Here is a 42,536-nt window from a genome sequence, read left to right on the forward strand (position 1 = left end):
TCTACAACCCTCTGGGCGCTTCCTGATGGAGGAGTTCTACTACGCCGGTGGGTTGCCCGCCGTGATCCGTCGGCTGGGTGAAAATCAGCTGTTGCCGAACCCCGCTGCGCTGACGGTCAACGGCAAGTCGCTGTGGGAAAACTGCGCTCAGGCGCCCATCTACGGGCAGGACGAGGTCATTCGCGCGCTGGACAATCCGCTGCGTGCCGATGGCGGAATATGCGTGCTGCGCGGCAACCTGGCGCCCAGCGGTGCGGTGTTGAAACCGTCAGCGGCGACACCGGAGCTGATGAAGCATCGAGGCCGCGCGGTGGTGTTTGAAGATTTCGACGACTACAAGGCGCGCATCGCCGACCCGGAACTGGACGTCGATGAAACCTCCGTACTGGTGATGAAGAACTGCGGCCCCAAGGGTTATCCGGGCATGGCGGAAGTCGGCAACATGGGTCTGCCGCCGAAGGTTCTGGCCAAGGGTATTACCGACATGGTGCGGATATCCGACGCTCGCATGAGCGGCACCGCTTACGGCACCGTGGTGTTGCATGTCGCCCCAGAGGCGGCCGCAGGTGGGCCTTTGGCAGTCGTGCGCAACGGCGATTTCATCGAGCTGGATTGTTTCGCCGGGCGTCTGCATCTGGATATCCCGGATACCGAATTGCAGGAGCGTCTGGCAGATTGGCAGCCACCGCAGGGCTTGTTGTGGGATAGCGGCTATCGGCGATTGTATGTCGAGCACGTATTGCAGGCGGATGAGGGTTGCGACTTCGATTTTCTGGTTGGCTGTCGCGGTGCGGATGTGCCGCGTCATTCCCACTGAAGACAAGACCGCGCCGATCACGAGATCGCCAGACTAGCGGCGCGCTTCAGGCGTCTGCGCGAGTGGCGTTGCGGTATTCGGTGCAGCAGGTGCTTTCATCCGGCTGGTGATTACCGTAGCGAGGATGATCAGCGTGCCGCCGGCCAGCATGCGCAAGGTGGGCTGCTCGTTGAACAGCCACCAGGCGAACGCGATGCCGTAGACCGGCTCGAGGGCAAAGATCACCGAGGTGGTCCGCGCTTTCAAAACCTTAAGACTGGCTACGAACAGGCTGTGTGCGAGCCCCGTGCAGAACACGCCGAGCAATGCCAGCCACAGCCAATCCAGCGCCGGCACTGCCGGTAACGACATCCAAGTAAACGGCAGCAGGCAGATCAGTATGGTGCCGTTCTGCCAAAGGGCGGCCTGCACCGGATCGACACCACGAGTAACGGCTCGATTGAGCAGCGAAAGCAGCGCGAACATCAGGCCGGAAAGGATGCCGTAGAGCAGACCTACCGTGCTTTCGCTGGCCAGATCGAAGTGCGGCGTGACCAGCAGCAGACCCGCGCAGACCAGGCCCACCATGGCGAACTCGACGGGGCGTGTCCGTTCGCGAAACAACAAACCTTCGAACAACACGGTAAAGGCCGGAAAACTGGCGAAGCCCAGCGTAGCGATACCGACCCCGGCGACCTTTACCGCGACGAAGAAGGTGAGCCAGTGTCCGCCCAGCAACAAACCGCCTAGCAACAGACCACCGCGTTGGCGCCAGCCCGGTTTCCCGCCGCCGGTACGCAGGAACTGCGCCGCCAGCAGCAGGGCGATGACTGCGAACAACGCACGACCGAAGGTGATCATCAGCGGCGTGCTTTCGGCCAACTTGCCGAACACACCGGACAGACCAAACATCAGCGCGCCGAAGTGGATCGCCAGCAAGGCGTTGCGATGCGTCATGGCCGAACGCTCGGTGTTGAGTATGAACATCTGGAGGAAGAAAACATGTAATTGATATGGCTCATGGGGGCCTCGCGATGCTGCAGTGACTGACACTGCCAGAGTCTTGGTGCGCCCATGGTAAGGCCCGTGCTGCGGTCCGTCTGTCGCGTCAGTATCGGGAATTGTCGAGCGACTCGCGGCGTAGAGCCCGCGGCGTGATGCCATATTCGCGTCTGAGGGCGGCGGTAAACGCGCTTTGCGAGGCGTATCCGACCCGGGCGGCGATTTCGCCGACGGCCAGTCGCGTGCTGATCAGCAATTCACGACCTTGTTGCAGGCGCCGGTGCCGGACGAACTCCAGCGGAGTGACCCCGGTTTCGCTGACAAAGCGAGCATGGAACCGTGGCACCGAGAGGCCTGCAAATCTCGCGAGATCCTGAACCGCGAGTGGGTGCGCCAGATGCCGGTCGACATGGGCGTGAAGCGCCGCGAGCGGTAGCGGGCATTTCTGGGTGACCGGCTCGCAGCCAGCGGCAAGGCTAGCCAGGAGGAGGGCGGCGCCCTGTTCGCTAATGATCGGATCATTGATCGGGCTGGCCGCCAGCCAGCCGACCAACTGGCTTTGCGCCGGATTCAGACGCAGCGCCGCTGGCTGCTCCAGTATGCGCCGCGCTGGGGCTGCATGATGACCGAGGCGCTGCCCCAGCCACAGGTCGTCGGGTATATCCAGGACCAGGCACTGAGTGCCGGCCGGGCTGCCGCAGGCATGACGAACATCGCTCGGTACTACGGCGAGCAGTTGCTGTTGGATGCGGCTGCCGTGCCCATCGATCTCGAACTCCAGTTGTCCATGCAGGCCGAACACCAATTGGGTGTGCTGGTGGCTGTGGACGATCTGGTCGTGGTTGTAGTGGCGTAGGGAAAGGATGGGCGGCATCTGTGACCTCGGCTGTAGCCGGCCTGACGCCGGCTGCGAGTGGTGCTGTTCATACGGGGCAATTTGGCGCCGTATCTTTGAACCGAGATCGGCGCGCTACATGATGACCTTGTCGCGCAGCTTGTCGGCGGCTTGGTTGAGCGCCTGGATCACGCGCTCCTTGTCGAAATTCTGCACGCCGTTGGTGTCCAGGTACATCGAAAAGCCAGGCAGCTCATGCTCGACGAAGCTGTTGGTCGCGCCGAGGTCGCGGCGGAAATCCACCACCTGATAAATCTGCACCGGGCGGGAGAAGCCCTTGACGCTGATCTGGCCCTTGTCGCGGCACATGATCACGTCCTTGACCAGCGAATAGGTCTCGTGAGAGATGAGAATCTCGCCGGCCTCGGCGGAGCTCTCCAGACGACTGGCCAGGTTCACTTCACGGCCGATGATGGTGTAGTCCATGCGCGTATCGGCGCCGAAGTTACCGACGGTGCAGTAACCGGTGTTGATCCCCATGCGGATTTCCATCGGCTTGGTGATGCCCTGCGCTCGCCATTGCTGGCGCAGAACTTTCATGTGCTTGCGCATGGCGATGGCCATCGAGACCGCGGCTACGGCATCCTTTTTCGCGCCCTGGCTGGCGGGGTCGCCGAAAAACACCATCACGCAGTCACCGACGAACTTATCGATGGTGCCGCCGTATTTAAGGGTGATCTTCGACATCTCGTTGAGGTAGTTGTTGAGCAGGTCGGTGAGGGCTTCGGCTTCCAGCTCTTCGGCGAGCTCGGTGAAGCCCTTGATATCCGAGAAGAACACCGTGAGCTTCTTGCGCTGGGTTTCCAGCCGCACGCTGCGCTTGCCGGAGAAGATCGATTCCCAGACCTGCGGCGACAGGTACTTGGCCAGATTGCGCGCGAGGCGCGCAGCCTTGGCTTGCTGGGCTTCGACTTCGCTGCGTGCCTGTGCCAGCCGGATCCCCTGTTGATGCACGTAATAGGCCGTGATGCAGACGTACAGGGTGGTGAACAATATGCTGGTCACCGATACCAGGGGCGGTGTCGCGCCGCTGAAATGCAGGGGGACCAAAAGGGTGGTCAGTCCGACGCCAATGGTGACCATCAGCAAAGTCATCAGCAAGTGGCGCAGGCTACCGATCACCAGTGCGCTGAAACCCAGCGTCAACAAGAACATCAGGCTTGGCACCAAGGCGCAGCCGAGCAGCACGATGCCTGCGCCTGCATTCAGCGCGTCAAGGCAGAGCAAGGTTTGCGAAGTGCGTTCCGGGTGCTCGCGCTTGAAGCGATAGCTCAGGTGATAGGCGAAGTGCGGATAGAGCAAGGTGTAAGGCACCATCCACAAGAGGCCGATTGCGAAATGTTGGGTATAAACACCCGCGGCGAGCGTGGCGGCACAGGTCAGGTATCCAAGAACCCGGGCGTAGTACTCGCGCAGTGGGCGAGTGGCAAGGCCGTTACGCCGTTCACCGATCACGGTTGACATGTATGGTTACTGTCCCTGAAAAATTCCGGCGCTCTAGCATGCGTCGTTGGAGGTGGGCAGCGCATCGGCTGGCGCTGCCTCGGCGATCATAACCAAGTCGCCACCATTGCGCCAAACCGCCCGTCCAATCCGTGACAGACAGCCGTTGAGCGCCGGATATGGCCCGCCTGCGTTTCCTCAGAAGCGAATCTTGCCGGTGAGCATGTCCTTGAGCATCACCCAGTCGCCGAGAAAGCTGTACAGCGGATACTGGAACGTCGCCGGCCGGTTTTTCTCGAAAATGAAATGCCCGATCCAGGCGAAGCCGTATCCGGCTAGCGGCATCGCCAGCAGCCATAACCACTGTTGAGTAATCAAGGCGTAGGCGAGTATCCCCAGCACTAGACAGCTGCCGATGTAATGCAGTCGTCGGCAGGTGGGATTGCTGTGCTCGGCTAGATAGAACGGGTAGAAATCCGCGAAGCGGGTGAAACGTCCGGCGGTTTGCGTACTCATGCCGCACCTCCTGTCATTGTGGTAGTACGAGTCTAGAATGCTCGCGGTGCTCGGCCACTGACCGCAGGTGCCAGTTTAGTACCCTTGTGTACCGCGAGCCGGCGATTGAACTGTCCGGCGGCGTTGCGCCTATTATGCGAAGCCACCCTGGATTCGAGCAGATCGATTGATGACAGAACGCACCACTTCCTCAAGCTGGGCCTTGAGTATCGTCCAGGCGCTGGAACTGGACGGTGTCGACTGCCAAGCGTTGTTTGTCGAGCTGGGCCTCGATTACGCCGCTTTGAGCGATGCCGATGCGCGGTTCGCCCAGGACGGTATGACCCGGCTTTGGCAGCGAGCAGTGGATGTGACGGGTAATGCCGCGATAGGCCTGAATCTGGCGAAGGTGATGCGCCCTGGCGCGATGCACGTCGTCGGTTACGCATTGATGTCCAGCAGCACGTTGAAGGAGAGCTTTCTACGCCTGGTGCGCTATCAGCGGATCATTGCTGAAGGTGCCGATCTGCATTTCTTTCCGACGGAGCAGGGCTACAGGCTGACCCTGTCGATTCACGGCGACCGGCTGCCACCCGCGCGGCAAAGTGCTGAAGGCTCGCTGGCAAGCACGCTTGCGTTCTGCCGCTGGCTCACGAGCAAGCCGCTGGTGCCGTTGGAGGTATGTTTGCAAGGGCCGCCACCGCGCGACATCGAGCCCTATCGAGCGGTTTTTCAGGCACCGCTGCGCTTCAATGCCGAGTGTGACGGGTTGCTGATGCGTCATGCCGACATGGATATTCCGCTGCCGACCGCCAATGCCGAGCTCGCGCAGCTGCATGATCGTTTTGCCGGTGAGTACCTGGCGCGGTTCTCCGATAGCCGGATAACCCATAAAGCGCGCCAGGTCTTGTGCCGCCTGCTGCCACAAGGCGAGCCTCGGCGCGAGGCCGTCGCACTGATGCTGCATCTGTCCGAGCGCACTTTGCAGCGGCGTCTGGGCGAAGAAGGTACGAGCTTTCAACAATTACTCGACGACACGCGACGGGCACTGGCCGAGCAATACCTTGCGCAGCCGGACCTGGCTCTGCTTGAAATTGCTTATCTGCTGGGCTTCGCTGATCCGAGCAACTTCTTTCGGGCCTTTAAACGTTGGTTCGCCATGACTCCCGGTGAATACCGGGCAAGGCGCTGAGGCCGCCGCACCGGAACTTGTCCTTCGACACGAAGGCCTTATCTTCTAAATCGGAAAAGCGGCGTATCGACATCGCTCCCTTGCGACTGCACTTACTTACAAGGAATGCCCAACATTGGCCAGTAGCCTTCTTGCCTTGATCGACGATATCGCGTCGGTTCTGGATGATGTTTCTCTGATGACCAAGGTCGCTGCGAAGAAAACCGCCGGTGTACTTGGCGATGATCTCGCGCTCAATGCCCAGCAGGTCACGGGCGTCAACGCGGACCGTGAACTGCCCGTCGTCTGGGCCGTTGCAAAGGGATCTTTGCGTAACAAGCTCATCCTGGTCCCGGCGGCACTGCTGATCAGCGCATTCATCCCTTGGGCGATAACGCCGCTGCTGATGCTCGGCGGTGCATTTCTATGCTTCGAAGGGTTCGAGAAGCTTGCGCATCGGTTCCTGCACCGGGACGACAATCATCATGCGCAACAGATCGAGGCGCTGGTCGATCCAAGGGTCGATATGGTCGCGTTTGAGCGGGACAAGATCAGCGGCGCGGTGCGCACCGATTTCATCCTCTCGGCCGAAATCATCGCCATCACCCTTGGTACCGTGGCGGCAGCTTCCTTCATAGAGCAGCTCGCGGTGCTCGCGGGGATTGCGATCATCATGACGGTCGGTGTGTACGGGCTGGTTGCTGGCATCGTGAAGCTGGACGACGCCGGGCTGGCTTTGAGCAAAAGTGCCAGCGGCGCTGCGCAGACGCTGGGACAGGGAATACTGTCGGTCGCGCCGTGGCTGATGAAAGCGCTATCGGTGATCGGTACCGCCGCTATGTTCATGGTCGGTGGCGGCATTCTTACCCATGGCATCAAGGCGGTACATCATTTCATCGTGGACAGCGCTGAGCATACGGTTGCGTTGCCTTATATCGGATCCGTGCTGGCAGGCCTGTTGCCGACGTTGCTGGACGCGGCGTTCGGCATTCTCGTCGGCGGTCTGGTATTTGCGGCCGTTACGCTGGGTGGACGGCTGTTCAAAGGCAGGTCTGACGCCGCCTGATCGACACATAGAGCGGATCGCGCGCACAGCGCCAACCATGTTTGAACGTTACGGGAGCAAAACGGATGGACGAATTCATGCAGGCGGCTATCGACGAAGCGCAGAAGGGCCTTGCAGAGGGTGGCATTCCTATCGGCTCGGTGATCGTCCATCGCGGTCAGATCATCGGCCGCGGGCACAACCGAAGGGTTCAATCGGGCAGTGCAGTGCTGCACGGGGAAATGGATGCCTTCGAGAATGCCGGACGCCAGCCGGCCAGCGTCTATGCCGAGTCGGTCCTCTACACCACGCTGTCGCCGTGCTCCATGTGCAGTGGGGCCATCCTGCTCTATGGCATTCCGAAAGTCGTGATCGGTGAAAACCAGACGTTCATGGGCGAAGAGCTGTTATTGCGTGGCCGTGGTGTCGATGTCGAAGTGCTGCAGGACGCGAGCTGCGTCGAGATGATGCGCAACTTTATCGCCAACAGCCCCGAACTGTGGAACGAGGACATCGGCGAGAAGTGACGTCGATCAATGGCGCCAGAACGACGGAGTCAGCATCACCAGCACGGTGATGATCTCAAGGCGACCCAGCAGCATGCCGACCGACAGCAACCACTTTGCCGCATCCGGCAGGGTCGAGAAATTGCCGGCTGGACCGATGATCGGCCCCAGGCCAGGGCCGACGTTGCAGACTGCCGAAGCCGCTCCCGTGAGCGCGGTGATCGGGTCCAGGCCCAGCAGGGCAAGGCAAAGCGCCAGCACTCCGATTGTCATGGTAATGAAGAACGAAAACGTCAGGATGGAGCGTACGATTTCCTCGTCCAGGTTGTGCCCGTTGTATTGCTGACGGATCACCGCGCGCGGATGGACCAGTTGCTTGAGGTTCGAACGCAACAACGCATAGGCAACCTGAAAGCGGAACATCTTCAATCCGCCAGACGTGGAGCCCGAGCAGCCGCCGAGAAAGGTCAGGTAGAAGAACACCATGACTGCGAAGCCACCCCATTGGGTGTAGTCGCTCACCGCGTACCCGGTGGTCGTGATTACCGATACCACGCTGAAAGTCACGATGCGCAGCGAGTCGAGCAAGCTGTCGTTGTGGTTGAGCCAGTACCAGCCGCTGAATAGCAAGCTGGTTATAGTCAGCATGAGCAGGAAGCCCCGAACCTGCTGATCGCGGAATAGGGCGCCGCGATTCCCTCGCGCGGTGGCGACATAAAGGGTGAACGGCAAACTGCCAAGCACCATGAAAAAGATCGCAACCCAGTGTGATGCCGGGCTGAACTTGCCAAGCGAAGCGTCCGAGGTTGAAAAACCACCGGTGGATACCGTCGACATGGCGTGGTTGATGGCATCGAAGCCAGTCATGCCTGCGAGCCAGAACGCGACGAATGCGGCCAACGTGAAGCTGAGATAGATCGCGATCAGATACTTTCCGGCCATGTGCGAGCGCGGCATGACCTTTTCCGACCAGTCCGACGACTCGGTCTGGAACAATCGCATACCGCCGACTCGCAACAACGGCAGGATCGCTACTGCCATGCCGATAAAGCCGATACCGCCAAGCCAATGAAGCAGTGAGCGCCACATCAACAGTCCGGGAGATGCACTGTCCAGTCCCGAAAGCACGGTCGCACCGGTGGTGGTAATGCCGGACATGGTTTCGAAGAAGGCGTCGGTATAGCTGATGTGCTGGATCAGCATCAATGGCAGCGCGGCGAAACAGCAGACAGCCAACCAGCTCACGGTAGTCAGCAGATACATGTCGCGAGGGCGCAGATTGGTATTGGCCGGTCTGCCAGGGGCGGCGAGGGCGATACCGCACCCGAAGGTGATCAGGCTTGCCCAGATAAAGGCTTGAAGATCGTCGGTACGATCAAATGTCAGCAATGCGATCATCGGGATGACCATGCTGACTGCAAGCGTGATCAGAAAAATGCCGAGGATAAAACCAATGATGCGCAGGGTCGGCAAGGCCATTTGTCGTTGGTGCTCGGCTCGAAATGAGGCCCGCCATTCTACGCGTGTAGCGGCGGCAGTAAACCGGCTATCAGCCGGTCGAAAAATCTTTTCGGAGTTCCCTGAGAAGGTCTTCCCAAGTTCGTTGCGATGAATAGAATAGCCGCCTGGGCGCCGGCCCTTTCCCGGTTTCTGGGTGTTCACCTTCCATGTCGATCGACAATCCTTGCCTCACGTGCGGCGCTTGCTGCGCGTATTTTCGTGTGTCTTTCTTTTGGGGCGAATGCGCCTCGTCGGGCGGTGCCGTTCCGGATAGCGCGACGGTGCAAGTCAGCCCGTTTCATGTCGCGATGCGCGGGACAGAATCCAAGCCCGCGCGCTGCGTCGGGCTGATGGGCGATGTCGGTTGTGGCGTGCGCTGCACGATGTATGAGCAGCGTTCGAGCACTTGCCGTGAATTCGAGGCGTCTTGGACTGACGGACAGCACAACGCTCATTGCGATACGGCTCGGGCAGCCCACGGGCTGCCGCCACTGACACCGCCATTAGAGCCGCAACTGTCACCTGATCGGGTGGCCTGACCAAAAGCCCGCACGGCATCAGTTCGCTGCAATCGGCTGCCAACGAACGCGTCGGACCTCTAGAATGTCCGATTCGTTTTGGAGGTAGTTGGATGGACGCTCTCGACCTGTTGCTCAATCGTGTTTCCGTTGCACGGCTTGCTGATCCCGCGCCGACCGCGGCTCAGCTGGATGTGATGTTTCGCGCGGCGCTGCGTGCGCCGGATCATGGCCAGCTTCGCCCGTGGCGCTTTCTGACTATTCAAGGCGAGGCCCGTGAGCGGTTGGGCGAACTGTTGGCCGAGTCGCTGCGCTTGCGTCAGCCGCAGGCCGCCGAGGAGGCGCTACAGAAAACGCGCAAGATGCCGTTGCGTGCGCCGCTGCTGGTAGTCGTCATTGCTCGCGTGGTGCCGCACCCGAAGATTCCCGAATCCGAGCAAGTGCTCGCGGTCGCTTGTGCGGCGCACGGTTTGTTGCTGGCGGCTCACGCGCAGGGCCTGGGGGCGGTCTGGCGTACCGGCGAGTTTTCCTATGATCGGCACGTGGCTCAAGAATTGGGATTGGCGACCAACGAGCAAGTGCTCGGCTTTATCTACCTGGGAACGCCGGAGGGTAACCTGCGAATGCCGCCGGAGTTGGAGCCTAAATCCTTCGTCAGTCAGTGGAGCCGGGCGCAGTAGCGATCAGTCCAGGCGCTGCAGATTTTCCGCGGGCGAGTCCAGCGGCAATCTCAGGCTGGCGATGAATCCGCCGTCGGGATGATTGCTCAGCAGTAGCTCACCGCCATGCCGCTCGGCGGCGCGTCGTGCGATTGCCAGGCCTAGCCCATGACCGGCGGATGTCTGTCCCGGCGCGCGGAAGAACGGCTCGCTCAGCTGTGCGAGATGAGCTTCATCCACGCCTGGCCCGTGATCGTGAACGGTCAGCGTCAGCCAGTCGTCATCAGTGCTGGCGCGTAGCTCTATCGGAGCGCCCTCGGGATTGAAGCGAAGGGCATTGCGCAGCAGATTATCCAGTGCGCGTTCGAGCATATCCGGCCAGCCGTGCAGCGTGACGTCTGTATCCACCCGGCTTTCGATGCGCTGGGCGGGCGACACGATGCGCGCATTCTCTTCCAATTGCAGGAACATCGACGGCAAATCGATAGCACGCGTTGCGCCTGGCTCCGCGTCCAATCTTGCCAACTCCAAAATCTCGCTGATCAGCGCTTCCAGTCGGTCGCATTCTTTAGCCAACCGCGGCCAGATGACTTCACGTTCCGTCGGGGTGGCCCGTTCGGCAAGTGCCAGAGCGATTCGTAGACGCGCAAGCGGTGAGCGCAGTTCATGGGAAACGTCACGCAACAGCTGTCGCTGACTGCCAATCAGGCTTTGCAGCCGGGCGCCCATGCGGTTGAAGTCTTTAGCCAGCACGCCGAGCTCGTCGCGCCTAGTCGCCAGTCGGGCTAGGGAGTTCTGCTGGTAAGCGGTTTGTCCGAGGTCATGCACAGCCCCACGCAGACGGTCGAGCGGACGGGTGATCGAAAGGGTCAGTAACAGGCTGAATCCGGTCAGCACGACCAGCGCGATGGCGATTGCGCTGAGTGGCCAGAACAGACTGCCACGGTGCCAGGCCTGCAGTTCCTGATTCGGGATGCGATAAATGAACAGGTAAGTGTTGCCGCTCTCGGGACTGGTGTAGTCGGTGGTCAGTCGGCGCCAGGGCAGGCGTCCATCGCGGTGTGCCTGGCGAGCTTCGAAAGCGGCGGCGCGAGCCGGGAAGGTGCCGCGGATGATGGGCTGGCCGTTTTCCGCCAGCACCTGCACATCGACACCGAAGCGGTTGCGGTGCCGTTCGAGCAGAAACTGTGCCGTGATCGGGCCCTGGTGCTCATAGACTTTGGTCCACACCTCGGCCAGCCCGTTTACGCCGGGATGGCGATTGATGATCCATGTGTCCTGGTTCAATGCGTGGCCGAGTAGCATGGCCAGGCCCGCCACCAGTGCAATGGCCAACCAGAATGTCGCGAGAATGCGCCAGAAGAGTGATCGCACCGGTTAAGTTCTCCACGGCAAAGCCCGGCGCGCGCATCCCTTTTTAGAGTGCGGGCCGGGCAGGTTATCTTTCAATTGGGGATCAGTTCTTCTGGTCGCGCTCGGCTTTCCACTGCTTGAACTCGGCGCGTTCGGCGCGCTTGTCTTCCATCTTTTCGTGCAGCTCGTCGAACTTCTTCTGCTGTTCTGGCTTGAGCAGGTCGCGCATCTGCTTGTGAGTATTTTCTTTGCTGGACTTCAGCTCGTCCTGCATGGCTTTGCGCTCGGCTTCGGGCAGTTTGTCCAAATAGCGCTGGGTGATTTCGCGATGGCTTTTCATCTGCTCGCCCATCAGCTTGCGCATTTCGCCCTTCTGTTCCTTGGTTAGATCGAGCTGCTCGAACGGGGCATGCTGGCCGCCATGATGGCGCTGACCGGCGTCAGGCATCGCCATGGCGATGGCCGGGAGGGTAGAAGCGAAAAGCACGGCGATAAGGGTCTTGCGCATCATGAGGTCTCTCCTGTGTATGGATACCGATCACCAGTCGGACGTCGATTGCGCGTCTCAGCTGGCTTCGATCGGATGAGCTCAGTTTAGGGCGCGCAAGGTCAACGGCGGTCAGGGCAGGGTAAAGGCTCGGTAAAGCCGGTCAGGATGCGTAAAGGTAGCCGCGGCTGCGCAGCGCGACGATGCGCTGGCGACCGTCGGGGTGCGGGCCGAGCTTTCGCCGCAGGTTGCTGACGTGCATGTCGAGGCTGCGGTCGTAGAGCGTCAGCCTCCGACCCAGCGCGAGCTGTGCCAGCGCCTGTTTGTCCAGCGGTTCTCCCGGTTGGCTGAGCAGCGCTTCGAGGATGCGGCCTTCGGAAAGGGTCAGGGTAACGTCATGCTCACCCACGCTGGCGACACCACGGGCCGGGCTGTAGCACAGGTCGCCCAGTTCCAGCTGGGACGGTGTGCTCGCCGGCTGACTGCGACGCAACACGGCGCGCAGTCGTGCGGTGAGTTCGCGGGGGTCGCATGGCTTGGCCAGGTAATCGTCGGCACCGAGCTCCAGACCAAGGATGCGATCCAGCGGTTCGCCACGTCCGGAGAGCATCAATACCGGCAGGTCGGGATATTCGCTACGCAGTTGCTTGAGCAGCTCAAGGCCGCTACCGTCGGGCAGCATCACATCGAGCACCACCGCGGCGGGTTGGTGTTCGACCAACGCCGCACGTGCGCTCTGGCCGTCATGGCAGGCGTGGGCGACGAATCCCTCCTGGGCCAGCCAGCTGACCAGGAGCTCGCAGAGTTCCTGGTCGTCGTCTATCAGCAGCAATTCGCTCATGCGTTCGCTCGTTCGCTTCAGTTCAGCCATTGCCGGCGGCGACGGCCACGTGTGGTCAGGACACCAAGCAGAAACCCCAGCACGCCGACGCCCCCGCCAACCGCGAACCATTGTTGCTGGTCGCTGAGCAGCTGCGGTTGCGCCGTCGATTGCTCTTGTTGCAACTGCATGCGCAGACGGCGGTTTTCCTGGCGCAGGTGCGTCAGCTGTGCCCGTTCGGCATCGGTCGCTGCGGTACCGAGGCGATCGTTCAGTTCTTCGCGCTGCCGTTCGTTTTCGGTCAGAGGTTGTTCCAGCTCGGCCGGCCGCTCGGTGAGCGGGTCGGCCGCGCCTTCTTCGGCATGTAGCAATGGTGCAGAAAGACTCAGGGCAAGCAGCAGGGACAGCGAACCTTGGCGCATCGGAACTCCTATTTCCTCAACGGGCCGTGGAAATCCTACGACCTGATAGATACCTGACGGCGTCAGCCGATCGACTCAGGGATAAACTTGCTTGAACGGCTTGACCACCACTTCGCCGTAGACGCCTGCAGCCTTGTACGGATCAGCCGCAGCCCATTGTTCGGCGGCCTGCAGGGATTCGAATTCGGCGACCACCAGGCTTCCGGTAAAGCCGGCGGTGCCGGGATCGTTGCTGTCGACCGCCGGATGCGGGCCGGCCAGAACCAGGCGGCCTTCGCTCTTGAGTTGATCGAGACGGGCCAGATGGGCGGGGCGTGAAGCCAGACGATTCTGCAACGAGTCGGGTACGTCGGTGGCGATGATGGCGTAGAGCATGTTTACTCCGATGATTCTTTAGAGGTGGGTTGCATGTGGCGGACCAGATATACAGCTTGACCCGCCATGAACAGCAGCGTCAGGCCGAGGCTACCAAAGACCTTGAAATCGACCCAGATGGCCGGGTAGACGAAGGCAACGAACAGATTGGCGAAGCCACAGACAAGAAAGAACAGGATCCAGGCGACGTTCAGTTGTGCCCATTGTGTTGATGGCAGTTGGACGGCGTGGCCCATCATCCGCTGGATCAAGGGCTTTTCTCCAATGAAATGGCTGCCCATGAACACCAGTGCGAACAGCCAGTTCAGCACTGGCGCTTTCCATTTAAGGATGGTTTCGCTGTGCAAGGCGAGGGTCAGACCGCCGAACACCAGGCACGCGGCCAATGTCACCCACTGGCCCTTTTCCAGCCGGCGCTGACGAATGAATAGTGCGGCATAAACGATGATCGAGCTGGCGATAAGCATTGCCGTGGCGCTGAAAATACCGCCAAGGGTGAAGCTCAGATCTGCCACCTCGACGGTTCTGGGATCGAGCTTGTAGACAAGGAAAAACAGCAGCAGAGGAATGAAGTCGACGATTTGTTTCACGAAGAGAGCCAGAAGCGGTATGTGACCGGCATAATAACAAACCGCGCTTTTGGCGGAACGCCGACCTCTGGCCATTTCCACGACCCGGCGCAAGCTTTGGCGAATTGGATGACGGCACGAGCATCGGCCGTGGCGGTCAGAAGCATAGTGTGCCGCCAAGCCCCTGGAGAGAATGTCCCGAATGATTGTTGATCTGCATTGCCACAGCACCGCCTCAGACGGTGTGCTGGCGCCTGCGGCGTTGGTGGAGCGAGCCCATGCGCGTGGCATCGGGCTGCTCGCGCTGACCGATCACGACACCCTGGAAGGTCTCGATGCCGCCCATGCTGCGGCAGATTCGCTGGGCGTTCGGCTAGTCAACGGTATCGAGCTGTCGTGCGTATGGAACGGTGCGACCATTCACATCCTTGGCTATGCCTTTCGCCGTGATGCGGACGCATTGCAGAATGCCATCGCCGAACTGCACGACGGACGCTGGCAGCGGGCGGAACTGATCGCTCAACGCCTTGAGGCGAAGGGCATGCCGGGTGCGCTCGAAGGCGCGCGTGCCGTACAGCAGGAACTGGGCGACAGCGGTAACGCCCCGGCGCGTCCGCATTTTGCTGAATTTCTGGTCCGTGCTGGCCATGTCCGTGACCGCGCCGAAGCGTTTCGCAAGTGGCTCGGCTCGGGCAAGCTCGGTGACGTCAAGCAGCACTGGCCGAGCCTCGAACAAACCGTGGCAACGCTGCGCGACGCAGGTGCATGGATCAGCCTGGCGCATCCTTGGCAATACGACTTCACTCGTAGCAAGCGTCGTCGGCTGGTCATTGAATTCGCCCAGGCGGGCGGGCATGCATTAGAAGTCGTCAATGGCATGCAGCCACTGGAACAGGTCGGCGGCTTGTCGATTCTCGCGCGCGAATTTGGCCTGATGGCCAGTATCGGCAGTGATTTCCATGCGCCCAGCGATTGGTCGGAATTAGGCCAGTATCGGGCCTTGCCGGAAGATCTGCAGCCGTTGTGGAGGCATTTCGATGATCGACCAGGCGAGTCTGTTGCCGGCTGAACAGGGAGTTTCCATGAGCCAATTCTTTCAAATACACCCGGAAAATCCTCAGGCCAGGCTGATCAAACAGGCCGTGGAGATCATTCGTGACGGCGGCGTGGTGGTCTATCCCACCGACTCGTCCTACGCCATTGGCTGCTCGATGGGCAACAAGGCCGGCATCGAGCGGATCCGCCGCCTGCGCCAGCTCGACGATAAACACAATTTCACCCTGGTTTGCCGCGACCTGTCCCAGCTCGGGCTGTTCGCCAAGGTTGATACGGCAGCCTTCCGCCTGCTCAAGACACACCTGCCGGGGCCATACACCATTATTCTCAGCGCTACGCGAGAAGTGCCGCGCATGCTCTTGCATCCCAAGCGCCGCACCATCGGGCTGCGAGTGCCGGCGCAGCCGATCGCACAGGCATTGCTCGCCGAGTTGGGCGAGCCGCTGATGAGTGTCAGCTTGATCCTGCCCGGTGAAACCGAGCCGATGAGTGATCCCTATGAAATGCGCAATGCGCTGGAACATCAGGTAGACCTGATCATCGACGGCGGTTACGGTGGCGTCGAAGCCTCCACTGTGATTAGCCTGGTGGACGGCGATCCGGAAGTGGTGCGTGTTGGTTGCGGCGATCCCGCCCCGTTCGCTGCTTGAACCGTTCGACTTTTTGCCTCAACGAAGGAAACCCTTTTGAGCTCCATGGATTCGCAGCGACGTGTGGTTTCCGGAATGCGGCCCAATGGCCGTCTTCACCTCGGCCACTATCACGGCGTACTGAAGAACTGGGTCAAGCTGCAGCATGAATATCAGTGCTTCTTCTGCATCGTCGACTGGCACGCGCTAACCACCGATTACGCCGCAGGTGCCGACATATCGCGCAACGTGCAAGAAATGGCGGTCGATTGGCTGGCTGCGGGCGTCAGTCCGAGTTCGGCCACTCTGTTCATCCAATCCCAGGTACCCGAGCACGCTGAACTGCACCTGTTGCTTTCGATGATCTGCCCGCTCGCCTGGCTTGAGCGCGTACCGTCCTATAAAGAGCTGCAACTCGATTCGCAGCAAAAGGATCTCGGTACCTATGGATTTCTCGGCTATCCGTTGTTGCAGGCCGCCGACATTCTGGCCTATCGCGCGGGCGTCGTGCCGGTGGGAGCCGATCAACTGCCGCATATTGAGTTCGCGCGTGATGTGGCGCGGCGCTTCAATCACCTCTACGGTAGCGAAGAAGACTTTGAAGCTAAGGCCGAAGCGGCGATACGCAAGCTCGGGAAGAAAAGCTCGAAGCTTTATGCAAGCCTGCGCAAAAGCTATCAGGAACAAGGCGATCTCGAGGCGCTGAATACCGCCCGGGCGCTGCTCAAGGATCAGCAGACCATCACCATCGGCGACCAGGAACGCTTGTTCGGTTATCTGGAAGGCGGCGGCAAAGTGTTGCTACCCGAGCCGCAGGCCGTGCTCAGTGAGTCGCCGAAACTGTCCGGCCTCGATGGCGGCAAGATGTCCAAATCCAGCAGCAATTCAATTTTTCTGCGCGACACGCCCGCCGAGATCGAAGAGAAGATCAAGCGCATGCCTACCGACCCCGCACGCGTGCATCGCCACGATCCAGGCGAACCGACTCGTTGCCCGGTTTGGCAAATGCATCTCTCCCACTCGGACGAAGATGTCTGTCAATGGGCGGAACAGGGCTGCCGCAGCGCTGGCATCGGGTGCCTTGAATGCAAGGCGCCGTTGATCGAGGCGATCAAGCTCGAACTGGCACCGTTGCAGGAGCGGGCTCAGGATTACGAGCAGAATCCAGACTTGGTGCGCAGCATCCTGGCCGAAGGGGCCGAGCAGGCCCGCGACGAAGTTCGCGAGACGCTGGTGGTGGTGCGCCAGGCCATAGGCTTGAATTACCGCTAGCAGGCCTTGAAAAAACTAGCCGCGTTGAGCCCGTGCCAGAGACGGCATAAGCTGTCGTCGCTTTCATAATTCGCTCCAGTGGAGAAAGCATGCAGGAATCCCAGGCCGAGGCGGTCGTCAATCCGCCCGGCGAGCAGCTGCGGCTGGCGTTGGTCTACGGCGAGGCCTTCAACAATCTGCCGCAAGATCTCTACATCCCGCCGGACGCGCTGGAGGTGTTTCTCGAGGCGTTCGAGGGCCCGCTGGATTTGCTGCTTTACCTTATTCGCAAGCAAAACATCGATATCCTCGACATCCCCGTGGCGGAAATTACTCGGCAGTACATGGGTTACGTCGAGCTAATGAAGACCGTACGCCTGGAGCTTGCCGCCGAATACCTGGTGATGGCGGCGATGCTGGCGGAGATCAAATCGCGCATGCTGCTGCCGCGTTCCGCTGAGGTAGAGGAGGACGAGCTCGATCCGCGCGCCGAACTGATACGTCGGCTACAGGAATACGAACGCTTCAAGGCCGCCTCGGAGGATCTCGATCAGTTGCCGCGGGTTGGGCGCGATCTGCAGGTGCCACGACTGGACGCGCCGGAAGCGCGGGCGCGCAAGTTGTTGCCCGAGGTCAGCCTGGAGGAGCTGTTGTTTTCCATGGTCGAGGTACTGCGCCGAGCCGACATGTTCGAGAGCCATCAGGTTACACGCGAGACGCTTTCAACCCGCGAGCGTATGAGCGACGTACTGGAGCGTCTCAAAGGCGGCGCTTTCGTTCCCTTTGCTGCATTGTTCACCCTCGAAGAGGGCCGGCTCGGCGTAGTGGTTACGTTCATGGCGGTGCTGGAGCTGATAAAGGAGTCGTTGGTCGAGCTGGTGCAGAACGAGCCGTTCGCGCCGATTCATGTTCGAGCCCGTGTCGACGAGCGTGCGGTGGCGTTCTCCGAGCAGTCTATGGAAGAACCGAGGTAGTCAGACCGTGAATCTTTCCGATCCCAAGGATCTCGCTTCGTTGCTCGAAGCCCTTTTGCTGGCCTCGGGCAAGCCGATGTCTATCGAACGGATGGCTGAGCTGTTCGATGAGACCGAGCGCCCGGCGCCGGCTTTGTTGCGCAAAGCGCTGGAACTGCTCGGCAAGTCCTGCAAGGGCCGCGCGTTCGAGCTGAAGGAGGTTGCCAGTGGCTATCGCCTGCAGGTGCGTGAACGTTTTTCACCCTGGGTCGGCAGGCTCTGGGAAGAACGGCCGCAGCGCTATTCGCGAGCGTTGCTGGAAACCCTGGTGCTGATCGCCTATCGCCAACCGATCACTCGCGGCGAAATCGAGGACATTCGTGGCGTTGCGGTCAACAGCCAGATCGTCAAGACGCTGCTCGAACGCGAGTGGGTGCGCGTGGTTGGCCATCGCGACGTGCCGGGCCGGCCGGCGATGTTCGCCACCACTAAGCAATTTCTCGATCATTTCAACCTGAAGAATCTAGACGAACTGCCACCGTTGGCAGTGCTGCGCGAGATGGAGCCCGAACCCTTGCCGGTGGACGTCGAAGAAGCACCGGTACCTGCGGCGCTGCAGGCTCGCGCAGATCTCGAGTTGGAAGCGGAAGTGCCACGCGAACAGACCAGTTTCCGCAGCCTCTTGGTAGAGCTGGACAGCATGGAAACCGGACTCAAGATCGACTTCGAGGATTTGCGCGACGAGGCTGAGGCGGAAAGCGAAAGTGTCCCCGACGAAGATCGCCGCGATTATTGAGCGTCGGGTTTGTCCGTCTTTCGGCCGGCGAGGTACGTGCTGTAGTCGGGGATTCGGAGCGAGTGAGCCTGGTCCAATAGCGGACTCGACAGCAAATAGTCCGCGCTGCTTTCGTTGGCTGCCAGCGGAATGTTCCACACCGCCGCGACTCGCAGCAGGGCTTTCACGTCAGGGTCATGCGGCTGCGGTTCGAAGGGATCCCAGAAGAACACCAACATGTCGATGCGCTGTTCAGCGATGCGTGCACCGATCTGCTGATCTCCACCCAGCGGGCCGCTGATCATGCATTCCACCGGCAATGCCAGGCGTCGACCGAGCAACAGCCCGGTGGTACCGGTGGCGATCAGTTCGTGCTGCGCCAGCCGCGCTTTGTGTAGCTCCGCCCACGCCAACAGGCGCTCCTTGCAGTGATCGTGCGCGACCAAGGCGATGCGTTTGCGGGCCGGCAGTGTCGCGGTAACGAAATCGATGCGGTTCATCTTCTTCCTTGCGTCTTGCTTGGGTGGGCTGGAATTCCGTATTGCCGGTTACGGCGCTTCGTGTAGGGCGCGACAGGTGTCCAGCATACGGTTGGAGAAACCCCACTCGTTGTCATACCAGGCCATCACCTTCAGCAGCCGTCCGCTCACTTTGGTGTGGTTCGTGTCGAATATCGACGACATCGGGTTGTGGTTGAAGTCGCAGGAAACCAGCGGCAATGAGTTACAGGCCAGTATGGTCGAGCATTGGCTTGCGTCCAGCATCAGCGCATTGACCTCTTCGACGCTGGTTTCGCGGCTCAGCTCCAGCGTCAGATCGACCAGCGATACGTTGATCACCGGGACTCGCACCGCCATGCCGGTCAGCTTGCCGGCCAGCTCCGGCAAGACCAAGCCCACGGCTTCGGCCGCGCCGGTCTTGGTTGGAATCATCGACTGCGTGGCCGAACGCGCGCGGTAAGGATCGCTGTGGTAAACGTCGGACAGGTTCTGGTCGTTTGTGTAGGCGTGAATGGTGGTCATCAGACCATGTTCGATTCCGTATTGGCGTGACAGCACTTGGGCGACCGGTGCCAGGCAGTTGGTGGTGCAGGAAGCGTTGGAAATGATTTGATGCGATTGGCGCAATATGTCGTGATTGACGCCGTAGACAATGGTGGCGTCCGCGCCAGAGGCGGGGGCGGAAATGATCACCTTGCTGGCGCCGGCTTCCAGGTGAGCGCTGGCCTTTTCGCGAGAAGTGAACAGGCCGGTACACTCGAATACCACATCGACCTTGTGCTGGCGCCAGGGCAGTTCGGCCGGGTTGCGAATCGCGGTCACGGCAATCGGATCGCCATTGACGGTCAGTCGATCATTACCGACTTCGATCTTTGCGTCGAAATGGCCATGGACGCTGTCGTACTGCAAGAGATGGGCGTTCATTGCGGAACTGCCGAGGTCGTTGATCGCCACGACCTGTAAATGCTCGCGGTAGCTCTGGCTGTATAGGGCACGGAGGACATTGCGTCCGATACGGCCGAAGCCGTTGATGGCGATGCGAATAGTCATAGAAAGTCCTGGGCGGAATTTGTTGTGGGAATTACAAGATTATTCCTGTCAAAATAGAAATCAAGCCCAAATAGACATTGTTTTGTTGGTAAAACTACATATTCAGACAGGAGTGATTGGCATGCACCCGCGGATTCAAGAAGTGACTGAACGTTTGATCGAGCGCAGCCGGCCGACGCGGCAGCGCTACCTTGCCCAGATGGCCGCCGCGGCGAGCGACGGGCCCCAGCGTGGCAGGTTGCAGTGTGCCAACTTCGCTCACGGTGTGGCGGGTTGTGCTTCTGCCAGTGACAAGCAGCAGCTGCGCCTGATGAACGAGGCCAACGTGGCGATCGTTTCGGCTTACAACGATATGCTGTCGGCACACCAGCCGTACGAGCATTTTCCTGAAATCATCAAACAGGCGTTGCGTGATGTCGGCTCGATCGGGCAGTTCGCCGGTGGAGTGCCGGCCATGTGCGACGGCGTAACGCAGGGCGAGGCGGGGATGGAGCTGAGCCTGGCCAGCCGTGAGGTGATCGCCATGGCGACAGCCATCGCGCTGTCACACAACATGTTTGATGCGGCTCTTTATCTAGGTATCTGCGACAAGATCATTCCGGGCCTGATGATCGGCGCGTTGCGCTTCGGTCATCTGCCGGCCGTGTTCGTGCCGGGTGGGCCGATGCCATCAGGTATTCCGAACAAGCAGAAAGCCGAAGTTCGTCAGCGCTACGCGGAAGGCAAGGCCAGCCGAGAAGAGTTGCTGGAATCGGAAATGCTTTCCTATCACAGCCCCGGCACATGTACGTTTTACGGCACGGCGAACACCAACCAGGTGGTGATGGAAATCATGGGCCTGCACCTGCCGGGTTCCTCGTTCGTCAATCCCTACACCCCGCTGCGCGACGAACTGACCCGTGAGGCGGCACGTCAGGTTGCCCGCCTGACGCCGCAATCCGGCAATTACCTGCCTATGTGCAAGATCGTCGATGAAAAAGCGATCATCAATTCGGTGGTGGCGCTGAACGCAACAGGCGGTTCGACCAATCACACCTTGCACATTCCGGCATTTGCCCAGGCCGCCGGTATCCAACTGACCTGGCAGGACATGGCGGACATTTCCGCCGTGACGCCGACGCTGGCGAAGGTCTATCCGAATGGACAGGCTGATGTGAACCATTTCCACGCGTGCGGTGGCGTGCCGTTCATGGTTCGCACGTTGCTCGATGCGGGCCTGTTGCATGAGGACGTTTATACAGTCATGGGACAAGGACTGCGGCGCTATACCCAGGAACCGTTCCTCGAAGGTGATGCTCTGGTTTGGAAAGAAGGTCCGGCGAACAGCCTCGACGAGGCGATCCTGCGTCCTGTTGAGCGAGCGTTTTCGCCGGAAGGCGGGTTGCGTGTGCTGGAGGGAAATCTCGGCCGCGGCGTGACCAAGGTTTCGGCCGTCGCTCCGGAGCATCGCGTGGTTGAGGCGCCGGCGCGCGTCTTCAGCGACCAGAGTGAACTCGCGCAGGCCTTCAAGAATGGCGAATTGGAGAAAGATTTCGTGGCCGTGGTGCGTTTCCAAGGACCCAAAGCCAACGGCATGCCTGAGCTGCACAAACTGACACCGTTCCTCGGCGTGTTGCAGGATCGCGGCTACAAGGTGGCTTTGGTCACTGACGGACGTATGTCCGGCGCATCTGGCAAGGTGCCGGCAGCGATCCACGTCTGCCCCGAAGCGCTCGACGGTGGCCCCCTGTGCCGAGTGCGCGACGGAGATGTCATCCGCGTCGACGGCGAAACGGGCGAACTGCGCGTGCTGGTCGATCAGGCCGAGTTCGATCGCCGCGAGCGAGTGATGGCGCCGAGTGATCTTGGCATCGGCTGCGGTCGCGAGCTGTTCGGCTTCCTGCGTGCGGCGTTCAGTCCGGCCGAGCATGGCGCGAGCGTATTTACCGAGGGTCTGGAGGCGCTCAAGTGACGGCACTGGTTGGTGATATTGGTGGGACCAATGCGCGTTTCGCGCTGTGGCGCGGTCAGCAAATCGAGTCGGTACGGGTGTTACCGACGATCGATTATCCGCGTCCGGAAGATGCCATCCGTGCGTATCTGCACGGCGTAGGACAGGGCGTAGACGAATTGCATGCAGTTTGCCTCGCCTGTGCCGGGCCGGTCTCCGGCGATGAGTTCATATTTACCAACAATCACTGGCGCCTGAGCCGCAAGGCCTTCTGCAAGGACCTTGGGCTGAGCGATCTGTTGCTGATCAATGACTTCACCGCCATGGCGCTGGGCATGACGCGATTGCGTGAAGGTGAATTGATTGAAGTCTGCCAAGGGCAATCCGAACCCGATCGCGCGCGCTTGGTCATCGGGCCTGGAACTGGACTGGGAGTCGCTACGCTGCTGCCTTTGCAGGGCGGCGGTTGGCGGGCCCTGCCGGGCGAGGGCGGGCATATCTGCCTGCCGATCGGGACGGCGCGCGAGGCGGCATTGTGGGCTCGGCTGCATAACCAATTCGGCCATGTGAACGCCGAAGCGATCCTTAGCGGCGGCGGGCTGTTGGAGCTCTATCGAACCAGTTGCGCATTGGACGGCGAGCCGTTGAAACTGACCACGCCGGCCGAAGTGACCGCGGCGGCATTGGCAGGCGATGCCTACGCAGCGGCCGTGTTGGAACAATTTTGCGTCTGGCTCGGTCGGACTGCTGGCGACAACGTGTTGACCACAGGCGCGCAAGGCGGCGTCTACATTGCTGGGGGGATAGTGCCGCGCTTCGTCGAATTCTTCATGCGCAGCGGGTTTAGCCAGAGTTTTCGCGACAAGGGCGGGATGAGCCGGTATTTTGACAATGTTCCGGTCTGGGTGGTGACAGCTGAGTACCCTGGGCTGGAAGGCGCGGGCGTTGCGCTACAGCAGTTGCTGGAGGGCGCGTCCAGCGAGCACTGACCCGCTCGAAACACATTAAAACAAGAGAAAGGACGCCAGGTGAGCCAGGCTGGAAGATCGATTCTGCTGGTCGATGACGACCAGGACATTCGCGAACTGCTAGAAACCTATCTCAGCCGATCCGGCTTTCAGGTGCGCACCGTTGCGGACGGCGCACAGTTTCGCGAGGCCATGACCAGCGATCCGGCGGATCTGGTGATCCTGGACGTGATGCTGCCTGACGAGGATGGCTTCAACCTTTGTCGTTGGGTGCGAGGCCATCAGCGCCTGGCACAGATGCCAATCATCATGCTCACCGCCAGCTCGGACGAGGCGGATCGCGTCATCGGCCTGGAACTGGGCGCGGATGATTATCTGGGCAAGCCTTTCAGCCCTCGCGAACTGCTGGCGAGGATCAAAGCGTTGCTGCGCCGAGTGAATTTTGGCCAGGAACGCGGCAGCGATGTGCGCGCGTTCGACGAGTGGCGCCTGGACATGGTCAGTCACCGGCTATTTCATCAGGACGGCGAAGAAGTGCTGCTGTCCGGTGCCGACTTTGCCCTGCTCAAGCTGTTCCTCGATCATCCGCAACAGATCCTCGATCGCGACACCATTGGCAACGCCACCCGTGGCCGCGAGGTGATGCCGCTCGAGCGCATCGTCGATATGGCTGTCAGTCGCCTGCGCCAACGGCTGCGCGACACCGGTAAATGCCCGCGGTTGATTCGTACCGTGCGTGGCAGCGGTTATCTGCTCGCTGCCCAAGTCTCGCCGCACCATGACACGATCGGTTAAGCGCAGATGGCTGCTCGTGCCGCGCTCGCTGCTCGGCCGAATGTTGTTTCTGACTTTGCTGGTCGTGCTGCTGGCGCAGGCGCTGTCGAGTTTCATCTGGGTGTCGCAACTGCGCGCGAGTCAGATGGAGGGCCTGTTGACCAGCGCTCGTAGCCTGGCGCATTCGATGTCCGCCAGCGTCAGCTATTTCCGTTCCTTGCCGCTGGGCTACCGGCCGCTGGTACTCGACCAGCTGCGCAGCATGGGCGGCACGCGCTTTTTCGTGTCGCTGAACGACAAGCCTCTCGAGATGCAGATACTTCCTCCGACCGAGCGCAAGCAGGCGGTGCTGGCGGAAGTTGATGAGGTGCTGCGTGATCGTCTTGGCAAGGATGTCGATATGTCGGTCAACTTTGTCAGCCCGGACGACCTGCGCATTTTCAATGGCGGGCTGAAGCTCGACGAGCTACCGCGATCCTGGGCACATTACGCATTGAGCCTGGAACCGCTGAATCCGCCCGTGCTGGTGACGCAGATCCAGATCGCGCCTGACGAGTGGCTCTATCTCGCCTCGCTGATGCCGGCGCCCTATGTCAGCCTCGAGGATCAAGGAATCCCTAATCAGCAACTCTGGTTCATCTTTCTCACCACCAGCTTTCTGCTGTTGTTCATCGGCATCCTCGTTCACTGGCAGAGCCGTCCACTCAAGCAGTTGGCGCGTGCGGCGCGAGAAATGTCGCTGGGTAGCGAGGTGGAATTGCTGCCGGAGGCGGGCGGTAGCGAGGTGGTCGAGGTCAGTCGGGCATTCAACAGCATGCGTGAACGCATCGGTCGCTACTTGACCGAGCGTAGCCAATTGTTCAGTGCGATTTCCCATGATTTGCGAACCCCGATAACCCGGCTGCGGCTGCGCGTTGAACTCTTGGATGACGATACGCTGCAAAGGAAATTCAGCCGGGACCTCGACGAGCTGGAGCTGCTGGTCAAAGGTGCCCTGCAGTGCGTGAAGGACACCGATATTCACGAAAACATCGAACCGCTCGATCTCAATTTGCTGCTCGATTGCGTCACCGAACCTTACCTGGCACCCGCTGGCAACGGTCGCGTAACGGTCCAGGGCGGAGCGCTCGCGCCGTACGCCGGCAAGCCGCTGGCGCTCAAACGTTGCATCGGTAACCTGTTGGACAATGCATTGAAATATGGCGAGCGGGCGCATCTGTTTATCGAAGACGATAAGGACGTCTTCGTCCTGCACGTTGATGACGAAGGCCCAGGCGTGCCAGAGGCCTGGCTGAAGCAGGTATTCGAGCCAAACTTCCGCCTGGCAGCCAAGCAGCCCGGTTACGGTCTCGGGCTCGGTATCGCACGCAATATTGCCCACAGCCATGGCGGCGAAATCAGCCTTTGCAATCTGCAAGAGGGCGGGCTTCGTGTGACATTGCGTCTGCCCCGCAAGCTCGAGTGAATGTCACGGTCTTGTGACGAAGGCGGGCAGTTTCGTTACCCGGCTGGTTCCGAGCGCCCGCTAGACTCCGGCAACGGGACGCTGAGCTGGCAATCGCTCAGGGGCGCGCCAACCACCCGCGCTTCACGCTTCCTCCTTTGCGCGGCCCGAACGTCATCGTGAATGCTCACCGTCGCCACGCTGTCCGCTCATGCCGATGGCGGATCAGCGACGAGACACCCGTCTGCATGGAACAAAAAACAATGAGAACCGCTGCGTTACACCCAGACAGCTGGCTTCAGAAACCCGCTCATTTGGCCTGGCTCGCTGACGAAGGCATGCGCCTGCTGCCGTTCGCCCGGGCTTCGCGAGTCGACCAAGGATTCGCCGCACTCGATGCGAGCGGGCATCTCCCGGAGCACGCCTGCGCTGAGTTGATTCACACGACGCGCATGACCCATTGTTTTTCCCTTGCGCATATTCAGGGTATTCCCGGATACGCCGGGCTGGTCGACCACGGACTCGCCGCGCTGCAAGGCACCTTGCACGATGCCGAATTCGGCGGCTGGTTCGCCGATGCAACGCGCACCGGAGACAAGTCGGCGTACCTGCATGCCTTCGTTGCCCTCGCGGCCAGTTCCGCGGTGGTTGCTGGCCGGCCTGCGGCTCGGGCCTTGCTGGACGAGGCGATCGCTGTCCTCGAGACTCACTTCTGGAGCGAAGGGGAGGGTGCCTTGCGTGAAAGCCTGAGCCGCGACTGGCAGCAGGAAGAGGCATACCGGGGCGCCAACAGCAACATGCACGCTACCGAGGCCTTTCTCGCGCTGGCCGACGTCACTGGCAACACGGTGTGGCTGCTGCGCGCCCTGCGCATCGCGGAGCGACTGATCCATGGTCATGCAGCGGCAAGTGGGCATGTGGTGGTCGAGCATTTCGATCGCGAGTGGCGGGCGCTGGCGGACTATAACGACGGTAATCGCGCCGACCCGTTTCGCCCCTACGGCAGCACGCCGGGCCATAGTTTCGAGTGGGCGCGTCTGCTGCTGAACCTGGAAGCCGCCTTGGAACATGCCGGGCTCGCTGCGCCGGGATGGTTGCTGGACGACGCCTGCGGGTTGTTCGCGAAGGCCAGCCGTGATGCCTGGCGCGCAGACGGTGCTCCTGGGCTGGTTTATACCCTCGATTGGGCGAGCCGGCCGGTGGTGCATGCACGCTTGCATTGGGTACACGCCGAAGCCAGTGCAGCGGCCGCGGCGCTGCTCAGACGCACGGGGGAGTCGGTTTATGAAAGCTGGTACCGCTGTTTCTGGGAATTCTCCGCGAGTCACTTCATCGATCTGCAAAACGGCAGCTGGCACCATGAGCTCGATAGCGAAAACCGGCCGGCGAGTAGCATCTGGCCGGGAAAACCCGATCTTTATCACGCCTACCAGGCCGTGTTGTTACCGCGCCTGCCACTGACGCCGAGCCTGGCGACGGCGCTGGCCGCTGTGTAACGAGGCGGTGACACATACGCATCCCTTCGTTACGTCTAAAGATATTTACCCAACTTAGAATCCAATGCAGCGCAAGCTTCATGCTTGCATGCATAACAACAAGAAAAGGTATTCAAATGAACGCGATAACTCGCCTCGCCACTGTTGTTTCTCTCGCCTCTTTGTTTCCCCTCTCGGCACTGGCTGCTGATTCCAAGGGCACTGTCGAAGTCGTCCACTGGTGGACGTCCGGTGGAGAAGCCGCCGCGGTAAATGTCCTGCGCGACCTGGTCAACGAGGCTGGCTACACCTGGAAGGATGGCGCCGTCGCCGGGGGCGCAGGCTCCGCAGCCATGACCGTATTGAAAACCCGCGTGGTATCCGGTAATCCACCGGGCGCAGCGCAAATCAAGGGCCCCGATCTGCAGGAGTGGGGCGCTCTCGACCTGCTGAGCCCGCTCGATGAAGTGGCCGAGGCCAATAACTGGGATGAGCTGCTGTCAAAGACCGTATCCGACACCATGAAATACGATGGCCACTATGTCGCGGTGCCGGTGAACATCCACCGCGTCAACTGGCTGTGGATCAATCCGAAGGTGTTCGAGAAGGCCGGGATCGACAAGGCGCCCACCACTCTCGAAGAACTCTATGCCGCGGGTGACAAGCTCAAGGCTGCCGGCTTCGTGCCATTGGCCCACGGTGGTCAGCCGTGGCAGGACAGCACCGTTTTCGAAGGCCTGGTGTTGGGCATCATGGGGCCTGAGGGCTACCACAAGGCATTCGTCGAGCATGACGAGGCGACCCTTACCAGCCCGCAGATGACCGAAGTGTTTACCGCGCTGAAGAAGCTTTCCACCTACATGGACGACAATCGCGCCGGCCGTGACTGGAACCTCGCCACTGCGCAAGTGATCGATGGCAAGGCCGGGATGCAGATCATGGGTGACTGGGCGAAAAGCGAATGGACGGCCGCCGGCAAGGTGGCAGGCAAGGACTATCAGTGCGTACCGATGCCCGGCACTGCTGGCAGCTACACCTACAACATCGATTCCATCGCCATGTTCAAGCTCAAGGACGAAGGCGACGTCGCGGCGCAGCATGCCTTGGCTCGGATCGCTCTGGAGCCCGAATTCCAGTATGTGTTCAACCAGAACAAGGGTTCGATTCCGGTGCGCCCCGACTTGGACATGAGCAAGTTCGACAGCTGCGCACAAGCGTCGATGAAGGACTTCAAGGAAGCCGACAAGAACGGCCATTTGGAGCCGAGCATGGCGCATAGCATGGCCACCAACCTGGCGGTGCAAGGCGCCATCTTCGATGTGGTGACCAACTTCATGAGCGAGAAGAGCGCCGATCCGAGCAAAGCTGGGGCGCAGCTCTACGCGGCGATCAAGTCCGCCCAATAGGCTGATCAGGGCCGTTATTCCGCGGCCCTTTCTCCTTCGTCAAAGCTCCTCGCGACAGGACTGCGGACTTGTCGTAGGGAGCGTTTGGCCCGGATTTCACTTCTGACTGGTAATGCCCGATGAGTGTCGCGACGGTAATGACCAAGGCCTCACCCCTGGATGCGCTGCAGCGCTGGCTACCCAAGCTGGTGCTGGCGCCGACCATGCTGGTGGTCTTGGTCGGCTTTTATGGCTACATCCTCTGGACACTGGTGCTGTCCTTCACCAACTCCAGTTTCATGCCCAGCTACAAGTGGGTCGGCTTGCAACAATACGCCCGCCTGATGGAGAACGACCGCTGGTGGGTGGCGAGCCAGAACCTGCTGGTATTCGGCGGTCTGTTCATCGGCGTCAGCCTAGTGATCGGCGTGTTTCTGGCGGTGCTGTTGGATCAGCGCATCCGCCGTGAAGGCTTCATCCGGACCGTCTACCTGTACCCGATGGCATTGTCGATGATCGTCACCGGGACCGCCTGGCAGTGGTTGCTCAATCCTGGTCTTGGCATCGACAAGATGTTGCGTGACTGGGGCTGGGAAGGTTTTCGCTTCGACTGGCTGGTCGACCCGGACCGCGTCGTTTATTGCCTTGTGATCGCGGCGGTATGGCAGGCCTCCGGCTTCGTCATGGCGCTCTTTCTCGCTGGCCTTCGCGGCGTCGACCAATCCATCGTACGTGCCGCGCAGATCGATGGCGCCAGCCTGCCGAGCATTTACATGCGCATCATCCTGCCGAGCCTTCGGCCGGTGTTCTTCAGCGCGGTGATGATCCTCGCTCACATCGCCATCAAGAGTTTCGATCTGGTGGCGGCCATGACCGGGGGAGGGCCCGGTTACGCCTCCGACCTGCCCGCGATGTTCATGTACAACTTCACGTTCAGCCGCGGCCAAATGGGCATCGGCTCGGCCAGCGCGATGATGATGCTGGGCGCGATCCTGGCGGTTCTGGTGCCGTACCTCTACTCGGAACTGCGGGGCAAGCGCCATGACTAGAACATTCAGCCCGAGCCGGCTTGCTATCCACGCCACGCTGCTGCTGGCGGTCGTGTTGTACCTGGTGCCGCTGGTGGTGATGTTGCTGACCAGCTTCAAGACGCCCGACGATATCCGCACCGGCAACCTGTTGTCCTGGCCTGAGGCGTTCACCGTGATCGGCTGGGTTAAGGCCTGGGGCGTGGTCGACGGTTTCTTCTGGAACTCGGTGAAAATCGCCGTACCCGCGGTGCTGATCTCGACGGCAATTGGCGCACTGAATGGCTATGTCCTGTCGATGTGGCGCTTTCGCGGCTCACAGCTGTTCTTCGGGCTGTTGCTGTTCGGCTGCTTCCTGCCGTTCCAGACCGTGCTGCTGCCAGCCTCGTTCACCCTCGGCAAGTTCGGTCTGGCCAATACCACGGCCGGCCTGGTGCTGGTGCATGTGGTCTACGGGATCGCCTTCACCACGCTGTTTTTCCGCAACTACTACGTGAGCGTGCCAAATGCTTTGGTCCGTGCAGCGCGCCTGGACGGTGCGGGTTTCTTCACCATCTTCGGGCGAGTCCTGCTGCCCATGTCGACGCCGATCATCATGGTCTGCCTGATTTGGCAGTTCACTCAGATCTGGAACGATTTCCTCTTCGGCGTGGTGTTCGCCAGCGGCGACGCCCAGCCCATCACCGTGGCGCTGAACAATCTGGTCAACACCAGCACCGGCGCCAAGGAATACAACGTCGATATGGCTGCGGCAATGATCGCCGGGCTGCCAACGCTGGTGGTGTACATCCTCGCCGGCAAATATTTCCTGCGCGGGCTCACGGCCGGCGCGGTCAAAGGTTAGGAGACGACCATGGCTGCACTCGAACTCTGCAACGTCCGCAAAAGCTATCCCGGAAGCGCTCATGAAACGCTGAAGGACATCGACCTGAAGATCGATGACGGCGAGTTTCTGATTCTCGTCGGCCCTTCGGGTTGCGGAAAATCCACCTTGATGAACTGCATTGCCGGGCTGGAAGAAATCACCGGCGGAGAGATTCGCGTCGACGGCGCTGACATCAGTTCCGCCAGCCCGAAGGATCGCGACATCGCGATGGTGTTTCAGTCCTACGCGCTGTACCCGACGATGACAGTGCACGACAACATCGCCTTCGGTTTGAAGATGCGCAAGGTGCCGGCGGCAAAGATCGAAGAAGAAGTGTCGCGGGTGGCCAAGCTGCTGCAAATCGAACATCTGCTGGGGCGCAAGCCTTCGCAACTGTCCGGTGGCCAGCAACAGCGTGTCGCCATGGGGCGGGCATTGGCGCGGCGTCCGAAGATCTACCTGTTCGACGAGCCGCTATCCAACCTCGACGCCAAGTTACGGGTGGAAATGCGCACCGAAATCAAACTGATGCACCAGCGGCTGAAGACCACCACCGTCTACGTCACGCACGATCAGATCGAGGCGATGACGCTTGGTGACAAGGTGGCGGTAATGAAGGACGGCATCGTCCAGCAGTTCGGCACGCCGAAAGAGATCTACAACAACCCGGCCAATCTGTTCGTCGCGAGCTTTATCGGGTCGCCGCCGATGAACTTCATCCCGCTGCGCCTGAATCGTGAGGCGGGTGGCTGGCGGGCCCTGCTCGAAAGTGGTCAGGATCGCTGCGAACTGCCGCTGAACCTGACGGATGTCGACTCGCTGGACGGGCGCGAAGTGCTTCTTGGGATCAGGCCCGAGCAGATCAGCGTCGGAGAACAGGGCAGCCTGCCGTCGTTGCGAGCCGAGGTGCAGGTCATCGAGCCGACAGGCCCGGATACGATGATTTTTGTCAGCCTCAATCAGACCAAGGTTTGCTGTCGCTTGGCACCGGATGCAGCGCCCAGCCCGGGCGAGAGCCTGATGTTGCAGTTCGAGCCCGACAAGGTGCTGCTGTTCGATGCCCAGACCGGCGAGCGTTTGGGCGTAACGCCCGGCAACGGTTCGACGGGTTGCAACGGAACGGTCACGCGGCTGGTTGCCCGCTGAATGAAGTCAGCGGATCGGTGTGGGAAAAGGCTTGGTCGCGAGACATCAGCGTACCGGCGCAATAGCCGTCTGAATGTTATTGATAACCCTGGTTTTTCAGGGGCTTGAGGCGAACACCTTGGGCTGCAAAAAATCGAACCGCAGCACGCTTGATGCTGGCTTGCGGATCGGAAGGAGAGCTTTTTTATGGGCTCGATCCAACGGCAGTAACAACAATAAGAGCTAATTGGAGCGGATATGAAAAAAACCACACGCCTGGGCCTCGCGGTGTCGCTGGCCAGTCTCGCCATGCCGTTCACCGTTCAGGCACTGGATTTCAACGGCTACGTACGTAGCGGCATTGGAGAATCGAGCGGCAGCGATTCGCAGAGCTGTTTCCAGCTGTCTGGTGCACCGTCCAAGTTCCGATTGGGCAATGAGTGCGAGCAATATGCAGAGTTGGGTCTACGCCAAGATTTGTTCACGCTTGACGACGGTTCGGTGCTAAGTGTCGAGGGCATGGCTGCGCTGTACAACGAATACGATCACACGCCTAAATTCACCGGTGATCATGGCTGGGCCCGGTTAGTGCAGGCCTACGCCGAGTGGAGCAAGGTGCCGGCGCTGAATAACGGCTCGTTTTGGGCAGGGCGACGCTACTACAAGCGGAACGACATTCATATTTCCGACTTTTACTACTGGAACCAGAGCGCAACCGGTGCCGGTATCGAAGACGTGGAAATTGGCGGGTTGAAGTACAGCTATGCTTTCTCGCGCAAGGACAATGTGTTCCAAGAAAATTACATCAATCGTCACGACTTCAACGTTGGCGGCTTCGACAGCAACCCTGGCGGCGAACTCGAATTCGGCGTCAGTTATATCGATGAGCCGGATCGCGAAGACGCCCACAGCGGCTGGTCGGTTACTGCCCAGCACAAACAGATCGGCTTTCTCGGCGGCAGTAACACCTTTACCGTGCAATATGGTGAGGGGCCGGGGACCGGGCTGGGCTACACCGGCGATGTCACATTGGGCAGCAGCGACACGAGCTGGCGTGTAGTGGAATATTTCGATTGGCAGGTGACGCCGCGTTTCGGCGGTCAGTTCCAGGCGGTCTATCAGAAGGATAAGCGTGAGGACGGCGGCGATCAGGATTGGATCTCGGTCGGTGTCCGTCCGGTATACGCGCTGACCGAACAGTTCAAGCTGGTCGCCGAGCTGGGTCATGATCAGATCGATGCGCCAGAAGGCACACGTAAACTGACCAAGTTCACCGTAGCGCCGACCTGGTCGCCGGCGGGTCCGGAATTTTGGGCCCGCCCGGAATTTCGGCTGTATTACACCTACGCCCAATGGAACGACGCTGCACAACAAGCGGCGAATCTGATGGCGGCCGGGAGCGCTTTGTCCGATACCGGTGCGTTCGATAACGCCCAGCATGGCTCCAACTTCGGTGTGCAGGTCGAATACTGGTGGGATTGATCGAGCCGATAGCCTAATTCCGTTAGAACCTCCAGGCGACGAGGGCCTCTACTGAGCGGTAAGCGGTAGAGCCCCAGCTGAACCGGAGGTGGTTATTTGGGCGACAAGGCGAAGAATCCGTGCATCAGCGTTTGCAAACTCAAGGACGATATCTGCATCGGCTGCGGTCGAAGTCGGGACGAGATGAAAGCCTGGAAAGGCATGAAAAACAAGGAGCGCAAGGCGGTCAACGAAGTGGCCGCCCAGCGACTCAAGACGCTGGGTAAGGCGAAGAAGAAAAAGAAGTGATCAGTTGTCTTCGGTTGGGTAGCGGGTCGCCATCAGGCTTTCCTTTATCTTTCGCAGATGCGGTTGGAAATCGACGCCGCGCCGCAGCGTCACTCCTGCGGCCAATGCGTCGAGTACCGTCAATTGAATGATTCGCGAGGTCATCGGCATATAGATGTCGGTATCTTCCGGCAGTGGAATATCCAGGCTCAGCGTGCAAACCCTGGCGAGTGGCGAGTCCGCTGCCGTCAGCCCCAACACGGAAGCGCCGTTGTCACGAGCAATCGTTGCTGCTTCCACCAATTCTCGGGTACGACCGGTATAGGAAATGATCACGAACAGATCACCGGTATGCGCCACCGACGCGAGCATCCGCTGCATCAATACATCCACATGCGCGGTCACCGGCAGGTTGAATCGGAAAAACTTGTGCTGAGCATCCAGCGCCACGGATGCCGATGCGCCCAGTCCGAAGAAATGAATCTGGCGGGCCTGAATCATCAAGTCCACCGCATGGCTCACCATCTGTGGATCGATTGCGCGGCAGGCACTGTCGAGTGAGGCGATGGCGCTGCCAAAAATTTTTCTCGTATATGCCTCGGGGCCATCGTTCGCCTCGACCGCACGGCTGACATAAGCAGCACCGCTGGCCAGGCTCTGCGCTAGCTGGATTTTCAGCGCCGGATAGCCTGCAGCACCAAAGGAACGACAGAATCGATTCACCGTCGGCTCGCTGACCTTGGCCGCTTGAGCCAACGCCGCGATGCTGTAGCGGGTCGCTTCCTGGGGGTTGCGCAGAATGACTTCGGCGACCTTTCTCTCCGCCTTGTTTAGGTCATCGAGTCTATTTTTTATCTGTTCCAAGAGATTTTTCATGCGATCCATGTCTCTTCCTTCAAGGGCTCGCGCCCGTGGCTGCTCATCGTAGCGAATTCGGAATGCGAGAAAATCGGAATATGTTGTTTTAATAACAACATATTGTGCTTAAACTGCGCAGATAAACCTGTAACGCAGTCTAATTTGGTTAATAAAAAAATCATGCCTGCTATTTCTGTTGACGCAACCAACTTTGCTTTATTCGGCGCCTTGGGTGATCTGGCGCTGCGCAAGCTGTTTCCGGCACTTTACCAGCTCGAGCGTGCGGGGCTGCTCAATAGCGATACGCGCATTTTGGCCCTTTCACGCGACCAGGGTGAGCCTTCGACTCATCTCGAGCGGATCGACCAGGCGCTACGTCGTTATGTTCCTGCTGCACAGCTGGACGACACAGCGCTCCTGCGGTTTCAGGCGCGGCTACGGTACCTGACCATGGATTTCCGCAACGCCGAAGATTATGCAGCGCTGGCGCAAGTAGTCTCCCCTGACATGCCGCTGATCGCCTATTTCGCCACGCCTGCGTCGGTTTACGGATCGATCTGTGAACATCTCGCTGTGGCCGGATTGGCTGAGCAGACACGCGTCGTGCTGGAAAAGCCGATCGGTCACGACCTTGAGTCTTCACGAGTAGTCAACGACGCGGTGGCGCAATATTTTCCCGAGACGCGTATTTACCGAATCGACCACTACCTTGGCAAAGAGACGGTACAGAACCTGATCGCGCTGCGCTTTGCCAACAGCCTGTTCGAGACCCAGTGGAATCAGCATCACATTTCCCATGTGGAGATCACCGTCGCGGAGACCGTCGGCATCGAAGGGCGATGGGGCTATTTCGATCAGGCTGGGCAGTTGCGCGACATGATCCAAAATCACTTGCTTCAGCTGTTGTGTCTGATCGCGATGGACCCGCCCAGCGACCTCACTGCCGACAGTATCCGCGACGAGAAAGTCAAAGTGCTCAAGGCGTTGGCGCCGATCACGCCGGAGCGGCTCAGCCAGCAGGTGGTCCGCGGCCAGTACGTTGCCGGTTCGGTGGGTGGCAAGGCGGTTCCGGGTTATCTGGAAGAAGAAAATTCCAACGCCGAAAGCAGCACAGAAACGTTCGTCGCGCTGCGGGCCGATATCTGCAATTGGCGTTGGTCCGGTGTGCCCTTCTATCTGCGGACTGGCAAGCGTATGGGCGAAAAGGTTTCGCAGATCGTTATCCATTTCAAGGAGCCGCCGTTCTATATCTTTGCGCCGGAGCAGCGTTCATTGATCAGCAACCGCCTGATTATTCGTCTGCAACCGGACGAAGGCATCTCGCTGCAAGTGATGACGAAGGAGCAGGGGCTCGATAAAGGCATGCATCTTCGTAGCGGTCCTTTGCAATTGAATTTCTCCGAGACTTATAAGAGCTCGCGGATTCCTGATGCCTATGAGCGTTTGCTGCTTGAGGTGATGCAGGGCAATCAGAATCTGTTCGTACGCAAGGACGAGATCGAATACGCCTGGAAATGGTGCGACCAACTCATAGATGGCTGGTCGCGTATCGGTGACGCGCCCAAAGCCTATCCCGCCGGATCCTGGGGCCCGGTAGCTTCCATTGCCTTGATCACGCGTGATGGGAGGTCCTGGTATGGCGATCTCTGAGCTTGATCTGCCGTCGGGGGTGGTTGGCTATAGCCTTGCCGGCCCCGAGCAACTGGCACAAGCGTTGGCCGAGCGGGTCGCGAGGGCCCTGGATTACGCTGTGAACTCACATGGCAGCGCTAGTTTAGTAGTGTCGGGTGGACGCAGCCCGATCGCATTTCTTGAGGCGCTGTCGACCCGTCATCTGGACTGGGCGAAGGTGCAGGTCAGCCTCGCTGATGAGCGCTGGGTCGATGTGACCGATGCTGACAGCAACGAAGGCTTACTGCGTCGCCACTTGCTGCAGAACGCGGCTGCCGACGCGCAACTACTCGGCCTTTATCAGCCAGCTGAAACGCTGGAGCAGGCGGCAAAGTTGGCAAATGGCCAGATGGATGGCGTCAAGCAGCCTATCGATGTACTGGTGCTCGGCATGGGCAACGATGGCCATACCGCCTCGTTGTTTCCGAATAGCCCGCTGCTGGCGCGGGGGCTCGATGCCAACGGAACCGACTATTGCCTGCCGATGCTGGCGCCCACCAGCCCGGAGCAGCGCATCACCATGACCTACTCGCTGCTGGCGTCTGCCCGGGTTCAATGCCTGGCAATCCAGGGAACGGCCAAGCTGGAAACCCTGCGTCAGGCGATGCGGCTCGAAACGATGCAGATGCCCATTCGCGCATTCCTGCGTTCCCCATTAGAGATTTACTGGTGCCCGTGAGGCCCGAGGAATTTTCCATGACCATGGATCAGAAAAACGCGCTGATCGAAAAGATCTGTACCGAAGCTCGCATCCTTCCGGTAATCACCATTGGCAGCGAGGATCAAATCCTGCCGCTGGCCGATGCACTTGCCGCAGGCGGACTGAAGGCGTTGGAAATTACCCTGCGCTCGAAGCATGGACTCACCGCTATCCGCCGTTTGCGTCAAGAGCGACCCGAGCTTTGTGTAGGTGCCGGTACGGTTCTCGACAAGCGCATGATGGATGAGGTCGAGGCGGCTGGCGCCCAGTTCATCGTCTCGCCCGGTTGCACGGATGAGCTGCTACAAGCCGGGGTGAACTGTTCGGTTCCGTTGCTGGCCGGCATTAGCAATGCATCGGACATCATGCGCGGCTATGCGCTCGGTTATCGCCGCTTCAAGCTGTTCCCGGCCGAGGTGTGTGGCGGCGTCGCCGCGATCAAGGCGCTCGGTGGACCTTTCGCCGATGTGCGCTTCTGCCCGACCGGAGGAGTCAATGCAGCTAACGCCTCGCAATACCTAGCACTTCCCAGCGTCATGTGTGTCGGCGGTACCTGGATGATTGACGCGAACGCACTGAAGAATAATGACTGGGCAAGTATTCAACAGGCCACAGCGGAAGCTCTGGCTGCGTTGGTCTAAGGCTGAGAAAAGCAGGTTTCGTCGCGCGTGTAAGCTAACCGCGCGCGGCTCTGTTCAGGCTGCTAACCTCCTTAGTGCTTCGGCGAACCGTTACGCGTATAGTGCGCGACCTTTCTATCGGAACTGCCACACCGGGAGGTGCTCAGATGACCGAACACGAAGATACAACCCCTCATATTGCCCACGGCGAAAAACTGCAGAAAGTCCTGGCCCGTATCGGCCTGGCTTCGCGGCGTGACGTGGAGAGCTGGATTGCCGCTGGCCGGGTCAAGGTCAACGGTACCGTCGCGACACTTGGCCAGCGTGTCGATCTGCATGACGCTATTGCAGTCGATGGGCGCCTGCTCAAGCGCGAAGAGGCCGCTGAAGTGGTGCGCCGCGTGCTGATCTACAACAAGCCCGACGGCGAAATCTGTACCCGTGACGACCCCGAAGGTCGCCCGACTGTATTTGATCGCTTGCCTCGCCCGAAGGAAGGCCGTTGGATCAACATCGGGCGGCTCGACATCAACACCACCGGTTTGCTGTTGTTCACTACCGATGGCGAACTGGCGAACCGTCTGATGCATCCTTCGTACGAGATGGATCGTGAGTATGCGGTGCGGGTACGCGGTGAAGTCGACGACGAGATGATCGAGCGTCTGAAAACCGGTGTCATGCTCGAAGACGGTCCGGCACGCTTTACCGATATTCAGGAAGCACCGGGTGGGGAAGGCTTTAACCATTGGTATCACTGTGTGGTGATGGAAGGCCGTAACCGCGAGGTCCGCCGTCTTTGGGAATCCCAGGGATTGGTAGTCAGCCGGCTGAAACGTGTGCGGTTCGGTCCGGTATTCATGACCTCCGATCTACCAATGGGGCGCTGGCGCGAGATGTCCCAAAGCGAAGTCGACATCCTCAGCGAAGAGGTCGGCCTCAAGCCGGTGGCTCTGCCGGGGATGAAGGCAAAGACCAAGGACAAACTCGATCGTATGCAGCGTAAGGTGGCCAAGCCCATCGGGCGTGGCGACCGCCGCCCTAGAGTGCTTCGCTCGGCCCATGATGCTGATGCGTCGAATGAGGGTAGCAAGGGTCGCGCGGCACGCGGTGATCATGAACGGCCGCCACGCAAGCCGCGTGATGCTGACGAGCGCAGCAAGCCGAGCCGTGGTACACCAGTGGCGGAACGGCCGAATGCGGCAGGCCGTGACCGAGGCAAGCGTCCTGAAGCAGGTGCAGGCGGCAAGCCATCGCCGGCCAAGCGCAATGGCCCGCCGGCCAGCGAGGGACAACGTCCCGGCTTCGGTCGTGGCGATCGCTCCAAGCGTCCATGACGAATCAAAGCGTAATGCAATGAAAAAGGCGAGGCCGGTAATGGCCTCGCCTTTTTCATTTGTGCTGTTCTGTTCGAGGGGTTGGGACAGTTTAGGCGGTGCGCATACGGTTGCGGCCCCCGCGCTTTGCTTCGTAAGCGCTTGATCCGCATGGTGCAGCGGTCTTCCGGCGATTCGCACCGCTGATATGTTGCACAACCGAGGCTGGCGAACAATCGTGCCTGTTTATTCGACCAGAAATGGGTGGTTTTTGATCGGGATTCTGATGCGCTCGTCGACGGTAGTTGCCACCTATGGACCGGTGTTTGACAGCACCAGGACAAACACCTTGCCACCGAACCGGAACACATATTGACGTTGCGCAGTTGCTTTTTAAAGCAGTAAGCGACTGCTTAGAGTATTACGTCGCCCGCGTGTCCATAGCTGTGTTGCTCTGCTTGAGTCGGTGCATGTGATGAGTTATTGGGCGTCTAGTGCCTGTCCATTAACGCCCATGCTATCCGGCCCCATGAGATACAGGTAAACCGGCAGGATCTCCTGCGGTAGCGGATTGACGACCGGGTTCTCGCCCGGATAGGCCTTTGCGCGCATATCCGTGCGGGTCGCGCCTGGGTTGACGCTGTTGCTGCGCACGGAGCTTACACCGTCGAGTTCGTCCGCCAGTACCTGCATAAGTCCTTCCGTGGCGAACTTCGATACTGCATAGCCGCCCCAGTAGGCTCGACCTTTCCGTCCGACGCTGCTCGATGTGAATATCACGGAAGCATCGGCTGACAATTTGAGCAGGGGCAACAGCGTGCTGGTGAGCATAAAGGCTGCGTTGACATTCACCTGCATTACTCGCATGAAGTTATCGCCGGACAGCTGTTCGATCGGCGTACGCGGGCCGACGATTCCTGCATTGTGCAACAGGCCGTCCAGCCGCCCGAATTCACGCTCAATCGTCGCTGCGAGTTCGTCGTATTGATGCGGCAGTGCAGTTTCCAGATTGAGCGGTATCACAGCTGGTTGCGGCCAACCGGCGGCTTCGATCTCGTCGTATACCCTGTTGAGGTTTTCTTCATTCTTGCCCAGCAGCAGAACGGTAGCCCCATGGGCTGCGTAGGCTTTTGCTGCGGCCTCGCCAATTCCGCGGCCAGCGCCGGTCACCACGATGATCCGATCCTTTAGCAGGTCGGGACGGGCCGAGTACTCGAACATCTGAAGCCTCATTTATTCAGGAAGAGGGCGATTGCCCAACGGTTGTTATCGAAAAAGGGGTAGCTATAGGCAATTAGCAGCTGCCAAACGCGCGATCCAGTACGGCACGCAGTTCGAGCGGGTGATCGACCACTACGTCCGCGCCCCAGGTGTCTGGATTGTCGTCGGGGTGGATATATCCGTAGCGCACCGCAGCCGTTCGGCTACCGGCTGCACGTCCCGACTCGATGTCGCGCAGGTCGTCACCTACGAACAGTACGGTCGCCGGGTCGAGACCCAGTTGGCTACATGCCAGCAGCATCGGCTCCGGATCTGGTTTACTTTTACTGACATGATCTGGGCAGATCAGCACCGCAGAGCGGGATGCAAGGCCTAGCTGGTGCATGATTGGTTCGGCGAAACGCAACGGCTTATTAGTCACTACGCCCCATAGGAGTTTCGCCCGCTCAATATCGGCCAGCAATTCTGCCATGCCGTCATAGAGCTGGCTTTTAACCGCACAATGGTCCTGATAGCGATCCAGGAATTCCAGGCGCAGGGTTTCGAACTTGTCCGATAGCGGGTCGACATCGAAGGCACTGAGCACCATCGCTCGGGCTCCTCCAGAGACAACGTCACGAACTTGCTGATCCGGAACACGATCGAGGCCGCGGGCGAGCCGCATGGCCTGTGCGACGGCAATAAAATCGGGCGCGGTGTCCAGCAGCGTGCCGTCCATGTCGAATAAAACAGCGTGCAGACGCATCAGGCCTCCCGCAGCGTCTGGATCATGTAGTTCACATCTACGTCCGGTGATAATTTGTAGTGTTTGGTCAGTGGGTTGTAGGTCAGGCCAATGATGGCTTTGACCTCAAGCCCGGCTTCACGGCTCCAAGTGCCGAGTTCTGAGGGGCGAACGAACTTTCGGTAGTCATGAGTACCGCGCGGCAGAAGTTGCAGCAGATATTCTGCCCCGATGATGGCGAACGCATAAGCCTTGGGGTTGCGGTTGATCGTGGAAAAAAATACTTGCCCGCCAGGCTTCACCATCGTGTAGCAAGCGCGGATCACCGAAGCTGGATCGGGTACGTGCTCTAGCATCTCCAGGCATGTCACTACATCGAACTGCTCGGGACACTCTTCGGCAAGCGCTTCTGCAGTTATCTGCCGGTAATCGATTTCGAGGCCAGATTCGAGCAGGTGTAGTCGGGCAACCGAAAGTGGGGCTTCGCCCATGTCGATGCCGGTCACCGTGGCGCCGCGCTGGGCCATGGCTTCACTGAGAATCCCGCCGCCGCAACCTACGTCCAGAACCTTCTTGCCAGCCAGCGGGAAGTGCTCGTCGATCCAGTTCACCCGAAGCGGATTGATCTCGTGCAGCGGTTTGAACTCGCTTTCGCGGTCCCACCAGCGGTGGGCAAGGGCTTCGAATTTGGCGATTTCGGCATGGTCGACGTTGCTCATGATCTGTTCCGTTTGAAAGCTTTGAGGGAGAAGCTTGAGCCGCAAATGCTCATGTTGCCAGCTTCCATCAGACGAAGGGGCTGTGGTGAGACGCTTTGTGGACGTCAGTTTGTCGCGGTATGGCGAATATGGGGTTGGTCGCGTTCGTGCTCAGTGCTTGGAACCGATCTTCTTTCCCCATTCTTGGGCTGTTGCGATAAGGCGCTCCTCATCCAGGCGCGTCAGCTGTCGGTTATCCAGCAGCTGCTTGCCGCCTACCCATACATGGCGTACGCAGTCTCGGCCGCTGGAGTAGATCAGCTGGGATACCGGATCATAAATAGGCTGTTGCGCAAGGCGCGATAAATCGAACGCCACCATGTCGGCTAACTTCCCGATCTCCAGCGAGCCAATATGCTCATCCAGCCCAAGCGCGCGAGCACCGTTGAGCGTGGCCATGCGGAGCGCCCTGTGAGCGCTGAGCGCTGTAGCCGAGCCAGCAACAGCTTTTGCCAGCAGCGCGGCGGTTCGTGTTTCACCCAGCAGATCGAGGTCATTGTTACTGGCGGCACCATCGGTGCCTATCGCGACGTTGATACCTGCTTCCCATAGGCGCTCGACCGGACAGAAGCCGCTCGCCAGCTTTAAATTGGATTCCGGGCAGTGAACCACGTTGCAGTTGTGTTCAACCAGAAGGGTAATGTCGTCGTCATTGATCTGGGTCATATGAACTGCTTGGAAGCGCGGGCCCAGGAGCTGCAGGCGGGCCAGTCGCGCGAGTGGGCGTTCGCCGTACTTGCTGAGGGCCTCTTCCACTTCGTGCGCAGTTTCATGGACATGCATATGAATGCCAATATCCATTTCCGCTACGAGCGTGCGGATACTTTCCAGCTTATCGTCCGCGACTGAATACGGTGCGTGTGGGCCGAAGGCGATGCTTAGCCGAGGATGGTGTTTGAGATCATCGAACAGCGCTACGCCTTTGCGGAGTGCCTCGTTGGCGTCTCGCGCGCCAGGAATGGGGAAGTCCAATACCGGAATGGTGATCTGTGCTCTGATCCCATTGTCATGAACGAGTTGACTGACAACTTCTGGAAAGAAGTACATGTCGGAAAAGCAGGTGATGCCACTCTGTAGCTGTTCGGCGATGGCTAGTTCGCTGCCTGCACGTACAAATGCTTCGTCGACCCATTTGCTTTCCGCCGGCCAAATATGCTCATGCAGCCATGTCATCATCGGTAGGTCGTCAGCCAGCCCACGGAACAGCGTCATCGCCGCATGGCCATGCGCATTGACAAGCCCGGGCGCTAAAAGCATTCCTGTAAGATCACGTGTCTCCTTTGCTACGTACTTCGTGGCTTCCTCGCGCGGTGCAATCAATACGATGCGTCCGTTGCGGACACCCAGCACATGGTTTTTCAAAACGACACCGGCCGGCTCGACAGGTACGAGCCAGCTAGGAAGCAGCAGTAGGTCAAGCGGATCGGCGGGCGTGTACGACATGTGGGTCATCAGGCTGATCGGGGAAGGCTGCCAGTGTAAAGCCTGTGGAATGCAGTTTGAAGGTGACAGAGGAAACTCTACGGATTGGGCTGCCGGTATCTAAGCGTGCTGCCTATATAAGCCCTTAGGCCTCGCTTGCACGGTTCTCCAATAAAAGTGCAAAACAACCGTTGACGTGATGTTCTGAGTGCTTATAATGCGCACCTTCTCCGGCG

At 59.8% G+C, this 42,536-nt stretch carries 44 protein-coding genes (1 of these 44 only partly in view); 26 read left to right on the forward strand and 18 right to left on the reverse strand.

Annotated features, from left to right (window positions below; genetic code table 11):
• A protein-coding gene (locus tag AC2LD7_RS11700) for an IlvD/Edd family dehydratase (RefSeq protein WP_484597903.1) crosses the window boundary here: on the forward strand, window positions 1-817 show its end. 920 nt of this gene lie to the left of the window's left edge; only the last 817 of its 1,737 coding nucleotides appear in the window; the start codon falls outside the window, past its left edge; its stop codon occupies window positions 815-817.
• A 33-nt stretch (window positions 818-850) separates the two neighbouring features.
• Here AC2LD7_RS11700 and AC2LD7_RS11705 read toward each other — a convergent pair whose 3' ends face one another.
• From AC2LD7_RS11705 to AC2LD7_RS11720, 4 genes are all read right to left on the reverse strand, one after another.
• Window positions 851-1,753 (reverse strand): DMT family transporter, encoded by a 903-nt coding sequence (locus tag AC2LD7_RS11705; RefSeq protein WP_484597904.1) that lies wholly within the window; start codon window positions 1,751-1,753, stop codon window positions 851-853.
• Window positions 1,754-1,904: 151 nt separating this feature from the next.
• A complete protein-coding gene (locus AC2LD7_RS11710) occupies window positions 1,905-2,672 on the reverse strand; it encodes a helix-turn-helix domain-containing protein (protein ID WP_484597905.1) in 768 nt (255 codons plus the stop codon).
• Between the two features lie 96 nt (window positions 2,673-2,768).
• On the reverse strand, window positions 2,769-4,157 hold the full coding sequence (locus AC2LD7_RS11715) for an adenylate/guanylate cyclase domain-containing protein (RefSeq protein ID WP_484597906.1): 1,389 nt from the start codon (window positions 4,155-4,157) through the stop codon (window positions 2,769-2,771).
• Between the two features lie 177 nt (window positions 4,158-4,334).
• The gene (locus tag AC2LD7_RS11720) at window positions 4,335-4,652 is read right to left on the reverse strand and encodes an Mpo1-like protein (RefSeq protein ID WP_484597907.1); all 318 of its coding nucleotides are present in this window, start codon (window positions 4,650-4,652) and stop codon (window positions 4,335-4,337) included.
• 169 nt (window positions 4,653-4,821) lie between these two features.
• Between AC2LD7_RS11720 and AC2LD7_RS11725 the strand changes: the two genes are divergently transcribed.
• From AC2LD7_RS11725 to AC2LD7_RS11735, 3 genes are all read left to right on the forward strand, one after another.
• Window positions 4,822-5,823, forward strand: a complete 1,002-nt coding sequence (locus tag AC2LD7_RS11725; protein WP_484597908.1) for an AraC family transcriptional regulator — start codon at window positions 4,822-4,824, stop codon at window positions 5,821-5,823.
• Between the two features lie 115 nt (window positions 5,824-5,938).
• Entirely contained in the window at window positions 5,939-6,868 is a 930-nt protein-coding gene (locus AC2LD7_RS11730; protein ID WP_484597909.1) for a DUF808 domain-containing protein, read from the forward strand.
• A gap of 65 nt (window positions 6,869-6,933) precedes the next feature.
• Window positions 6,934-7,374 carry a nucleoside deaminase gene (locus AC2LD7_RS11735; protein ID WP_484597910.1) on the forward strand — a complete coding sequence of 147 codons (441 nt, stop codon included), beginning with the start codon at window positions 6,934-6,936 and terminating at the stop codon, window positions 7,372-7,374.
• Between the two features lie 6 nt (window positions 7,375-7,380).
• Here the strand turns inward: AC2LD7_RS11735 and AC2LD7_RS11740 are convergent, their stop codons facing one another.
• Window positions 7,381-8,832, reverse strand: a complete 1,452-nt coding sequence (locus AC2LD7_RS11740) for a TrkH family potassium uptake protein (RefSeq protein ID WP_484597911.1) — start codon at window positions 8,830-8,832, stop codon at window positions 7,381-7,383.
• 188 nt (window positions 8,833-9,020) lie between these two features.
• On the opposite strand from AC2LD7_RS11740, the gene AC2LD7_RS11745 reads away from it, so the two are divergent.
• Window positions 9,021-9,392, forward strand: coding sequence for a YkgJ family cysteine cluster protein (locus AC2LD7_RS11745; RefSeq protein WP_484597912.1), 372 nt, complete (start codon window positions 9,021-9,023; stop codon window positions 9,390-9,392).
• A 92-nt stretch (window positions 9,393-9,484) separates the two neighbouring features.
• Window positions 9,485-10,051: a nitroreductase family protein gene (locus tag AC2LD7_RS11750; RefSeq protein ID WP_484597913.1), complete on the forward strand. Its 567-nt coding sequence runs from the start codon at window positions 9,485-9,487 to the stop codon at window positions 10,049-10,051.
• 3 nt (window positions 10,052-10,054) lie between these two features.
• On the opposite strand, the gene AC2LD7_RS11755 is transcribed toward AC2LD7_RS11750, so the two are convergent.
• The 6 genes from AC2LD7_RS11755 to AC2LD7_RS11780 form a co-directional block, all read right to left on the reverse strand.
• Complete coding sequence (locus AC2LD7_RS11755; RefSeq protein ID WP_484597914.1) at window positions 10,055-11,404, reverse strand: sensor histidine kinase; 1,350 nt, start codon at window positions 11,402-11,404, stop codon at window positions 10,055-10,057.
• Between the two features lie 82 nt (window positions 11,405-11,486).
• The gene (locus AC2LD7_RS11760) at window positions 11,487-11,891 is read right to left on the reverse strand and encodes a Spy/CpxP family protein refolding chaperone (RefSeq protein ID WP_484597946.1); all 405 of its coding nucleotides are present in this window, start codon (window positions 11,889-11,891) and stop codon (window positions 11,487-11,489) included.
• A 142-nt stretch (window positions 11,892-12,033) separates the two neighbouring features.
• Window positions 12,034-12,711 (reverse strand): response regulator transcription factor, encoded by a 678-nt coding sequence (locus AC2LD7_RS11765; RefSeq protein WP_484597915.1) that lies wholly within the window; start codon window positions 12,709-12,711, stop codon window positions 12,034-12,036.
• A 17-nt stretch (window positions 12,712-12,728) separates the two neighbouring features.
• A complete protein-coding gene (locus AC2LD7_RS11770) occupies window positions 12,729-13,112 on the reverse strand; it encodes a hypothetical protein (protein ID WP_484597916.1) in 384 nt (127 codons plus the stop codon).
• A gap of 75 nt (window positions 13,113-13,187) precedes the next feature.
• Window positions 13,188-13,487, reverse strand: coding sequence for a YciI family protein (locus AC2LD7_RS11775; RefSeq protein WP_484597917.1), 300 nt, complete (start codon window positions 13,485-13,487; stop codon window positions 13,188-13,190).
• Between the two features lie 2 nt (window positions 13,488-13,489).
• Window positions 13,490-14,077, reverse strand: a complete 588-nt coding sequence (locus tag AC2LD7_RS11780) for a septation protein A (RefSeq protein ID WP_484597918.1) — start codon at window positions 14,075-14,077, stop codon at window positions 13,490-13,492.
• 181 nt (window positions 14,078-14,258) lie between these two features.
• Between AC2LD7_RS11780 and AC2LD7_RS11785 the strand changes: the two genes are divergently transcribed.
• The 5 genes from AC2LD7_RS11785 to scpB all read left to right on the forward strand — a co-directional run bounded on the left by AC2LD7_RS11785 (window position 14,259) and on the right by scpB (window position 18,741).
• A complete protein-coding gene (locus AC2LD7_RS11785; protein ID WP_484597947.1) occupies window positions 14,259-15,125 on the forward strand; it encodes a PHP domain-containing protein in 867 nt (288 codons plus the stop codon).
• A 13-nt stretch (window positions 15,126-15,138) separates the two neighbouring features.
• Entirely contained in the window at window positions 15,139-15,762 is a 624-nt protein-coding gene (locus AC2LD7_RS11790) for an L-threonylcarbamoyladenylate synthase (RefSeq protein WP_255978233.1), read from the forward strand.
• Window positions 15,763-15,837: 75 nt separating this feature from the next.
• On the forward strand, window positions 15,838-17,013 hold the full coding sequence (locus AC2LD7_RS11795) for a tryptophan--tRNA ligase (RefSeq protein ID WP_484597948.1): 1,176 nt from the start codon (window positions 15,838-15,840) through the stop codon (window positions 17,011-17,013).
• An 89-nt stretch (window positions 17,014-17,102) separates the two neighbouring features.
• A complete protein-coding gene (locus tag AC2LD7_RS11800; RefSeq protein ID WP_484597919.1) occupies window positions 17,103-17,966 on the forward strand; it encodes a segregation and condensation protein A in 864 nt (287 codons plus the stop codon).
• Window positions 17,967-17,973: 7 nt separating this feature from the next.
• A complete protein-coding gene (gene scpB / locus AC2LD7_RS11805) occupies window positions 17,974-18,741 on the forward strand; it encodes an SMC-Scp complex subunit ScpB (RefSeq protein ID WP_484597920.1) in 768 nt (255 codons plus the stop codon).
• On the opposite strand, the gene AC2LD7_RS11810 is transcribed toward scpB, so the two are convergent.
• Both AC2LD7_RS11810 and gap read right to left on the reverse strand, forming a co-directional pair.
• On the reverse strand, window positions 18,735-19,220 hold the full coding sequence (locus tag AC2LD7_RS11810; protein WP_484597921.1) for a methylglyoxal synthase: 486 nt from the start codon (window positions 19,218-19,220) through the stop codon (window positions 18,735-18,737). The genes scpB and AC2LD7_RS11810 overlap by 7 nt on opposite strands.
• A 48-nt stretch (window positions 19,221-19,268) precedes the next feature.
• Window positions 19,269-20,270 carry a type I glyceraldehyde-3-phosphate dehydrogenase gene (gap, locus tag AC2LD7_RS11815; RefSeq protein WP_484597922.1) on the reverse strand — a complete coding sequence of 334 codons (1,002 nt, stop codon included), beginning with the start codon at window positions 20,268-20,270 and terminating at the stop codon, window positions 19,269-19,271.
• Between the two features lie 121 nt (window positions 20,271-20,391).
• On the opposite strand from gap, the gene edd reads away from it, so the two are divergent.
• The 11 genes from edd (at window position 20,392) to AC2LD7_RS11870 (ending at window position 33,034) form a co-directional block, all read left to right on the forward strand.
• Window positions 20,392-22,221, forward strand: coding sequence for a phosphogluconate dehydratase (gene edd, locus AC2LD7_RS11820; protein WP_484597923.1), 1,830 nt, complete (start codon window positions 20,392-20,394; stop codon window positions 22,219-22,221).
• Window positions 22,218-23,189: a glucokinase gene (locus tag AC2LD7_RS11825; protein WP_484597924.1), complete on the forward strand. Its 972-nt coding sequence runs from the start codon at window positions 22,218-22,220 to the stop codon at window positions 23,187-23,189. The genes edd and AC2LD7_RS11825 overlap by 4 nt, the downstream gene beginning before the upstream one ends.
• A 39-nt stretch (window positions 23,190-23,228) precedes the next feature.
• Window positions 23,229-23,963 (forward strand): response regulator, encoded by a 735-nt coding sequence (locus tag AC2LD7_RS11830; protein WP_484597925.1) that lies wholly within the window; start codon window positions 23,229-23,231, stop codon window positions 23,961-23,963.
• The gene (locus AC2LD7_RS11835) at window positions 23,947-25,407 is read left to right on the forward strand and encodes an ATP-binding protein (protein ID WP_484597926.1); all 1,461 of its coding nucleotides are present in this window, start codon (window positions 23,947-23,949) and stop codon (window positions 25,405-25,407) included. The genes AC2LD7_RS11830 and AC2LD7_RS11835 overlap by 17 nt, the downstream gene beginning before the upstream one ends.
• A 242-nt stretch (window positions 25,408-25,649) precedes the next feature.
• Complete coding sequence (locus tag AC2LD7_RS11840) at window positions 25,650-26,882, forward strand: D-mannose isomerase (protein WP_484597927.1); 1,233 nt, start codon at window positions 25,650-25,652, stop codon at window positions 26,880-26,882.
• A gap of 116 nt (window positions 26,883-26,998) precedes the next feature.
• A complete protein-coding gene (locus AC2LD7_RS11845; protein WP_484597928.1) occupies window positions 26,999-28,267 on the forward strand; it encodes an ABC transporter substrate-binding protein in 1,269 nt (422 codons plus the stop codon).
• A gap of 119 nt (window positions 28,268-28,386) precedes the next feature.
• Window positions 28,387-29,295: a carbohydrate ABC transporter permease gene (locus AC2LD7_RS11850; RefSeq protein WP_484597929.1), complete on the forward strand. Its 909-nt coding sequence runs from the start codon at window positions 28,387-28,389 to the stop codon at window positions 29,293-29,295.
• Window positions 29,288-30,118, forward strand: coding sequence for a carbohydrate ABC transporter permease (locus AC2LD7_RS11855; RefSeq protein WP_484597930.1), 831 nt, complete (start codon window positions 29,288-29,290; stop codon window positions 30,116-30,118). The genes AC2LD7_RS11850 and AC2LD7_RS11855 overlap by 8 nt, the downstream gene beginning before the upstream one ends.
• 9 nt (window positions 30,119-30,127) lie before the next feature.
• The gene (locus AC2LD7_RS11860) at window positions 30,128-31,285 is read left to right on the forward strand and encodes an ABC transporter ATP-binding protein (RefSeq protein WP_484597931.1); all 1,158 of its coding nucleotides are present in this window, start codon (window positions 30,128-30,130) and stop codon (window positions 31,283-31,285) included.
• Between the two features lie 237 nt (window positions 31,286-31,522).
• A complete protein-coding gene (locus AC2LD7_RS11865) occupies window positions 31,523-32,746 on the forward strand; it encodes a carbohydrate porin (RefSeq protein WP_484597932.1) in 1,224 nt (407 codons plus the stop codon).
• A 96-nt stretch (window positions 32,747-32,842) separates the two neighbouring features.
• Window positions 32,843-33,034 (forward strand): DUF1289 domain-containing protein, encoded by a 192-nt coding sequence (locus AC2LD7_RS11870; protein ID WP_484597933.1) that lies wholly within the window; start codon window positions 32,843-32,845, stop codon window positions 33,032-33,034.
• On the opposite strand, the gene AC2LD7_RS11875 is transcribed toward AC2LD7_RS11870, so the two are convergent.
• On the reverse strand, window positions 33,035-33,898 hold the full coding sequence (locus tag AC2LD7_RS11875; RefSeq protein WP_484597934.1) for a MurR/RpiR family transcriptional regulator: 864 nt from the start codon (window positions 33,896-33,898) through the stop codon (window positions 33,035-33,037). It abuts the gene before it with no gap.
• Window positions 33,899-34,051: 153 nt separating this feature from the next.
• Between AC2LD7_RS11875 and zwf the strand changes: the two genes are divergently transcribed.
• The 4 genes from zwf to rluB all read left to right on the forward strand — a co-directional run bounded on the left by zwf (window position 34,052) and on the right by rluB (window position 38,196).
• Entirely contained in the window at window positions 34,052-35,521 is a 1,470-nt protein-coding gene (gene zwf, locus AC2LD7_RS11880; RefSeq protein ID WP_484597935.1) for a glucose-6-phosphate dehydrogenase, read from the forward strand.
• Window positions 35,508-36,221 carry a 6-phosphogluconolactonase gene (gene pgl / locus AC2LD7_RS11885; RefSeq protein WP_484597936.1) on the forward strand — a complete coding sequence of 238 codons (714 nt, stop codon included), beginning with the start codon at window positions 35,508-35,510 and terminating at the stop codon, window positions 36,219-36,221. The genes zwf and pgl overlap by 14 nt, the downstream gene beginning before the upstream one ends.
• Before the next feature lie 17 nt (window positions 36,222-36,238).
• Window positions 36,239-36,883 (forward strand): bifunctional 4-hydroxy-2-oxoglutarate aldolase/2-dehydro-3-deoxy-phosphogluconate aldolase, encoded by a 645-nt coding sequence (locus AC2LD7_RS11890; RefSeq protein WP_484597937.1) that lies wholly within the window; start codon window positions 36,239-36,241, stop codon window positions 36,881-36,883.
• 146 nt (window positions 36,884-37,029) lie between these two features.
• Window positions 37,030-38,196, forward strand: coding sequence for a 23S rRNA pseudouridine(2605) synthase RluB (gene rluB, locus AC2LD7_RS11895; protein ID WP_484597938.1), 1,167 nt, complete (start codon window positions 37,030-37,032; stop codon window positions 38,194-38,196).
• A 459-nt stretch (window positions 38,197-38,655) separates the two neighbouring features.
• Here rluB and AC2LD7_RS11900 read toward each other — a convergent pair whose 3' ends face one another.
• The 4 genes from AC2LD7_RS11900 to AC2LD7_RS11915 form a co-directional block, all read right to left on the reverse strand.
• Entirely contained in the window at window positions 38,656-39,396 is a 741-nt protein-coding gene (locus AC2LD7_RS11900; protein ID WP_484597939.1) for a YciK family oxidoreductase, read from the reverse strand.
• A gap of 73 nt (window positions 39,397-39,469) precedes the next feature.
• The gene (gene mupP / locus AC2LD7_RS11905) at window positions 39,470-40,141 is read right to left on the reverse strand and encodes an N-acetylmuramic acid 6-phosphate phosphatase MupP (RefSeq protein ID WP_484597940.1); all 672 of its coding nucleotides are present in this window, start codon (window positions 40,139-40,141) and stop codon (window positions 39,470-39,472) included.
• Complete coding sequence (gene ubiG / locus AC2LD7_RS11910) at window positions 40,141-40,839, reverse strand: bifunctional 2-polyprenyl-6-hydroxyphenol methylase/3-demethylubiquinol 3-O-methyltransferase UbiG (protein WP_484597941.1); 699 nt, start codon at window positions 40,837-40,839, stop codon at window positions 40,141-40,143. Before ubiG ends, mupP begins: the two co-directional genes overlap by 1 nt.
• A 150-nt stretch (window positions 40,840-40,989) precedes the next feature.
• Window positions 40,990-42,321, reverse strand: a complete 1,332-nt coding sequence (locus AC2LD7_RS11915) for a TRZ/ATZ family hydrolase (RefSeq protein WP_484597949.1) — start codon at window positions 42,319-42,321, stop codon at window positions 40,990-40,992.
• Between the last annotated feature and the right edge of the window lie 215 nt (window positions 42,322-42,536).

Source organism: Stutzerimonas sp. (assembly GCF_982611455.1).

Coding starts and splice junctions, on each gene's coding strand:
- AC2LD7_RS11705 (WP_484597904.1), bottom strand. CDS start 1,753: ATGACGCATCGCAACGCCTTGCTGGCGATCCACTTCGGCGCGCTGATG.
- AC2LD7_RS11710 (WP_484597905.1), bottom strand. CDS start 2,672: ATGCCGCCCATCCTTTCCCTACGCCACTACAACCACGACCAGATCGTC.
- AC2LD7_RS11715 (WP_484597906.1), bottom strand. CDS start 4,157: ATGTCAACCGTGATCGGTGAACGGCGTAACGGCCTTGCCACTCGCCCA.
- AC2LD7_RS11720 (WP_484597907.1), bottom strand. CDS start 4,652: ATGAGTACGCAAACCGCCGGACGTTTCACCCGCTTCGCGGATTTCTAC.
- AC2LD7_RS11725 (WP_484597908.1), top strand. CDS start 4,822: ATGACAGAACGCACCACTTCCTCAAGCTGGGCCTTGAGTATCGTCCAG.
- AC2LD7_RS11735 (WP_484597910.1), top strand. CDS start 6,934: ATGGACGAATTCATGCAGGCGGCTATCGACGAAGCGCAGAAGGGCCTT.
- AC2LD7_RS11740 (WP_484597911.1), bottom strand. CDS start 8,832: ATGGCCTTGCCGACCCTGCGCATCATTGGTTTTATCCTCGGCATTTTT.
- AC2LD7_RS11745 (WP_484597912.1), top strand. CDS start 9,021: ATGTCGATCGACAATCCTTGCCTCACGTGCGGCGCTTGCTGCGCGTAT.
- AC2LD7_RS11750 (WP_484597913.1), top strand. CDS start 9,485: ATGGACGCTCTCGACCTGTTGCTCAATCGTGTTTCCGTTGCACGGCTT.
- AC2LD7_RS11760 (WP_484597946.1), bottom strand. CDS start 11,891: ATGCGCAAGACCCTTATCGCCGTGCTTTTCGCTTCTACCCTCCCGGCC.
- AC2LD7_RS11765 (WP_484597915.1), bottom strand. CDS start 12,711: ATGAGCGAATTGCTGCTGATAGACGACGACCAGGAACTCTGCGAGCTC.
- AC2LD7_RS11770 (WP_484597916.1), bottom strand. CDS start 13,112: ATGCGCCAAGGTTCGCTGTCCCTGCTGCTTGCCCTGAGTCTTTCTGCA.
- AC2LD7_RS11775 (WP_484597917.1), bottom strand. CDS start 13,487: ATGCTCTACGCCATCATCGCCACCGACGTACCCGACTCGTTGCAGAAT.
- AC2LD7_RS11785 (WP_484597947.1), top strand. CDS start 14,259: ATGATTGTTGATCTGCATTGCCACAGCACCGCCTCAGACGGTGTGCTG.
- AC2LD7_RS11790 (WP_255978233.1), top strand. CDS start 15,139: ATGAGCCAATTCTTTCAAATACACCCGGAAAATCCTCAGGCCAGGCTG.
- AC2LD7_RS11795 (WP_484597948.1), top strand. CDS start 15,838: ATGCGGCCCAATGGCCGTCTTCACCTCGGCCACTATCACGGCGTACTG.
- AC2LD7_RS11800 (WP_484597919.1), top strand. CDS start 17,103: ATGCAGGAATCCCAGGCCGAGGCGGTCGTCAATCCGCCCGGCGAGCAG.
- AC2LD7_RS11810 (WP_484597921.1), bottom strand. CDS start 19,220: ATGAACCGCATCGATTTCGTTACCGCGACACTGCCGGCCCGCAAACGC.
- gap (WP_484597922.1), bottom strand. CDS start 20,270: ATGACTATTCGCATCGCCATCAACGGCTTCGGCCGTATCGGACGCAAT.
- edd (WP_484597923.1), top strand. CDS start 20,392: ATGCACCCGCGGATTCAAGAAGTGACTGAACGTTTGATCGAGCGCAGC.
- AC2LD7_RS11835 (WP_484597926.1), top strand. CDS start 23,947: ATGACACGATCGGTTAAGCGCAGATGGCTGCTCGTGCCGCGCTCGCTG.
- AC2LD7_RS11840 (WP_484597927.1), top strand. CDS start 25,650: ATGAGAACCGCTGCGTTACACCCAGACAGCTGGCTTCAGAAACCCGCT.
- AC2LD7_RS11845 (WP_484597928.1), top strand. CDS start 26,999: ATGAACGCGATAACTCGCCTCGCCACTGTTGTTTCTCTCGCCTCTTTG.
- AC2LD7_RS11850 (WP_484597929.1), top strand. CDS start 28,387: ATGAGTGTCGCGACGGTAATGACCAAGGCCTCACCCCTGGATGCGCTG.
- AC2LD7_RS11855 (WP_484597930.1), top strand. CDS start 29,288: ATGACTAGAACATTCAGCCCGAGCCGGCTTGCTATCCACGCCACGCTG.
- AC2LD7_RS11860 (WP_484597931.1), top strand. CDS start 30,128: ATGGCTGCACTCGAACTCTGCAACGTCCGCAAAAGCTATCCCGGAAGC.
- AC2LD7_RS11865 (WP_484597932.1), top strand. CDS start 31,523: ATGAAAAAAACCACACGCCTGGGCCTCGCGGTGTCGCTGGCCAGTCTC.
- AC2LD7_RS11875 (WP_484597934.1), bottom strand. CDS start 33,898: ATGGATCGCATGAAAAATCTCTTGGAACAGATAAAAAATAGACTCGAT.
- zwf (WP_484597935.1), top strand. CDS start 34,052: ATGCCTGCTATTTCTGTTGACGCAACCAACTTTGCTTTATTCGGCGCC.
- pgl (WP_484597936.1), top strand. CDS start 35,508: ATGGCGATCTCTGAGCTTGATCTGCCGTCGGGGGTGGTTGGCTATAGC.
- AC2LD7_RS11890 (WP_484597937.1), top strand. CDS start 36,239: ATGACCATGGATCAGAAAAACGCGCTGATCGAAAAGATCTGTACCGAA.
- rluB (WP_484597938.1), top strand. CDS start 37,030: ATGACCGAACACGAAGATACAACCCCTCATATTGCCCACGGCGAAAAA.
- AC2LD7_RS11900 (WP_484597939.1), bottom strand. CDS start 39,396: ATGTTCGAGTACTCGGCCCGTCCCGACCTGCTAAAGGATCGGATCATC.
- mupP (WP_484597940.1), bottom strand. CDS start 40,141: ATGCGTCTGCACGCTGTTTTATTCGACATGGACGGCACGCTGCTGGAC.
- ubiG (WP_484597941.1), bottom strand. CDS start 40,839: ATGAGCAACGTCGACCATGCCGAAATCGCCAAATTCGAAGCCCTTGCC.
- AC2LD7_RS11915 (WP_484597949.1), bottom strand. CDS start 42,321: ATGTCGTACACGCCCGCCGATCCGCTTGACCTACTGCTGCTTCCTAGC.